This is a genomic window from Pseudescherichia sp. (assembly GCF_031998825.1).
GTDB lineage: Bacteria > Pseudomonadota > Gammaproteobacteria > Enterobacterales > Enterobacteriaceae > Pseudescherichia.
In genome coordinates, this window is record NZ_DAMACX010000026.1 from 9,205 (window position 1) to 66,875 (window position 57,671).

Sequence of the window (57,671 nt, forward strand, 5' to 3'; positions counted from 1 at the left end):
CCTGGTAGATAGGAGCATCCACTACCAGCTGCACCTGGTCATCCCAGTAGCTGTCATCATCGTTTTGATAGCGCGTCCTGCCCGCCTGCACCGAAACCGTCGGCCAGTGCTGGGCCTGGGCCTGGCGAATACGATCGTCCGCCGCCAGCTGTCTCGACTGGGCGCTGCGCACCGCATTGCTGCGTTCGTAGGGGAGCGAGTTAAGAGTGATTTTCTGCTTCATCAGATCTTCAGGCAGATCGGGGAGCGTGTCCGACATCACGCCGGTGAGCACGCTCAGCGCCGCCTGGGCGGAGCGGGTCTGCGCCTCGTACTGGGCGAGGGAGGCGTTCAGCCCGGCAATACGGGTCTGTGCCTGGAGCACGTCGGACTGAGAGCTTAATCCCGCCTCTGCACGCAGATCCGCCATCTCCTGCACGCTCTGCAATGAGACGATATTTTTGCGCGCCGCCTCGGCCAGCGCCTGGTAGCGTTTAACCTGTAGATAGGTTTGCAGCGTCTCCATCCCTACCTCATTGAGGGAGTTATAGAGATCGTAGCGGTAGGCGTCGGAGAGGTTATGTTGCTCATCGATGCTGCCGCCGGTTTTGCCAAAGTCGTAGATCAGCTGCTTGAGGCTGACGCCGCCGGAGCCGTTATTGTTGAGGGAGCCTGCCGAGTCGTTGCGGTGCGAACGCCCAACGTTCCCCTGCAGGGATATCTGTGGAAACCAGGCGCTCTCCGCTTCGTCGAGGTTGGCCTTTCCTACATGGATCTGCGCCGCCGCCTGGGCAATTTTAGGGTTGCGGGCGAAGGCGCGTAAAATTGCTTCTTTGATGGTCAGCTGCGCCTGGAGCTGCTCTCCGGGTGCGGCCTGCCAGTTAAACTGCTCTTCTCCATATGCTGAGGTCATCACGCTCGCTCCGAGCGCGGCCAGCAGAACAACATACAATGCCTTTGCTTTCATCTATCCACCCTGACTGTCCCTGGTGATATTTTTATAATCTTTTATGCCTCATCCCTGAGGCATAAATGACAGGGATAACGCTATACCATATTGACGTGCAGCCCTTGCTGGACCAGCACATCGCCTAACGTCGCGCTTTGCGCACTGTTGTGATAGACATCGAACTGCATCCCGTCCACTTCGCGCTGTCCGCTGATGGCCCAGATGTCGTTCGCCCCATGCACCAGGTTCACCTGGTCGCCGTTGCTGCCTTTAATTACCAGATCGTCTTCCGGCTTATCGGTCACCGTCAGCGCTTCGTTCAGGTCGAGCGTCAGGCTGTTAGTACCCGATTTACCAAGGTCAATGATCTCGATGTTGTGGACACGGCTTGCGGTATCAATAAGGTTAAGGATCATATTGACGCCATCCAGCACCAGGGTATCGGTGCCCGCCCCGCCGTTGATATCGATAAAGCCCAGCGTCGAGAGATGGATCGTGTCGCTACCCTCGCTACCCTGCACGCTGTCACCGCTCTGCTGCGTTCCATCAGCCAACGTGATGCTCAGACCGCCAATGGTGAAGGTATCGTCAGCCGTAGCGCTCTGGGCGCTGGCGTCAGCGGTATTCTCTTCACTACTGGTCGCCGCAACACGATTCACTGCGGCAGGTGCGGTGCTGCTCTCCTCCGTGGTCTGCTGGGTGGTATCGCTGCTCTCTATCGCGCTTGCCGACAGCAGCGAGAAGCTGGTGGCTTCTGCTGCCAGGGCCTGCGTACCGACTGGCGGCGTGGTGGTGGGGTTGCTGCCGTTGAGGCCAACGTTCAGATACGCCACGTTCCCTGCTGCGTCTGCCGCATAGAGTCCCAGTACGGTGCTGAGGGAGAGGATCTTGGCCAGATCCAGCCCTACATCAAGCGTAGTTGACCAGCGGCCATCTGCACCGGTTATTGCCGTCGCCGTCGCCAAATTCAACAGGTTAAGGTGTACCAGTGCCCCCTGACCAAGGTTGGTTGAGGTCCCGCTGATGGTCAGCTTCGCCGAACCGAGCAGGCCGGTGAGCACGCCCCCGATGACGCCCAACAGGTTGGTTACTGGCGTAATCGCCAGCGTCGGCTGGGTCAGCTTGACGCTAACGTCCGCCTCGGTTGCCGTGGTGTTACCCACCCGGTCGGTTACCGCTACGCCGACCTTCAGCGCCCCGGTGGCGAGGTTTTGCAGCACTGAGTTGCTGACCGTGGCCGTCCAGTTGCCCGCCGCATCAACGAGAGCGTTAATCGGCGTTCCGCCCAGGGTGACGACAACCGATGCCCCCGCCGGTACACCGCCGATTTTGCCGCCGATGACCTGGCCAGACGCCGCCTCGTTAATGTTGAGGTAGCCGTCGTTACCGAACAGCGAGGTCAGCGAGATGGTCGGCAGGTTATGAGTGATCACATCCAGCAGTGAAGTGGCAGTAGCGTTCTTCCCTGCCGGGTTAACCAGGCTGGCGTTGACCGTCAGCGTCCCATCCAGCAGCGCGGCGAGATCGGTTTTCGGCACCGAAACAGACCAGTTGCCGTTGGCCGCCACCGTTGACTGGTAGGTTTTACCGCCAAGGGAGACGTTAACCAGCGAACCGGCGGCGTTGGTACTGGTCCCGGTGATGACCTGGGCGCTGAGGATCTCCGCCGCGTTCAGGCCGTTGCCGCCAAACAGGGTATTGATCAGCAGCGAAGGAGCCTGCTGGATGGCAACCGTCAGATCCTGAGCTGTGTTAGCGACGTTGCCCGCCACGTCACGGGCGGTGGCGGTGACCTGCAACAGGCCGTCCGCCAGTCCCTGCAGGGAGAGCGCTGGAACCGGCAGCTGCCAGGTACCGTTCGCCCCGACGGTGGTGGTCAGGCTTAGTGGGCCGATATTGACGTCAACGACCGTGCCCACGGCCAGGTTCGTACTGGTTCCCGACAGCAGCGGCGTGGAGAGCAGATCGCCCAGATCCAGGGTGCCGTTACCGAACAGCGGGTTCAGACCCAGCGTCGGCAGGTTCTGCACAATGGCATTCACCACCTGGTTACCTGTTACAACGTTGCCGACGTTATCCAGCACGCTGGCAGTCACGTTAAGCGCGCCGTTAACCACGCTACCCGCTAACGCGCCTGCTGGTACCGTCACCGACCAGACGCCGTCAACCACGTTGCCGACAAAGTTCTGGCCCGCCATGCTCAGGTTAACGACCCCGGATGCAAGGCCCGCCGCCGTACCGCTAATGGTCTGCTCTACGCCAAGGTCGGCAAGATTGAGATAGCCGTCGTTGCCGAACAACGTGTTGATGACTACCGTCGGCAGGTTAGCCAGGCCCACCCGCACCTCGACCGGGGCGGCGATCTGCGCACTGTTACCGTCCGGAGTGACAATGGTCACCTGCGGCTGGAATGCGCCGTCCAGCAGGCCGGTCAGATCGGACGGCGCCAGATTGATAGAGAACGCACCGCCCACGCCTACCGAGCCGAGGAAGGTTTTACCCGCTACCTCAACCTCAACGCGAGAGCCTACCGGAGCATTGCCCACGACACCGCTGATGGTCTGGTTCAGCAGCGAGTCGGCTACGTTCAGCACGTTGTCGGTAAATACCGCCAGGCTATTGAGCACCGGTGCAACCAGATCCACCTTAATCAGCGCAGTCTGGCTCGCCGGGTTGCCGTACTGGTCAAGTGCGCTGATGGTGATCGGTACATCTCCCGAACCGATCCCTTGCAGCAGAGCCTGTACCGCCGCCGGCAGGTTCACGGCCCAGCGGCCGCTACCGTCAACATTGGTGGTAAAGGCTTCTGCATCACCGATTTGGATAGTCAGCTGCTGTCCAGCCAGACGGGTTGAGGTGCCGCTCAGGGCTGCACCCAGCAGCTCTGGAATGCTCAGCACGCCGTCGCTAAACAGCGGATCGAGTCCGATGGTCGGCAGGGCACGTGCCACGTTAAAGCTGGCGCTGGTATTCACCACGTTGCCAAAGGCGTCCGTTATAACCAGTCCAACGTTCGCCTGGCCGTCCGGCAGGGTGTTAAGCAGGGCATCTGGCAGTACCGCAGACCAGGTTCCGGCTACGGTATCGACCACCGCGTTAATGGCCTGGCCGCCAAAGTTGACCACCATTTCCGTGACGTTTGCCGCGTTATTGAGTGTCCCGCTCAGGGTCTGGGCAACGCCGCTCTCCACGCTGTTGAGCACGTTGTCCGCCGTCATCAGAATGTCACCCACCACCGGCAGGTCGGTCAGCGCCAGACCAACGTCGACAATCTCCTGACGGGTGTTGCCGTTGGCGTCGATGACGTCAAACTGCAGCGCCAGGGTGTCGGTGAGCAGCCCCTGCCACAGGGTCGGCGGCAGGTTGACGGAGAAGCGACCGTCCGGCCCCACCAGCAGATCGTTGATGGTGATATCCGTGCCTACCAGCGTCAGGTTGACCCGCGCGCCACGGTAGTCGCCGCTGACCTGCCCCGTCAGGGTCTGGGTAATCAGCGACTCGGCCACGTTCAGGATGCCATCGCCGAAGAAGAGCGAGTCAAAGAGCACGCCCAGCGTCGGGTTGAGCGCCACGTTCAGCGCGACAGTATTGGTGGAGACGTTACCTGCGCTATCCCGTGAAGAGATGCTAATCACCTGCGCGCCGTCGGTCAGGGTCGTCAGATCGATATTCGGGAAGTCATAGCGCCAGTTCCCCTGGTCATCGACCTGCCCGGTCCAGCTGATAGGCCCAAGCTGAATGGTCACCTCGTTACCCGGATCGCCAGTACCCTGCAGCAGCAGCCCCGATGCCGCACTGACGGTGTTGAGTACCGCCGGAACGCCAAGCGCGTCAACGTAGAGCAGCGGCGCGCTGGCATCGACCGTTATTGGCTGGGTGGTGCTTTGCGGGTTGCCTGCCGCATCGGTAATGGTGGCGGTCAGCGGATAGGTGCCATCTGCCAGTCCTGCAACGTCGCTCTGCGGAACGGTTACCGCCCATTCGCCCTGAGGATTGACCGTCGCATAGTAGGTTTTACCGTTGAGGGTTACCTGCACGTCGCGGCCCGGTTCGCTGGCAGTCCCGCTGATGGTCTGGCTCAGCCCCTTCTCATCAATATTGACAATGTTGTCACCGGCAAAGCTGTTCAACGTGATAGTTGGCGCAAGGGTATCGACGACAAACGCCTGCGCTGCGGTAAAGCCTGGGGTGGTTACGCTCTCGACACCAAGGGTATGCGGTCCGTCACCCAGCAGCGCGCGCGGCACGTTAAAGGCCCAGCTGCCATCTGGTGCAATGGTCGCTGTGCCAATCACGGTTCCATCCAGCAAGACGTTAACTGTCCCCGTCACGTTAGTTGCCCGGCCCGTAATCGGCAGGAGGTCGTTCGGGAACTCACCGGCATTAACAAAGTTATCGCCTGCGACAACGTCCAGCGTCAGGAAGGCTGGCGGCGGGGTGAGATCGAGCGTCAGGTCGCCGCCGCTGATGGATGCCAGGTTACCCGCACGATCCGTGGCCTGAACGGTGATAGTGCCCGCCGTTAACCCCACCATATCCGCAGGCGTCAGCTGCAGCGTCCAGCTGCCGTCCGCCTGAATAGTGGTGTTAAAGCTGCGACCGTTCGGGAAGGTCACCTGCAGCGGCGACCCGGCTTCCAGGTTGGTTGAGGTCCCGGCGATGGTCTGTACCGTCTGGCTCTCGTCGTAGGTCAGGACGTTATCGCCCGCAAACGGCGTCGTGACTGCTAGCGTCGGCGCATCGATCAGGATAGTCACCGGCGCGCTGGTGCTATTTGTGTTGCCCGCCCCGTCAATCACAGTGACCTGCACAGTCTGATCCCCACGAGCCACCCCTGCCCAGTCGGCAGCGGTCAGCGGCAGGGACCAGGTGGTGCCGTTTACCGGCACGTTAGCAAAGAGCTTGCCGCCCACCGTCACGTTAACCTGCGTTCCCACCGGGTAAGGCGAGGTAAAGCTGCCGGCGATGGTATTTTCGCCGCTCGCCTCATCAACGTTGACGATGTTATCGCCAAACAGCGGCGTAGTAATAGTCACGTTCGGCGGGGTCAGCGCCACCTGATACGTTACCGGGGCAGTAGCACTGTTGCCGAACTGATCTTCGGCATAGATCACTAGCGTGTGCGGCCCCTGGTCCAGCGACTGCAGCGAGCCAGCCGGCAGGTTAACGGTCCAGGTACCATCCTCCAGTACGGTAGCGGTATACGGCGTGCCGTTAACGTCAACGCGGATAGTGACATACTGGTTCGGCCCGAGAACCTGGGTGGAGCCAGTAATCTGCGCCGCGCCCGCCGCTTCGGCGATGTTGAGAACGTTATCACCAAACAGCGGATTAGCAATCGGCGCTGGCAGCGAAGTACGTACCTGGAAGCTGCCCGGATCGGTATCGGTATTGCCCGCCCGGTCAGTAACGGTAACCTCAAAGGTTGGCGTGGTGTTATTTGCCAGTGTTTGCAGATCGGTGGCTGGCAGGGTGATGATCCAGTCGCCGTTATCCTGCACCGTGTTGGTATAGGTCTGCCCGGTACTCAACGTGACGCTGACAGTTTGTCCGGGACCGGTGACGCCGGTATTGCCTTGCAGCAGCTGATCGCTTTGCGACTCGGTAAAGTTCAGCGTGCCATCGCCAAACGGCGTGACAAACTGCGCCTGCGGCAGCGCATCGGTGATTGCCTCAAAACTGCCCTGACCGGTGATCTGGTTTCCGGCAACGTCGGTAACGGTAATATTAACGCTCAGCACGCCATCCGGCAGCGCCTGCAGCTGTGCTGCGGTTAGCGGCAGCGTCCAGGTCGCCCCGTCTACCGTCGCGGCGACGGCCGGTCCGTTGTTGATGCTGACCAGCACGCTGCTCACCTCGCCTGCGGGTACGCCCGTTGAACCGGTAAGCGCTGCATCGTCAGCCTGCGTCTCGGCGAAGTTCAGGATGCCGTCGGTAAAGGCGGTATTCAGCGTTGGCGGCGTCAGCGCATCAGTACGGACGATAAACTCTTGCGTTGGTGAGGTAGAGACGTTGCCCGCCCGATCGGTAAGGATCACCGTCATGGTGTGGGTGCCGTCAAGCAGGCCGTTGAGCTGCGGCGGCGTTAAGGGCACCGTCCAGTTGCCGTTAACGTCTACCGTACCGTTATACTCCTGGCCATCAATGACAAGCCTGACCTGTTGGTTTGGCCCGGCCTGGCCGGTAGAGCCAGTGATTTGCGCCCCGGTATCGGCCTCTTGCTGGTTGAGGTAGCCATCACCAAACAGCGCTGGCGGCAGCTCTGCCACCGGCCCAACGCGCACCACGTCGAGGCTGGCACTGGCTGTTGCCGGGTTACCAAAGGCATCAAGCGCCGTTACCGTAACAGGCAGGATGCCGTTACCCGCCAGCGCACCGCCCGGTACGGGCACGGCCCAAGTGGCACCGGTTACGGTGCCGGTGAAGAGCTGCCCACCAATGTTAACCTGTACTGCCGTGCCGGTTGGCAGGCCGCTAACCGTTCCGGTCAGCGTCGTACCCGCCGCAAGCTCATTCGAGCTAACAATGTTATCGCCAAAGAGAGGGTTGAGCGTAATGGCTGGCGCATTCTGGGTGTTAACGTTAATCGGTACCGCTACCGGCTGGCTGTTGCCCTGCGGATCGGTAACGCTGAAGTTTAGCTGCGAGGTACCCTGCGGCAGCGACTGCAGATCCGCCGCCGGAATAATCATGCTCCAGCCACCATTATCGTCAATGACTGCTGCAATGGTTTTGCCGTTAATGGGCAGTAGCACCGTCAGGCCCGGCGTACCGGTCCCAGTGATGGTTTGATCCAGCAGCGACTCAGCGATATTGACCTGGTTATCCTCCAGGAAGGTGCCTGCCGTCTGAACGGTAAGCAGCGGCGGGGTCAGATCGACACTGACGGTATGGGTTGCCTGGGCACTGTTCTGCGCCGCATCCACCGCCGTGGCGGTAACGGTATAGGTGATACCGTCAGCGAGGGTCTGCACCACCGGCTGTGGCACGACAAACTGCCAGCTACCGTTGCTGCCTACGGTCGCGCTGTAAGGTGCGCCAGCAAAGGTGACACTGATCACCGTACCCGCCGCCAGATTGGTCGACGAGCCGCTAATAATCAGGTCACGACCCTGCTCCTGAATATTGACGATGTCATCCTGCGCCACGGTATTGACGGTCAGCGTCGGCTGAGAAGCCGGGGTGGCAGCAAAGGTCACGTTCTGTGCCCCGGTCGCCACGTTGCCAGCGAGATCGCTCACCTGCACGCTGATGGTTTGCGTCCCGTCAGCCACCGCCGCCAGCGCCGTAGCCGGAATATCCAGCGTCCAGCTGCCGTCTGCCTCAACGTCGGTGGTGTAGGTCTGACCGCTCAGGGTAACGGTGACCGTCCGCCCCTCTTCCACGCGTGTGGTGGTGCCGCTGACCGTCAGCGGACTCTGGGCCTCCAGCGCGTTGACAAAGTTGTCGGCCGCCACGGTGTTCACCGCAATTAACGGGGCATTCAACGGCGAGGCGTCTAGAGTAAAGCTACCCGGGATGGTGGTGGTATTCCCCGCCGGATCGGTGATCCTCGCTGAGATAGCCACCGGACCGTCGGCAACGTTCGCCAGCGCTCCGGCAGGCAGCGTAATGCTCCAGGTGCCGTTCGGCTGCAGAATCGCATCGTAGTTCTGGCCGTTGACCAGCACGATCACCGCCTGCACGTTCTGGGCATCGTATGGCCCACCGGTACCGCTGATCACAATCGGCCCGCTGGCTTCACTGCCGTTGACGATGTTATCCGCCGTCACGCTATTGATAGCGAGCTGCGGAGGCACGGTATCCACGTTCAGCGGTGCGGTCTGGGTATTCTGGTTGCCCGCCGCGTCCGCAACGGTCACCGTCACCGTGTGGGAGCCCTGCGCCAGCAGGCCGATTTGCGTCGGGGTCAGCGGCAGCGTCCAGTTGCCGTTGGCATCCACGGTGCCGCTTATCGGCGCGCCGTTGTCCAACTGGACGGTGACGCTCTGGCCTGCGCCACGGCTGCCGGTGGTTCCGGTCAGCGCTCCGCCTGCCGCAGCCTCAACGATGTTAATGGTGCCATCGCCAAAAGGCGTATTAATGGTCGCCAGCGGCAGCTGCTGAGTAATGATCAGGAACTGCTGTTCGTTGGTTAGCGGTACGCCATCAATATCGACTGAAGAGACGGTCACGGTTGCCGTACCGTCGCTAATCAGCGCGGCAGCGGCATTCGGTACGGTCACGGTCCAGAAACCGCCTGCGTTTACCTGGCCCTGGTATTGTTGACCGTTGAGAGTAACGGTGACAGGAGTGCCTTCAGCAATACGCGCCGAAGAGCCGCTGATGGTGATCCCGTCGCTGATATCCGCCAGGCTGATGGCGTTATCCCCTTCGACCGGGTTGATGAGCAGCGCACTGGCGGTAGTGTCAACGGCAAAGTCAACGCTCACTGGGGTAGAGGCGTTACCTGCGCCGTCCGTTACCGTTACCGTCAACTGCTGCGGGCCGTCACCGAGACCAGCAAGGGCCGTAGCCGGAACCGGCACTGACCAGCTGCCGTCGGCGCTAACCACCGCGCTGAGCGGCTGGCCATTGATGGTAAGGGCCACCGTTGCGCCCGGTTCAGCGGGCACGGTGCGGCCGGTCAGGGTAAAGCCGTTTGCCAGCTCGGCAGGATCGAGCACGTTGTCACGAGTCACCGGATCGACCACCACGTTAGGCGCCGTAGCGTCCAGGTTCACACCCCGGGTAACGGTCGTTACGTTGCCTGCTGCATCGGCCACGGTCACGGTATAGGTGACCTGTCCGTCAGGCAGAGCCGCCAACGCGCCGGCAGGCAGCGTCACCACCCAACTGCCCGGCGTTACGCCAGGCAGTGCCGTGTAGCCGACACCGTTGACGTTCACGGTAACCTGGGTGGCATCAGGCGAGGTGATATTGATGGCCTGATTGCTCTGCACCTCCGTGCCGTTGAGCGTATCCGTACCGTTGATAGGCTGGACGGTCACCTCTGGCGGCAGCTTATCCACGGTGAACGGGATAGTTTGCGAGGCGTCATTGCCTGCGGCATCGGTAACGGTCACGTCAAAGGATGCAGCGCCATCCGGCAGGGTAGTTAACGCCCCGGCAGGCAGCACAACTGACCAGCTACCGTCCGTAGCAACGGTACCGACGTACTGCTGGCCGTTGAGGGTAGCAACAACCGTCTGCCCTGGACCGGCGACGCCCGTATTACCGGTCACGAACTGATCCAGACCGGATTCGGTAAGGTTTACAACGCCATCACCAAACGGCGTATTGACCACCGCCTGAGGCAGATCGTTAATCATTACCGTAAAGATATGACTGTCGATAACGACGCCGTCAGGACCGGTGGCGGTGGCCGTGACCACGGCAGGGCCATCCGGCAACACCAGCAGATCGGCGGATCCTACCGTGACCTGCCATGCACCATTGGCACCAATCGCCCCCGTATAGGTTTGACCATTGAGCGTTACAGTGACAACGGTGTCTACCGGCAGTCCGGCGCTGTTACCGTTAATAACCAGATCGCTACCTGCTTCATCAAAGTTCAGATAGTCATCACTGGAGATAATGCTGATCGCTACCGCATCCACAGAAGTATCAACGGTAAAGCTCTGGTCGACCGCTGTGGTCTGACCGTAGCCGTCGGTCACGCTGACGTTCAGCGTGTTGGTACCGTCCGGAAGCTTTTGCAGCTCCACGGCGGGCAGCGTAACACGCCAGCTGCCGCCTGCGTCAACGGTGCCCTGATAGCTGCCCGACCCCAGGGTAACGGTGATCACGCTGCCCGGCTCGGCATTGGTCACCGTTCCCTGCAGGATCTGATCGACCTTAAGCTCTGCCGCATCCAGATCGTTCCCATCGGTCAGCGCCTGGACGGTAAGTACGGGTTGGGCAGTTTTCACATCAATGTTTTGCGTGACGGTCTGGGTATTACCCGCCGCATCGGTCAGCGTTACCGTCAGCGGGTAGCTGCCCTGGCTCAGCTGCGATAGATCGCCTGCCGGGAGCGGCAGCTGCCAGTTGCCGTCCGTTCCGACGGTAGTGGTGTAGGTGTTGCCGTTAAGGGTCACGGTGACCGGCTGGCCGCGTTCGGCAACCGAGCTGATACCGTTCAGAACCTGATCCTGGCCCAGCTCCTGGGCGTTGAGTTTGCCATCTGCCGTCAGCGGCAGCAGGCTGAGCGCTGGCAGGCTGGTGTCAACCTGCGCGGTGCTGGTCAGCGGAGAACTGTTGCCTGCGGCATCGCTGGCGTTAACGTTAATGGTCAGCAGCCCGTCCGGGATCGCCTGCATATCGCTGGCCGGAACGGTGACGCGCCAGTTGCCATCACCGTCCACCAGCGCCTGATAGGTATTTCCTGCCAGCTGTACGCTGACGCTCTGCCCGCTACCGGAGACGCCGGTGTTACCGCTCAGGATCTGATCCTGCCCTTTCTCCACGCTGTTAAGATAGCCATCACCAAACGGTGCATCGATGGTTGGGATCGGCAGATAGTGGATCTGCACGTTCAGCGTATGGGTATCGCCTGCCGACTGCACGCCCTGGGTGACGACTGCCTCTACGGTGTTGGGACCGTCAGGCAGCAGCAGCAGATCGGCGGAGGGGATCTGTACGCTCCAGTTACCTGCGGCATCGATAGCGGTAACGGCATACTCTTTGCCGTTAAAGCGGACCACGATATTGACGTCCGGCCCGGTGACCGTCGTCACGCCGCGCACTTCAAGCGGACTCTGCGCCTCGCTGGCGTTCAGATAGTCATCAGTGGAGAGAATGGCAATGGCGATGCCGGTCTGGGTACCATCAACGTTGATGGTTTCGGTGCGCACTACCGGGTTTCCGTTGGCGTCGTTCACCGAGACGGTGAGCGGATTATCCCCCTGTGCCAGCGAGGAGAGATCGCCCGCTGGCAGGATGGTTTTCCAGCTACCGTCACCCATAACCTCTGCATAATAGGTTTTATTGCCGAGAGTAATGGTGACCACCTGCCCCGCCGGGATATTCACGGTTTGCCCGGAGAGCGTCTGGCTCAGCAGCAGCTCGGCAGTATTGAGGATGTTATCTCCCGTTACCGGATCGACAATCACCTGCGGGCTGGTGAAGTTCGTGGTGAAGTCTGTTTGTCCGGTCGTGACGTTGCCCGCCCGGTCAACGATCTGATACTCCACGGTGTAGGGCTGGCCATCCTGCAGCTGTTGGATATCGGCCTGTGGAATGCTCAGCTGCCAGCGACCAAGGCTATCCACCGTTGTGGTGTAGCTCTGACCGTTCAGCGTTACCGTCACCACGCTGCCCTGATCTTCGCTGCTGGAGAAGCCGCGCACAATTTTGTCAGACCCTAGCTGAGAGCTATCAAGCGTATCGTTTGGTACGAAGGGCGTCAGCTGTAGCGCGGGTGGGACGGTATCGACCCACAGATCCATTGAGGTGGTAACGGTGCGGCCTTCGCTATCAATCAATACCACATTCAGCACCCGCAGGCCCTGCGGCAGAGACTGAAGAATGTCAGCGGGCATTATCAGATCCCAGCTACCGTCGCTGTTGACCTGGGTCGTCCAGGTGTATTGATCAACGGTGACGACAATCTGGCTTCCGGCATTTTCTGCTTCTGTGCCACCGCTCAGTATCTGGTTAGCACTAACTTCTTGCTGATTCAGCATATTGTCGCCAGTGAGCGGAGCAACCCACAGCGTCGAGACAGGCGGTGTCGTCTCGCCACCATCGTCAGGAGGCGTGGTTCCGCCGCCATCGTCCGGCGGCGTGGTTCCTCCATCGTCCGGCGGCGTCGTCTCGCCACCATCATCCGGCGGTGTGGTGCCGCCATCGTCCGGCGGCGTAGTTCCGCCATCGTCAGGCGGTGTGGTTCCGCCATCATCCGGCGGTGTGGTTCCGCCATCGTCCGGTGGTGTGGTTCCGCCATCGTCCGGTGGCGTTCCATCAATCGGAGGGAGAACGCCGTTGTCCTCTGCCTCCTGACGGTTGCTGCCGCTACCGCCGCCTCCCGCGGCTGCTGCAATACCAACAATACCCCCGACTGCGGCTACCCCACCCAGTACGGCTAACGCAGAGATCCCGCCTGCGCCTACAAGAGAATCTACAGATGCTTCAGAAAGTGCCGGCACGATTGCCTCTGCCGTAGCAGGCGCGGCGGCCTCGGCAAACGGGAAGACAGCATGGTGAGTACCCAGATTGTCCTCAAAAATCAGTTCGCTGTGTAAGCCATTCTCATCAAGCACAAAAAAGCGTTGATAGCGTACCGTGGTACCGTCGTTCATATGGACGATCAGGTCATTCCCTTCACGTTGATAATAATTAACAGACTCTGGAGAAGCATTAATACGAACAATGCTTGTTTGCGTCAGGTTAACAACGCGATCGGCATTTTGGGCATATTGGCTAACGACATCACCAGTTCTTTGATTTATAATATCCACTGATCCAGTAGGGCTAATTTGGGGAGCCATATAATGTCCTCTTGCTATTTAGGGCGCTATTTTGTGCATGTGCCAGCCTTATTTTTGGCGTAGGGGTGACGCGGCCAAAATAAAATGGCAGAAATTAATCATATTGCCGACAACGAAGCGATATCTTTGCAAGTTATTGATTTGAAGTGATTTTACACCTTTTACCTAACCGAAACGCAGAAATCATCTCATTCAAATATATAATCAATACTCTGAAATTAGGCAAACTCTCAAGACACAAAATTTCACAATTTTTTTAAATACAGAATATATTCTTAACAAAGCACCTGTTATTTAAGCGCAGCTTAAATAGTACAGTCCGTGAATAGATATAATTTTAATAATTAACGTCATCCACAATATTAATATTACGATATATCCTATATGGCAAATATTGAATATATTCTCCTTGCCTGCAAAGGCTGAATAACCACGATAAAATAACGGCAGCTGAGCCTCGCAGGCCTGATAAACTGTGCCTGTTCATACTTTAACCAACTGAAGCTCATGCGAATGTTGTAGCGATATGGACTGGTGCGCCGATGGGAAAACCTGTTATACTGTAGTCAACACATTGGGGCTGATTCTGGATTCGACGGGATTTGCGAAACCCAAGGTGCATGCCGAGGGGAGGTTTGCCTCGTTAAAAGCCTCAAAAAAATAGTCGCAAACGACGAAAACTACGCTTTAGCAGCTTAATAACCTGCTTCGAGCCCTCTCTCCCTAGCCTCCGCTCTTAGGACGGGGATCAAGAGAGGTCAAACCCAAAAGAGATCGCGCGGATGCCCTGCCTGGGGTTGAAGCGTTAAAACTAATCAGGCTAGTTTGTTAGTGGCGTGTCTGTCCGCAGCTGGCAAGCGAATGTAAAGACTGACTAAGCATGTAGTGCCGAGGATGTAGAAATTTCGGACGCGGGTTCAACTCCCGCCAGCTCCACCAAACAAACATGGACAGTGGTAGGACAGAGGCTTTAAAACCAATAAGTTAGCCACTTAACCCGGACAGCGACCAGACGCAGAAGGGACTAAAAAGGATACGTAAAGGAGCCGCGGCTCCTGAGCTAGCAAAAGCCCGCTGATGCGGGCTTTTTTGTGGGAGACGCATATGAGCCAGCTACAGGATATCATTACTCTTCTGAGTAACGGCGATGAAGGAACGACCAATGCCTTACTTCAAACAAAGGTATTTCTTTACTCTATAGGCAAAAAAGATCTGTCACCCTGGATAGATCACGAAATAAATGGTTATCCCTCTATTAAAGATGCTCCTGAATACAGGGTAGTTAAGGCTAGAATTCTTGCTAACCTTAACAATGGCTTCCGACACTACAACAGCTTTCAGCTTCCGCTCGCTTACTTAAGCAAGAAGGAATATAAGGATGCTCACGAATCTGTAGTAACAATGTCAATTAGCCAAATTGAGCAGTTGGTTATTAACGCAGGTGATAATCAAAACCTACAACAACATATCCCTTTAGATCTAGCTCGTCTAAAATATTGCAAGTCCATTGAAGATAGTTATGAAATAACAACATGTTACAAGGAAATAGCACTTCATAGCTTTACAGGGATTTTAACGCAAGTACGGTCACGCCTATTGAGTTTCTTATTAGAGCTATCAGACCAAACCGCTGGAATGCCAGAGGAGAAAAGCATGGCAGATAAATTAAGCAAGGTCGATACAGATTCTATTTTTCATAGCGCCATCTTCGGTGATAACACTGTAATAAACTTAGGGCATGAGAACTCTTTTACTATCAATAATCAAGTTTGCAAGGGTGACTTTCCCGCTTTAAAAAAGTCTCTTACGGAGAAGGGAATTAGCGAAACTGATGTTAATGATCTGGAAGCGGCAATTATTGCTGATGGTCCAATCGCGCCTCGGAGCAACACCTATGGCAAAAATGTTAGCACTTGGTTCTCCAATGTAATAACAAAAGCGGCCAATGGTACGCTGGGCATTGGGGTAACTGTTGCTACTGAAGTGCTTACCGACAGCCTTAAAAGATATTTCGGCTTACAATAGCCGTCATGGGGTGTCGGGGGTTGGAGGTTCAAATCCTCTCGTGCCGACCAAAAAATCCCAGAAGAACCAGCCTCTTACGGCTGGTTTTTTATTCTCTAAATCTGCCTGGGGTAGCTTTGGGGTAAAATGGGGGTAAAACTCCCGTCAAATTACCTCACAGCATAGGGCAGTCCTCGTCCCGTTCCACTGCGTTGATCGGCGCGATTACCGGCCCGGAGGAGCGGCATTTGGGGCGGAGGAACGATTTGTCATCTGCACTGACAACTCCCTCAGATTTCATTAAGGATGAAGTCCAGAGTACCCATCCAGTCATATTGCTATCACAGAATCAGAACGTCCCTGTAGCCGTCACTAAAACATCCATGCTCATTGTGGAAGCAGTTAAACACTTTTAGCCCTTCCCGGTTTCCTTCCTCCCAATGAGTGGTGTATGACTTTGCAGTTATGCGTCAGGGATACCAGGAAGTATCTGAGGCATATTTATACTTGCGGCGTGAACAGTGGTTGTTGGAGTGTCCCCCGGACAGCCCATGATGTGCAAGGATCGTATTTGTCTGCTATGTCAGGCTAGTCACGCCCTCAGCCCCCAAGCCATACAACAAGCGAAGAAAATTAGTTAGTATGAAACTCTAATCGAGAAACAGAAGGTCATTTGTTCATGTATAAACAATTATAAATTCTTGGAAACTTTACTTTAGTTTAACTTCAACAATAGAAACATCAGCGGTATAATTTCAACGCATACTGAATTACATGTTTAGCATTTATCAAAATGCCTAAAGGTTTTACTATTTATGCCGATAGTCATATATCGATTTAATTTACGTGGATAATATAAATGAATGTTTTTTATGATATTTCTGAGTATGTATGGGACTTACTTATCGATGGGAAGAAATTGGGAATTTCAATAGGTGAGGAAACAATTAGCGATCTGATATTGATCGAGATTGCCAGAAAAAACTATAACTATGTCACTATAAGAAAGACCGCTAAAGATAAAGAAGCAGAAAGCGGCACTGATTGGGAATGGTGGATCGGAAGTATTAAAAATGGTTGGGTGCGATATGCTATACAAGCAAAAAAAATGGATTACAATCAATATTCATACAAAACTCTTAAACACGAAGTAGGAAAAGATAAAAAATTACAATATGAAATCTTGAGAAAACATGCTAAAAATATGAAAGCAATTGCGCTCTATGCTTTTTACAACTACCCAAAACAAACTCAACTTGATGAATACTGGAATTGTCAAAAACCAATATCCAAAAAGAAAATGGGAATTACGATTGCCAATCTTGAATTTGTAGCTAGAGCGATCAATATAAAAAGAGGGAAAAACTTCCCTACGATACATAAATTTAAAACAACATATCCACTATGCTGTTTACTTGAGTGCATTAGTACTTATGAAAAAAAGATCTATAAACCCCATGCTTTTCCACAATCGCCAAGTGTGATGACACTTTCATACTCGAACATTTCAACGCTGGATCTAGATTATGAAACAATAGAACAACATAAATTAAACGAGAAAGATGTTAGTCTAAATCACATACTACAAGGCTATGATGTTTCTAAGTTATTTAATGATGATGAAGTATTCGATAAAGCCAAGGGATATTTATATCCTAATAACACTCCTGTACCAAAGCGAATACTAGTTATCGACTTAGAATTGCTTAAAAATACAAAAAAAGAATCATAACAATTTTGTTTTATAAAAAAACCCTAACAGAATCTTTAGCAATATGATATTTATAAAAAATATTATATATGCCGAGCTTTTTGTGACCTTAATTTAGGCCCATTGATGGATCTAACAGATAGCTTTGTTTACCGGCTCCATCAGCGCCACCGAAGTACATCGCCTTGAGCGGCGCAAGCTTCTTATCCGGTCTATGTTCGTCATGCAAGATGTAAGCAGGATTGCCGTTGATCGCAACCCTGCAAGGTAGATAAATATTATGCCAAAGAAGTGAACAGGCCAGAGCTTGCTGTAACGTCTCCCCCAACTTTTTTTGTAAAATCGCGCAACCAAACCAGCTCGTCTTTAATAGAAGAGAGCAGTTCGTTCTCAATAATATCATCTACTGTCGTGATATTTTTGATAAAACCATCGCTAGTAAGTTCATGCTGCTTCGCAAGTTTGGCTTTTTTATTTTCGAACTCTTCGGCTTTCTCTTTAACCCTCTCGCTCAATTTATCTTTTATAGAATCGTAGCTTTTAATTTGCTGCGTCGCCGTTTCAACCGTGCGAGAGGTGCTGGCAGGATTTCTGATAAGGTTCAGCAAGACATCCAGATCGGTATTTTGGCTCAGTATGATCTGTTGTGAAGGCACCAGCCCTGTATTCGCAGCTAAAAGAGCTAAATAGCATGCATTATCTTTATTATTTTCAATAAGGACAGATTGTAACCTCTCCGATAACCCAGAGTTTGTAAAATACTCCGGCTCTAAGAAAGAGGGCCGCATTTTCCAAAAGGGAAGAGAAAAAGCCTTTTCTATCCTTCCGTAATTAAATTTCCCAATCGACGGATTGCACAACAAATCATCATGATATTTTGTTGCTACAGATAGCTCATTAAAGAGCTCCTCACTGAGGTTTTCATTTCGGCATAGCTTATATTTGACGCGCTCCTCACGGTCACCCGACGTTCCGTAATAACTTCTCGAATATAACGTCCTCTGTGCATTTTGCGAAATATTAGGATTACTCGCCAGAGCTTCATCAATTTTGACTCGATTAATTGCCAGTAACATATCGCATATAATTTCCCCCACCGCAGGATTCTGCGCCATAAACGCCAGCACATCGGTATTTTTATGTTGCACCGCCATCAACTGCACTTCCTCGCAGAGCGCCGCGTTCTGTACCAGTCTTTGCTGGGTTGCCTTCAAGCCATTCTCATACAGGTAAACCTGCACTGCCGGTACTAGCGCGGAATTGATGGCCAGCGCGTCACGCACCGCGGGGTTACCTTCACTGGCGAGAATTTGCTGAGTTTCCGCCGTTAATATTGGATTCACCGCCAGGGTCGCCAGCGCCGCTTCATTCGTGACTTTTTGGGCAAACCGACGCTGCACTAGCGCGGAGAGGTGGCGTCGTTCAGCTAGCGCCAGTAAAGCGTGGACATCACCTTTGTCGATCTGTACCAGCAGTGCGCTGTCATCATTACCGCCACTACTCTCCTGTGCCGGCTCGTCGGGTTGTTTTTGCGCCTCTTCAAGGGCATCCACGACCGCCGTGTCGTGGTCCTGCGCCAGCTGGTGTTTTACCTCTTCGGTCAGGGCCGGATTGTTTGCCAATGCAATGCGCACCACAGATTTTTTATCGTTAAGCAACACCTCCTGCTGCGCAGCGGTAAGCGCCGGGTTAAGCGCCACAGCGGCTCGCAGCGCATCATTCTGCTCATACAGGAACTCTTCACGCTGCGCTTCCGGGCAGTTGGCGTGGCGTAACACTGCCTGTTGCAACGCACTATTTTTACGGGATAACAGCGCATCCAGCACACTATCCACGCAGTGCGCTTTCTCTGCCAGCTGCAGTAGGATCTCATCGTTCAGCTTGTTCTTCTGAATCAGCGACAGCAGCAGGTTGGTCGGCGCGTTATGGTGCACACAGGCCAGCGCCAGCGACGTTTCATCCTTAACGTCACCGGTTTCTGCCGGGGCGATACACGCCGACAGAATACGTGCAGTGCAATACGGGTTGCTGTACACCGCATGGCGAATTGCCGGGTAGCTGTCTTGTGCCAGTTTTTCGAGCAGGTCTTCGCTGCACTCCTCTGCCTCCGCTACCCGCAAACGCTCGTGCGGATTGGTATCATCTGCCAGCGTGATCATCTGTGCCAGGCTGATCCCATCGATATGCGACGCTGCTTTGAGCTTCATTTTCTCGAACTGTGCTTCGTACTTACCCACCTGGTCACGCAGGGTATCGCGCAGCGGAACCGTGCGCTCCAGCGCCCGACACAGACGAGAGTAATCAATATTTACCCCGGCCAGGAACGCGCTCTCGCGAGCATCGTTCACTGCATTTTGAATATCTGCCCCGGCAAAGTTACGGCACAGCACCGCCAGTTGCTGCTTCTGTTCTGCCGAGAAAGCCTGCCAGGCCGCTTTCAGGTGGATGCTGAGAATGGCTTTGCGCTCAGCAAGATAAGGGAATCCGACATAAAAGACATCGTCGAAACGCCCTTTACGCAACAGCTCAGGCGGCAGCGCAGTGACGTTATTGGCCGTCGCTACCACAAATACCGCGCTGGTTTTCTCCTGCATCCAGGTAAGGAAATAACCCAGTAGTCTGGACGTAACCTCTGAGGCGTTAGAAGAACCAATCCCGACGAACGCTTTTTCCAGCTCATCTACCCACAGCACGCAGGGGCTGATGGCCTCTGCCATTGCCAGCGCCCGACGCATGTTGTGCTCACTCTCTCCGACATATTTGCCCAGCAGGGAGCCAATATCCAGACGCAGCAGCGGTAACCCAAACAGGTTGGCGACCGCCTTGGCGGTGAGAGATTTGCCGCAGCCCGGCATCCCTGCCACCAGCACCCCTTTTGGTGCCTGCAATCCAGCCTCCTCCGCTTCCGGCAAGCGCTGCAAAATGGCGGCTTTACGCTCTAGCCATTTTTTCAAGTTCTCCAACCCGCCAATGTCCGTCAGGTTCTCGCGCACTTTGACCATTTCCAGCACGCCGCTTTTACCGATGATCTGCTCTTTTTCCTGCAGCAGCGTGGCGAGCGCTTTTTCATCTAGCTCGCCGTATTTTTCCAGGGCGACAGACAAAGACTGGTTAATCTGGCTGGCAGTCAAGCCGGTCAGGGTGATGCTGATCCTGTTAAGCAGCGCGTCAGATACGATCAACTCGCGCTCAAGGGCGAACTGCTCCGCCTGCTGGCGAATGGCCTCGCGGCGCGGAAGCGGTAACTCCACGAGAGTAATCAGCGGCTCAATCAATGAAGGAATGTCTACGCGATCATCAACGCAGATCACGCAGCACTCACCGCTGTGGTGACGGCGGATACGCAAGAGTAGCTGCTGTAGACGCGCCGCTACCATCGGTGAAGAGTCCAGCACGGTTCTGATATTGCGGAACACGAGAATAGTGTTTTCGAGGTCATCATCCAGCAGCCCGGCCAGCATCCGATCGGCCTGCGGCGGCATCTCGAGGCTGGAAGCCACCAGCGGGTATCGATCGGTAAAATCCACCCAGCCCCAGGCCAGGTTCCATTCCCGCAGCCGGAAATCAGTCTCTTTGGCAACCGTGCTTAACAACGTATCAATGCGATCATCTTCGCCGCTATGCAGATAAAACCCCGCATGTCCGGCGCGGATCCAGGTCACTATCCGGGTTGTTAATAAACTGTCCATCTTCTCTCCATTACCAAAAAGAACTTAAGAAACTGCCCACGGAACTAACAATGTTCGAAGCACTCCGACCAATAGCAGACGCGGTATCCGCAATCACAGAGACCGCCGCTTTAGCGACCGATTTCCCCGCTTTGTAGACTTTGTCAGCCACCGTACTGCCCAGCATACCGCCGATTACGCCACCCGCCAGGCCACCCACAAAGATGCCCACAGGACCGAAAACGGTGCCCATTGCCGCCCCCATCCCGACGCCTGTTTCTGCCCCCACAATGCCTGCTACGGTGGTGACAGTGGTATTGGTAACGCGATCCAACGCCTCTTCTTTAGAGATATGGCCTTTTGCCAGATCGTAGAGGTTTTTCAGGTTATCCACGGCTACCGAACCGATTATCGCAATGCGTCCGGCCGGGGTATTTTTCATCACGTTACCCAAAAAGCCCCGGCGAGATGCCACCAGCAGCGCGCCCGAAGTGGCCACAGTCAGCATGCTGTAGCCTGCGGTCTTGAGGGAGTCTTCGACAAATTCCTGCATATCTTCTCCCGCCGACGCATTTTCGTTGCCGGCGAGGCTGTTCCACAAACGACGGGCCAGAATACGCCCGCCCTGGAAACAGACCCCAAGGCCGGCCGCCACCAGCGCGGTTTTACCGATCTGTTTGCCCACAGTGACGGCATCCGCGTTACGCCAGTCCACCTCACTGATTTGCTGCTCTTTATGGGCCTTCTCGCGCTGGCGAACCGCCTCTTCTTTCGATAACGGAGTGGACTCAACGCCGTCATAATCAATGGTTTCCACTGCTTTACGCTGCATGTCCGCTGAGTGCCCTTCCGGCACCAATGACCCCTGGCCGCGATAGTCGCCGTGCTCGAACAATTTTTCCGTGCTGCCCGCATCCGCACCATATTTCGCCTGGTAGCGGCGAACGACTTTGCCACTGCCGTCTTTGATCTGGATATCTACAGAGTTTTTGCCAAACGCCTTACCGGGTTTCACTACCAGTTCTGCCCGCGCCGAAGAGCCAGCCGCCTTCGCGTTAATATTAAAGGTGTTGACGTGGTGCACCTCGGCGATAAACCCATCGAGATTACGCGCCATGCTGATCTGCCCGTCGTTGCGAGTGATGATGTCACGCATCAGATCATTGGCGCGAGTCAGGGCGTTATCAATCGATTGAGCATATTCCCCGGTACTGAGTGCGCCATGACGCTGGGCCGAGTACTGCATCTCTTTGCCCAGCCAATTATCACGGCTTTTTCCCTTCTGCCTCGCAGCGTTCAGGGATGCTTTCAATTCTTGCTGGCGTGTTACGGTTTCAACGATTTCGCCCGCGTCTTGGGTAAGCGCATCGTCATTCGGCCACAGCTCCGCATGCTGGCGAAACTGCTTTTGCAACCAGATAAGCGGGTCGGCATCCGACGAATGGCTTGCCTGCTGCGTAAACTGCTGCAGCAGTTGTGTTGTCGCCTGCGGATCGCCACCCGCATCGCGCCAGGCCACATACATATCATCCACCAACTGTTCCTGATGATCTTCATCAATAAGATCTAGCGGAGCAGGCACCGTACGAGGTTGTTCACTAATCACGTCATTTGCAGCCATGTGTAAAATTCCTTATTTCAATTTTTATCTGGCGATGAGAAAACAGTCAGCGCGTCGGCCAACTGCGTCAGTAGGGTCGCGTGCAATGATTCGGGAGAGAGAATGGTCAGATTGGGCAGCCAGTAGCGTACCCAAGGTAATAGCTGGCGTTCATCGGCAATTTTGCAGGTGATCTCCAGACTACCGTCACTATTTTGCGTGTTGATAACCTGGCTTGGCAGCACGCCACGCCGTAGGAAATAGCCTGCCACAGAGGCATTCACATGGAGGCGTACCGGGAATTTGTTGAGGCTGAACCAAACATCATCTTCTTCGTCGATGCACTGCTCAATGCGACCCTCCCGCACAAAAGTTTCTTCACACAGTTCGAGCCATTTCATGCCGCTAAGCAGAAAACCCTTAAGGTTTTCCTGTTCCATGGCCGCCAGGTACCAGACATTTTTCACGTTCACCAGACGGTAGGGTTCAACAACGCGCAGTTTCCCTTTATAGAAAAAATTGCATTTGCGGTGTTCGGCAATGGCCTTGCGGAGTTGACTGAAATGGCGGGAAAGAGCATTTTCACTCTCGTGTTCTGCTGCGGGGTATTTAATCGAGAATTGAGGAATACCTTCTGTTTGTAATAGCGTCGACCAGAATGCTGGTTTTTGTCCGGCAAAGAGTGGCGAGACGCCCGCCATATCCAATAACTGGCGAATGTCACGGGTTCGCAGCGCCTGATAATATTGAGGAGCAAGGCAGTAACTGTCACCGCTGATATGTTCAATTATTGCACTCAGGCGGCGAAGGTCGCGGAAGATGGTGCGCCCGGAAACATTAAATGTCTCGGCTAATTGTTGTCGGGTCACCTGCTCCTGCTGGTGAAACAGAATGATTGTTTCCGCCAGGCGGTGCGCCAGCTTTTCATATGCTCCGGTTGTTTTACCCACATCGAATCCCTCATTCGCAGAAAATAACCACAGTTTAATGGCAGCGAATGACACTTTATGTCAGTGAGCGCGAGATAAAAAACATATTTTTATATTATGCGGCACTAGGCAAAACTTAAGTGAAATTATTTTCGCATTATTGTTTTTATCTAGAATATTACAAGTCGCTGCATTTCATTAATGTCACCAACCTTGCTTGTCTTAACCCTGAATAGAAGATCATTTAAGGCAAAAAATTGCCCTATGCAAGACTCGTCGAGTCTCTTCCAGGCTACTCATCAACAGTGAAAATGCTGCCCGCAATATCCGCATCAATGCGGTATGTCCTGGCTAATCTTAACTCCGATGGCTGAAGAGATTGCCGATATCGTGCTGTGGTTCCCAAACGCAAAAAAGGCCGTGCGAATGCACGGCCCTGATACGGGTTGACGCTAACAGGCACGATTAAAAGGCCTGGCAAACCTCATCCATCTCTTGCGTTGGTACCCTGTCATTCACATAACCGGTTCGCCATTGCACGAAGATCCGCGTGCCGTTGCTGCCCATCTCCGAGGCCCACATAGATTCTGCCGAACTCGCAGTTGACCAAAACGAACCGAGTAGCTTCTGAGGATCTCCCCACTCCCCATAAAATGTACCTGTACCGCGAGTAGCTGTTTGACCCGGTGCACCGTTAGAGAGGAGGGTATAGCTCGGCACGGTGCCGTTTCGACTTGCACAATCAGAATCCGCAACGGTTGGATCAGCCGAAGCTGCTGCAATGTTAAAGACCCAGTGATTAAGGGTGAAAGTATAGGTTAGCGGCTCACCATAACCGGACACCGGCGTCGCCGTGATCGTCGCGGTCCTGCTCGTTGGCGTAGAGGTCAGGGTGATGACGCCAGGTGACGAGATATGGGCCCAGCTGGCGTCGCTACTCCAGGCGTAGTCCGCATTGTTGGCGGAGGTTCCATTGATCTCCATCGTAAAGTTAGCACGCAGGATCCCTATCGTTGGGAAATGCTCGCTCATGCCAAAGGTGTGTCCGTTGGTCGTAATGCCAGTAAAACGGTCGGTAATAAAGGAGACGGTGCTGGTTTTTCCCGTGTCGGTGGCAAACGCTTTTGATTTGGCTGTCACAGTGACATCCTCCTCTTTGCTGTCTGTCAGGGTAACCGTTGCCTGACCGCCGGCGTCAGTAGTGGCCTCCTGACTACTCAGCACTGCACTACCGGTTGTCGCAAAGGCCACTACCTCTCCCACTACCGGCTTATCATTGTTATCCGTCAGCATCGCCGTGAATGTAATAACCGAATGGCCATCGGCATGCTGTTTGGTAATATCCGTAGTGAGCTGTCTCACCCTATAAGAGATAAAGCTGGCATCGATAGTTTTGCTTGTCTGGTTAGCCAGCGTTGCGGTAATCGTGACCGTCTCCCCTACTGTATTCGTGACAGCAATCTGTGCATGTCCCTGCAAATCAGTTTTACTGGAGGCAGGCATTTGCGCCGTGCTGCTGTTGCTGCTCCAGGTAATGACCTGCGCTGGCAGAGGGTTTCCCTGTGCATCGGTGACGACAGCGTTAATCGTATCTTCCGCTGTACCATCAGCAAGGCTGGCATCGTTAACCAGACTTAATGTCACATTGGCAGAGCTGCGATCTGCTATAAACAGGCTGTCCGTACTCTTCTCCTGGCCGTTGTCCAGAGATGCCGTCAGGGTAACCGCCTGAGAGACGGTATCGGTAAAGGTAATAGTCGCCTCGCCATTGGCATCTGTCTCAGAACCGTCATCGCTCAGTTGCGCATTACCGGTTATCCGCCAGTGGACAGCGGTATGGGTCAGTGGATTGTTATTGGCATCTACCACTTTCACCAATGCGCTGTTAGTGGCTACGCCGTTTGCCAGCGCGGTTTTGGTTGCACTTAACGACTGAATGGTCGCAGATGCCCTATCCGCAACGAACAGGCTCGGCTTCGTCTGGCTGGCCGAGTTGACAGGTAACGTCACGGTCACGTTCACCGTTTCTGCTTTAATATCGCTGAAGGTAACGGAGAGCTGGCCCTGCGCATCGGTATACCCGGTCTGGCTGGAGAGTATTGCCGACCCATCCGTACTCCATTGCACTGATTCGTTGATGGCGGGATTATGCTGCGCATCCATTACCGTCACCGTTGCCGTATTGGTCGCTTTGCCGTTTGCAATAGCCCCGCTGCTTACCTCGTAATCAGCAATCTGGATACTGTTTTCATCCGTGACAAATGATGAGGCCGCACTTAGCGTGCTACCGTTTGCCAGGCTTGCAGTCAAAGTAAAGGTTTGCGCTTTGGTACTGGTATAGCTGATGGTCGCCTTCCCGTTTTGATCGGTGTTGCCGTTAGGAGAAAGCTGAATATCTGTTTTATCCACTTTCCAGCTTACCTGCTGATTAACCAGTGGATTCCCGGTTGCGTCCAGGACATACACTTCTGCCGTGTTCGGGGTATGGCCATCCGCCGGGCTACCATTTTTGGTCACCTTCAGACGCTGTAACGAAGCAGACGCTTCATCCGCAATAAATGCTGCACTGGCACCCTTGCTGTTGCCATTGCTGAGGGTGGCAGTAAGCTGCACGGTCTCAGCCACCGTGTCGGTGAACTGAAGATGCACCTGACCTTGCGCATCCGTATGAAAGGTAGATGAGGTCCGCTTTGCCCCTGGGTTAAATACAAGCGTTGTACTATCGGTACTGATTGTTACCGGCGTCTCGCTAACCGGATTGTTAGAAGGATCGCGGACTTCAATAATTGCGCTATTGGCCGAGCTGCCATTGGCCGGGCTGTTATTCACAGTCACATCAAATCGGGTAATAACAGCCTGCTGGCTATCAGCAACAAACGTCACGGTATCTTGTTGTGATAGGGTGCCAGACTTCACCGTCAGGACAGCGGATCCCGCAGTCGTTGAGACGATATGCGCATGTGCCACACCGTTAGCATCGGTCTTAGCATCGCTGTCGCGCAGCGTGGCCGGCGAGGCGACTGACCAGCTTACCGACGCACCCGCGATGGGGTGATGGTTGTTATCCTCCACTTTAACAGTTGCATCATCAGTGGCCGTGCCATTTGCCGCACTGCCATTTTTATCGATCGATAACGAGAGAGAGGCAGGCGTGACGGCAGTGAAGTGCGATTGTGCATAGGCGGAGACACCGCCGCTGGTGGCGGTAACGTCTGTCACTTCATTAACAGCATTAGTAATGTTCACCGTCGCAAGTCCGTTGGCATCGGTAACGGATGATGAGGTATCAAGTCTGGCCTGCCCTGTCGCGAGCCACTGTACGGTGGTATCAGGCATCACCTCGTTTTTGGTGTTTAGCACCTGAACCTGCAGCCGATTCTGGGAAACACCATCAGCGGGGCTGTTGTCTATTAACGTTTGCAGCACCAGTTTGCCGACGCCTGCGCGTTCTTTTTTGCGATACTGCATAACAATCTGATTATTTCGTTCAACCAAATCGTAGCGGCTACCGGCCAGGCTGCGCTGCAGCGCAACGTTTTCAGGCGAGATCTGATAACGCCAGTCATGACCAAAATCGTAATGCAGATCAAGCTGAAACTTAAGATCGTCCATATCATCCTGACCGCGTCGATAATCTGTGCCAAGCGTAATGAGCGGTACGGGGGTGTAATTGAATCCCAACGTCACCGCAGAAGGGTTACTTTGTAGATGATCGGTGTCAAATAAGGCGACATCATCGCCATAATATTGCTCATACATGACTTTGGCGCCAAACTGCGGCTGCGCGGGTAAGTATCCTTCTGCCCGAATATCAAAACCGTCGGCCGGTTTCTCTTCATAATCGTCAAAATCTCGCGAATCCTGCCAGCTACTGGTACCAACATAGGTATTTGCCGAGAGTTTAAGGTAGTTAGTCCACGCCTCCGCCCCTATGCCAATCCGACGGTTTTTACCCGTGAAATCGTCATCAAAGAAAAAGTTTGAACCAAACATCCAGTTTTCCGTATAAAAGGTTCTTACACCAAACCCCATATTGCCGGTTACTCGGGAATCAGGCGCGCGCAACCCAAATTGGGTAAAGAACAACGCTTTTTTGTTATCATAAAGTGGAGCAAGCAGATCGAATGAGCTTTGATCCCAGTTGCCGTTCTGATCAACATTTAGTTGAACCCGGGCAGTGCCAAAGCGTTGTAGCCATTGCTCGGCCGATGAAGATGCTTCAGAAGTCGCTCTGTTTATCAAACCACTCTGCACCTGCTGCTGTAAATTTTGACTATTATTTCCCGCCAGTGCTGTCGCCGTTGATGTTAAAACATCGCTTTCAGGCAGCACCGAATTGGGTTGAGTAGCAGCTGCCAAGGGGATATTAATTAAAGGAAACGATAGCTGTAATACTATCAACAGCCATGCTATTACCTTTCTGGCTATAAAACTTCGATACACCGAATGCATCGTCGCTGTGTTACTTTTTTGAATATTCATTTTTTATATTGATATTAAGAGTTAAGGAGGGGTTTCTCATCAAACTACGCACTGGTGTGATTGATGACTTACCACTCAGGGAAATATATTCACACGCTTTAATTACCATAAGAAAAAATCAAGTACAATTTTGTTAAGCAAATAGTACAATTTTGGACTTTGAGGCACGCTTGCCTCAGTGAAATGTCAGGGAAAATACATATTGCAATGTAATCAATTCAAAAAACCCATTTATTTACACAATGATTACCTGGGTTAATTCTTACTCGTTATTGTTACAACAACATCTTAATACCGATTCAGAACCGCAGAGGTAGATTTTTAAGGCGTATTAGACGGCCATTATAGGTTGCAATATACCCCCCCTTCTTTAACTCCTTCAATATTGTCATAACGCCGCTTTTTGAATATCCGGTTCTGGATACAATATAATTACAAACATTCTCACTCTCACGCAAATTGCTATAACCATCAATTTTCAACAAATAGTATTTAACAACATCATAGAGAGTTCGAAACTTCATAACCTCCAACTGCTCCATAAGCATCAGGGATGAAAAGGAGAGGATATGGAATAGATCGCTCCATAATGCCTGCTCCTCAATATGTGTATAGAACGCTTCTCTGGGATACTTCAGGTAAGAAAACCGGCTGCTTTCACTGATATAATACAGTTGGCTAAGCGCATCAGGCACAAGATTTAATATGTAAGGGCCGTAAATCTCACCCAATAACAGATGATTCATTTTATTGTACAATGCCACCTTGCCTTCAAGGATAATAAGTATGTCATCATCAATCGTCCGGACAGTTTCTTGCACTTGCGAGGGAAATATATGAATATCAGATGAAATATCAGCATGATTGATAAAACTGGTCATGACTTTATGTATCTGCTTACAAGGTTTGCCCATACCAAATCATCCTTAAAGATCATACGCTTGATAAGCTTACAATAGATTAATAACATATTAAAAGAGCGGCGCAAGGATAAGTACATTTTTGGAATGGATATATGTTTATTTATTACAAATGCCGCCACTTTCCCCTCTGATTCATCTGCGCAAACATTGCAAATCATGTTACTTAATTTTGCTTACATCTCAAGCAACGTTCCCATACTCTGACGCTGGAACCTTCTTATATTAACTTACCCCAGCCGGGAGGGAAACTTATGCTTTCGACAACACTGTTCCCACCACTATTTCCGCAAATGGAAAATGATGGTGTTATAAACCAGGCAGAACTTAACTCGGCAGGTATCGTAATCGATGTCGCGGAGTATCCCAGCGCTAAACAAGGCGATCTAATTGAATTATGGTTTGAAAGTTATGTTATTGACTCTATAGGGCTAGCGGAAGCGCCTGTCAGTCAATATTTCCCCTGGCAATGTAATATCACGGCTGATGTAGCCAGTAAATTTCCTGATGGTATTTATAAAGTACAATATAACGTTATTGATGCCGCGCAAAACAGTTCATGGTCGAACATAGGCAGCGCTATTCTTGATAAAACATCTACAGGCACATTGCCCCCACCACTCTTTCCAGAAGCAGGTTCTGATAATACCCTTAACTATGCGGAGGCCATGAGCGGAGGTGGAACCCCCGTCACTATACCAAACTATCCGAATATTGCCGTTGGGGATAATGTTACCCTGTATTGGGTAGGACTCAAAGACAACGACGTGGTGCAACGGAGCATTACAAAAGTTGCACATACCGTACAGGAAGATGAGCTGAATGGCTTTGATATTCTGATCGCCACGGCCTGGATTATTCCAGGCGACCTGGACAGCGCAAGGGCCTGGTACGTCGTTAAACATACGGATATCCGCAACGAACGCTCAGAAGATGGCGTTGTAAATATCGATACTTCCAGCGGAATTGTACTGCCCGCACCGGAATTTGTAGAGGGCGATGACGGTTGGATCGATGCAGAGGAAGCGACAGATGGTAACGGCACGCCGGTAAGTATCCCTGCTTATCCTGGTATTAGCGTGGGTGATGCTGTCACCCTACATTGGCAGGGCTACGATCGCAACGACATGCCTGTTGACGGTGCGAAATATGATGTGCTGACCGTCATAGATACGGCTGATATCGCAGCGGGTTTCCAGACTATTATCCCGACGGATAACATTACGCCGGTTGGGATTGGCTACGGTATCAGTTACTACGACGTCATTTTTGTGGACGCGACTGTAGGGAGTTCCCTGGCTGCGCAAACCGGTATTGATGTTATTCATACTGACCAACTTCCCCCTCCGCAGCTTCCGGAGGCGCTTGATGATAACGTGATTGATGACGCAGACGCCATGAGCGAAGGTGGAACACCAGTCGTTGTCGCTTACGAGAGCATGGCGGCTGGAGATAGTGTTACCGTTTACTGGTCTGGTTATCAGAGTGATGATGTCACACCGGTTAGCGGTACCGTCTATTCGATCACCTCCACTGTTTCTGTGGCTGAAGCAGAAGCCCAATCTTTAACAGCGATCGTACCGTCGAAATACATTGTGCCTATAGGTAAAGGCTACGCTGTTGCAAATTATTCCGTACAGTTTATTGCTGGCGGCATCGCACGGTCTGATGATGCGGAAGCTATTATCAATACTACCGGGGGTGAAATTAACGGCTCGAGTTACCTGGGTGGCTCCACCGGCTTTGCCCCCTGGAACAACACCGCGATTCAAAACTGCTACGTCGAGTATGTGGCAATGGAAAATGGTGTGCCTCTCAGAAATGTCGATATCATCTTTACGCTGTTTAATAATAATTATTTTACCAGCAATCATACCAATACCATTACGTTACCTACCGATATCCATGGCGTTGCCCGCACGAATATTTCTGGCAGCGATACAACAACGACTACCGTTTCCGCGCAGATCGTGCAGAACGATCGCCCGGCTTCAACGTTGAGTCTGGAAACAGAACGGACTAATGAACAAATAGTACCTTATCTGACGAGCGAACCCTATCTCCCTGGCAGCGGCAACAGGACGTTTCTACTTTCGTTAAGCCAGGGTTCCGGCACCTTTAAATTAACAACTAATAATAACTCAGATATCTATATCGATGGCGTTAACAAAGGAGGGACAGTAGAGGACATTGCTGTCTATTCAGGAAACCCGCTGAATTTTGAAGTCACATCTAATAATTTAAATAACACTGCTGTTACTGTTTCTCAGGTAGCCCCTGAAACACAAAAATACTGCACATTCTATTTTTAATCATTACGAGGTTTATATTATGCTAAATGCAAATGCTAAAATCCCTTCCCTACAGGCACAAATGCAATGGATTGCCGGTAAACCGCAAACATCAACAACATCGACAACGCGTTTGCTTTATGATTTTAATAATTTCAACAATTCTCTGGATCGTAAAACTGGCATTCTTCCCGGGATCGTAGAATCCAGTACTGCTCAGCAGGAATCCACTATTTGCGATCCGCAAACGGGAAAGTGGGCGCTTTTTTTTAATGGCAACAACATTTATGACGGCATGAATAATCTGGTCAATCCAGATAATAAGCTGGATACATTAACCAATACCTATCTTACCAGCATTATCGCGCCGGGCATGGCTGAAACAGCGCCAACCTATTATGTTTTCTATGTAGATCGCACCACTAAGCATCTGAACTATGGGATAGTGAACTTTCCAACAGGCCTAAGCGGTGCCGCTAACTGGGTGGGTATCCAGTCGCTGAATATTGATAACGGTGTAGCCACGCCTTTTGGTCTGGCATGTCGCAATGAAGAAGAGTATTGGGTATTAACGCTCGCCAACGTGAATACGCTTGTGGCATATAAGTGTGATGCTACCGGTGTGAACACCACCGCACCGAGACATATCCTGCTGCAACCCTTCTCATCATTAACAGGCGCTGTTGATTGCACCAAAAGCTCGATTGTCACTTTTGGAAACCATATTGCCATCACCGTTAACAATAATATTATGGTTGGCACTTTTAATTTCTATGCCGGCTTCTCGATCCCCAATTTCAGTCAGGCATTGGTTGCTACGGCAACGTCCACCCTGGCCCCGGACTTTAATGCCGACCAGACCCGACTCTACTTTCTTAAAAATTGGGATAGCGCCAGAAAAAACCACGTATGGGTATATGAACTGGAAAGTGGAGCCTCCTATTCAGCAGATTCCAGTTACGCCTATAACTATCAGTACAAGACGCTGAAGCTAGCACCTAACGGCACGGTTTATGGAATAAATTATTTTACTACCGCTAATGTTGATCCCATTTTAAATATCGTTGAAGTGCCAGAGACTGGAGATGTTTCAGTGAGTGAAATTCTCAACCCGGATAGCAATAGCTCTACCACTTTCGGTAATATTCAGTATCAAATTAATAATTTCTAAAAACTCCCGCCTTTCAGATAGAGAGGCGGGCTTTCCAGAAACGATTACCCTTTGTCTAGCAGAGGTTTCCATGAATATGAACGCAACATCTATGCAGAATTATTGGTTTCCGGGCAGTGCTAATCAACGTTCTATTTTTAATTTTACGAACGGCGTACTGGACATCGAATCACCGGGTTTCCCACTCGTGCCGGAAGACTCAGATAATTTCGGCAACGTCATCACCCTGCCCGATGCAGTCGGCTACTACATTATCGGTAAATATCTGGTGGACTCTGCGTTTACCACGGTGGCAGGGTCGACAGGAATATTTGATGCGTTAACGCCAACCGTTGCAAACTGTATGTTCGCACCTGATATTTACGAAAAAAATGCAGCACATCTTTACTACATTGATAATAATGGTCTTCATTACGGTCATATTACGCGCGATCTTGTTCAGCGATCGTCTCTTGATACACTTCTGAAAGTGACGTTAACCCTGCCACCGATAGCAAACTCCCCGCTGTGCATTCTGGGACATCCTTCCGGTGAAGGCAATTGGCTTTTTTATATAAATAAACAGGATGATTCTCTGAAGCTTGTTGTTGTCTACTGCCTGGGCTCTGATGAAATATCGAGCTATAGCCTAACGCTTTCCGGGAGCGGCATGCCGGTAAGCATTGACGCCTATAAAAACCGGATAGCGCTGGTTTGCGATGATGCCAGTCTGGTCTACGGCGTACTCACTGCGAAGGATAGCGCAATGACGATAGCAGTGAGTGGCAGGATTGATGGCCTAAGCCCTGATTGCATACAGAGTGCTTTTTCTGCAGAGGGAAATTCACTTTTTTGGCTAACGAAAGAGCCCGACGGCTGTTATGTCAATTATCGCAATATGACGACTGGAACTGTCACATCTACGCTCACCAGTGGCAATTACGCAGCAATGAAATGCGGCCCGGATAATATTATCTATGGTTTATCATGCAAAACCCGCAGCGCATCCACGCTGTTAACCGTAACGCCAAAAAACGTGTCAGACGACTTTAGCGTTAGCGAGATTTTTGCGTCTGCTAATGGCGGTTACTTCCCGGCGACGGGTTGGAACCTCTACTCTGTCTAGTATTGATATACGGCAAGCCGTTACTGAAGTAACGGCTTTTTTGCATTAATAAGTTTTTATTTGCAACTGTTTTAAGTTTCTTTTGCACGCCCTCTCTCTCCTCATCCCTATATTATTTCTCTCGATACGATTGGTATCATTATTTTAAGTAAGGGTAATAGTTATGACTGATACAATTTCCAAACTGACCGCCGTCCCGAACACCATTTCTAATGATGGGTCAGAAACCTCTGTTGTTTCTGCAACGATCCTGACCGACTCTGTGCCGGCAGCAGCAGGCGTAACGGTCGAATGGTCAGCGCAGCAGGGCGAACTCAGCGCGACGTCTTCCGTTACCGATGCAAATAGCGTTGCCAGCGTTAACGTGCAGGCTGTTGCCGGTGCCACGTCTATCAGCGTCACTGCCGCTACTGCGGATGACTCACAGCAAATCATTATCGCAACCTTCACACCATTGGCCGCGCCTGTCGTAGTCAACGCCAGCAGTGATGATGGCTATACGCTGGACCACTACGATATTAACTTCGGCGTACAGGCTGAGATTCCGCTCTATGACGGTGTCGCTTTTGGTCAGACGGTAACGTTTTACTGGGGTGATGTTGATAACATCTCTTTCATCGTGACCGAAAATGAACATCCGCCGTTTATTATTGATGTCTCAGAAGAGATGTCTCCGGACTGCCTGAAAGATGGTAGCTATCAGGTTTACTATATCGTAACCGATCAGGCTGGCAATCAGACTCAATCTTCAACCTTGACCATCACCGTTGCTGATGGGGGCAGTACTGTGCCGACATTACCAGAGCCGGAGGTTCCGGAAGCGGATCCGTACATTAATATTAACGATGCCAGTGATGGCGTAGAGGTTATTGCCACCTACCCTGAAATGGCGATCGGCGATGTAGTGACCTTCTTCTGGGCCGGCTACGATGACTCCTCACGCCAGATTAGCGGCACTGAGGCAACGGCTGAATATACCGTACAAGAAAACGATACCACCATCAACTTTACCGTAGCTATGGATTATTTCTATCCGAACGGCAGAGGTTATGAAGGCTACGCTGAAGCTTACTACACCGTTAAAGCTGAAGGTCAGTCGACGCTGGTGCTGTCTGATACTAAAAAATGCCTGGTCGATACCCTGGCACCATAACAGCAATGTTCCGGCTTCGGCCGGAACATTTCCCCCCGGCTTTCCTCCCCTCCCCCCCACGCATTGGCGCCTTATCAGCGTTACAGAAATCTGCATTATCAACAACGCTACCTCAAAATTATATTAATCCGACAGCTATGATTGGTTACTGACAGAATCACGCCAGCAATAAGCACCCTCTTTGACGGACTGACATACAACATCATTTAAATAATCATCAAAATATTATTAATGGCTAATACGTCATTTATTATCGCCTTCGGGCCTTCCTTCTATAGGCTCAGAACGATAGTATATTCACCTTCAATATATCTAAAAAAATAAGGTATAAGAATGAACTTCAGCCAAATAGAAAAACCACGCGATGCAGTCGAGAAAATTTTGTCCTGTTTCCCTGTTTCAAAACCCTGCCTTATTGAGCAGGGTCAGACGCTGCCAATAAAAACGAGAAATGAAAATCAGCCAAGGAAAATCTATTTTCTGCTCGAGGGGGCAATGATTAGTTCCGTAGGTGAAAACGAAAAAAAGCAAAATCTAGGTATCGTTGTAAGCCCATCAATAATCGGTCTCGGTCAGCTCGCTCCTGCTGGTGCGATTGCCCAGTACGAGGCTATCGCTCCCTGTATGGTTGACTCGACAAATGTCGATGACTTTATAAAGGTTATTGAGGAACAACATCTCTGGCCTGACGTTATCAAGGTAATGTTGACGATAATGAACTCACTGGCTGCGCGTACGACAACATCAGGACTACAATCAGCATATGAAATCATCAAAAGCAATCTCCTCTATATGGAGAGTGAAACCACCTATATGCTTAAAGAGCGTTATACGGTTGTAAAATATATGCAGACATTTTCCAGACTGTCGAGAAGCATTATTTTAAAAATTCTCTCTGAACTCAAGGCGGGTGGATTTATAGAGATGAACAATGGCAAACTTATTCGTATTAACAGAAATCTCCCTGAAAAATTTTAAGGGAGCCAATAAATTTGAAAACATAGAAAAACACACCACCCCACTTAAATATTATTCAGAAAAATATCGCCACCCATATCAATTAATAAAAAATGCTTTTTTTCAAACAAACTCATGATGCCATATGGCTTAGCCAAGTTCTGTTTGGTAATGATGACAAAGCACTCTACCAGACGGCGCAGGCTCTGCACGCCGACGGCGCCCTTATCGAATCCCAGCGCATTTCGCAAGAAATCTTAGTTCCGCTGGGTTAAATGAGTGATATATTTTCACGCATTAAACCCAAGGAGAGCCCATGGCGGAATTTGATGTAATAGCGCAGGATTTGCTTGAACGCGCACGCACTGAAGAGGAGCAGCAGCAGGCTCAGGACAGGAAGCTGCTTGACCAGGTGCTGGCCATCTATGGTCAAAAATATGTGGCGGAGCAGCTGCGAAAGCTGGGCAAGAGCGAGTGGAGCCGGGAGACCCTCAACCGTTGGGTGAACGGTAAGAGCGCGCCCAAATCCCTGACGGCGCTGGAGGCAGAACTGCTGCAAAAGATGCTGCCCTCCCCTCCGGCACACCATCCTGATTATGCCTTTCGCTTTATCGATCTTTTTGCCGGCATCGGCGGTATTCGTCACGGCTTTGAAGCCATCGGTGGACAGTGCGTGTTCACCAGCGAGTGGAATAAAAACGCAGTCCGTACCTATAAAGCCAACTGGTTCAACGACGAAGCCTCACACCGGTTTAATCAGGATATTCGCGAAGTCACGCTCAGCGATAATAAAAACGTTTCTGAAACGCAGGCCTATGCACATATTGATGCCGCTATTCCCGATCATGACGTGCTGCTGGCGGGTTTTCCCTGCCAGCCGTTTAGTCTGGCAGGCGTCAGTAAAAAGAACGCGCTGGGCCGGGCGCACGGCTTTGAGTGCGAGGCGCAGGGCACGCTCTTCTTTGACGTGGCACGGATTATCAAAGCGAAAAAGCCTGCTATCTTCGTGCTGGAAAACGTAAAGAACCTAAAGAGCCACGATAAAGGTAAAACCTTCGCTGTTATCATGGCGACGCTGGATGAGCTGGGCTACGAAGTTGCTGATGCAGCCGCAGTGGGTAAAGACGATCCCAAGGTTATCGACGGACGGCATTTTCTACCCCAGCACCGGGAGCGCATTGTGCTGGTCGGATTCCGACGCGACCTGGGCATCCATAACGGTTTTACGCTACGCGACGTGTCGCGTTTCTACCCTGAACGTCGCCCGACCTTTGGCGAGCTTCTGCAGCCGGATACGGACAGCAAATACATTCTGTCAGAAAAGCTCTGGCACTATCTTTGGCACTACGCCAAAAAACATCAGGCAAAGGGTAACGGCTTCGGCTTCGGTCTGGTCGATCCGACGCGTGCAGAGAGCGTGGCGCGTACCCTGTCGGCTCGCTACTACAAAGATGGTTCAGAGATTTTAATCGATAGAGGATGGGATCGGGCGCTTGGCGAAGCTGACTTTACCGATGCTGATAACCAGCTGCGGCGACCCCGGCGCTTAACGCCGAGAGAGTGCGCCCGCCTGATGGGCTTTGAAGAGCCTGGCCAGCCACCGTTTCGTATTCCGGTTTCTGATACCCAGGCCTACCGTCAGTTTGGTAACTCGGTCGTGGTCCCGGTTTTCGCAGCCGTGGCACGGCTGCTGAAACCCTACATTGTGGAAGCGGTTAAAAAACGTTAATAACATTTTTGATAGGGGCAGCTAGCCTGCCCGTAAGCCACGCTACGGACGAGACTGCACCCAGAAGGCATGAATAAGGCCCGGAATGTAACCCAAAAGAGTCAGAATGATGTTCAGAATGAACGCCATACCAAAGCCCTTACCAAGCAGGACGCCCAGCGGAGGCAGAATAATCGTCAGTACAATTCGCCAGAAACCCATAATTACTCCCGTGTAAAATTTATCCAGGTGGCTGTAAAAAAAGAGATTTTCTCTTTAAGGGTAGCTACTCTGAACGACTCTGCCACTCTGATCCCGCGCTTTTACCCTCTTTTACTTAGCCTTAAACTCAGGCTTAATCTCTCCTAAGGTATTGAACGATAGCTATAATCGATCGTACCTACTTTCTCAGGCGAAAAGTCTGATTTAGGGTTAATGCATCAAACGACAGGAGAAAAACTATGTTTTCAGTTGGTGATTATGTTCAGCCCCGCATCGGCGGTCAGAAACTTAAAGTAGTTGAAGTCAATGATGACCAGATTGTTGCCGTACCGGCCAGCAACGAGCAGGGTGAAAAGGTAACGATTAAGGCAGCTGATGTCACTCTGTATAAAGAAGAGGGCAACTTCGGCGTCTGCTAAAGGTATCCCTGTTACGGTGGGCAGCGGCTCACCGTACCCCTCCCTTTCAACCCTCTGATTAATAACGTCTTACACCCCAACCCCAACAAAAATAACGCAGCGGATAAAAAACAGCCAGCCGCAGAGAATGTTATCGACAAAAGCGTGACAAATAAAAATTTTACGCTAGTTGTACGTTGACAGGTAGAGATATAATCTATGCCCAATTAAAGCCGCACCGTAAAACGCTGGCAAAACATTCCCTTTTACTGTTTTTATACAGGAGCATTAGCATGTTCTCTCCGCAGTCTCGCCTGCGTCACGCTATGGCAGACACGTTTGCGATGGTCGTTTACTGTTCAGTCGTGAACATGCTAATTGAGATATTTCTTTCGGGAATGACGTTCGAGCAGTCTCTCTCCTCGCGGCTAGTGGCGATCCCGGTCAATATCATCATTGCATGGCCCTATGGCCTCTACCGCGATGCGTTTATGCGCCTCGCCCGGCGGTTCTCTCCCGCTGGCTGGGTTAAAAACATGGCGGATGTGCTGGCGTATGTGACTTTTCAGTCGCCGGTGTACGTGGCGATCCTGTTAACGGTAGGCGCTGACTGGCATCAGATCGCTGCTGCCGTCAGTTCAAATATCGTGGTTTCAATGGTGATGGGCGCAGCCTACGGCTACTTCCTCGATTACTGCCGTCGCCTGTTCCGGGTCAGCAGCTATCATCAGGCCAAAGCCTGATGGCGTGGCGAGTCAGGCCGACTCGCCAAATAGTCCGGTCAGATAGCGCTCCAGCGCCATACGGGAACTAAAACCATGCGGAATACCGTAGTGTTCCTGCGCATCGCCGCCTAAATAGAGCGGAAAGTGCTGATAGTGATCGCTGGTTTTAATATCTGAAGCCGGTTCAGCCAGCGACTGGCTGCGCTCTTTCAGCGTCGGGTGAATGACCAGCGCCGTGCGCCCCATCCGCGCCTCACGATTCACATATACATAGTTGTCTCCGCGACGGTAGCCATAGGCTTTTGGCGTCGCGACGTCCATGGTAAATCCCGCCTTCTCAAGAACGCGTGCCACCTCATCGGGTCGTAAATACATATTTTTTCCTCGTCATCAGCTACTGCTGCGCCACCTTACAGTATTGAGCATTAGCAACGCTTTCGGAAAAGTCCATAAACGACGCATCAAGTCGTGATTCGCGTCAGAGGTTAAAATTTTGCGCTACACTGACTATTACATCGAAATCAAGGGAGGATCATATGCTTAGAAGACCAAACCGTAACGACGTAGATGCAGGCGTAGACGATATTAATAATGATGTCAGCCAGCTAGCGGACTCTCTGGAGGCGGTATTGAAGTCCTGGGGAAGCGATGCAAAAGATGATGCAGACGGCGCCCGCAGTAAAGCACAGGCGCTGCTGAAAAAGACGCGAGCCAAACTGCATGGCCGCAATCGCGTTACGCAAGCAGCGACCGATGTTGCAGGCTGCGCGGATAGCTTTGTTAAAGACAGGCCATGGTGCAGCGTAGGTGCTGCCGCTGCCGCCGGGATCTTCCTCGGGGCGCTGCTAAGCCTCCGTCGATAATCTCCAACCCCGTGAGCTAACCCTCACGGGGTTTCTTTTATTTCCTGTATCACTCCTTTTCGTAAAGCCGTCCTACCCACTGCATCGCCATCTCGGCAGACGTTATATTCGTAAAACTCATCAAGATCCCGCTGCGCCCCGGCTGCGTGCTATGCCAGTCGCTTAACGCCTGTACTGCCAGTCCCCTCTGCTGCGCCCGCGCCACAATGGCTCTGTCATCGCCGTCGATATCGACCACCAGCTGAATGCCGCCGTGCTGAGGCACCACGTTAAACCCGTAATGGATGAGCGCCGCTTCCAGCCAGGCTCGCCGCTGCGCATAGTGCAGCCGCATCTTTTTCAAGTGACGCCAGAAGTGTCCCTGCTGAATAAAATCCGCCAGCGCATACTGCCACAGGGTAGGCACACTGCACTGGGTGCTGTTTATTCGCTGGCGAAACGCCGCTACCCTGGCGGCAGGCACGACGATCCACGCCGTGCGTAAAGCCGGAAACAGAGATTTGCTAAACGTACCGGTGTAGATCACCCGCTGCGGTGCATCGAGGCTTTTTAGCGGCGGCAGCGGCCTGCCGTGATAGCGGAACTCGCTGTCATAATCATCTTCAATAATCCACGCTGAGTTCTCCGCCGCCCACGCCAGCACCTGCCGGCGCCGGGGCAGCGACAGCGCAACGCCCAGCGGGCTTTGATGGGCAGGCGTGAGCAAGGCAAAACGCGCCTGTGGCCAGCGATGCATTGCAGCATCAATATCCATCCCGTTCTGGTCCACCGGCACAGGAAGACGCTGTACCCCCTCACCATCAATAGCTGGAGAGATCAACGGAAACCCGGGATCCTCTACCCACATACCATCCCCTGGGCTGGCCAGCGTTTGCAGGATTAGACTCATCGATTGCGCGTAGCCAGAGGTAATAAATATCTGCTCCGGCTGGCACTCAATGCTGCGGGAGAAGCGCAGATAGTCGGCAATGGCCTGGCGCAAAATGGCCTCCCCCGCCGGATCCCCGAGCGTGAGATCGAAGCGCGATTGAGTACGCAGGCGTCTGCTGGTCAGCCGCGCCCACAGTGCGCGCGGGAAGAGATCCAGCGCGGGCAGCCCCATCTGAAAGGGTTTTGGCTCATGTTCAACGCCGGGCTGTACGACGGGGGTCTCGGTCACCGATGAAGGTGAGGTCTGGCTCACAAAGGTACCGGCCTGCCCACGCCGCTCCAGCCACCCCTGCGCCACCAGCTCCCCATAAGCCTGCTCAACCGTTGTGCGTGAGATACCGTTCTCCTGAGCCCATGTCCGGCTCGACGGCAGACGGCTTCCGGCTTTTAACTCTCCTGAAGTAATGGCGGCCTTAAGCTGCCGGGCAATTTGCTGATAGCGTGCATCCATTATGGTCTGCCTTTTTAATCAAAATATGGCTCTCCAGAGCAGACCATCATAGTGCTACATTTTCGCCATCTTAACGAGGAGAAGAGTCATGACCCAGCTACTACGCCAGCCTTTCTATGAACTTAGTCCAGCCATCTATAACGGTCTTATTCAGGCTGGCCAGGCGCTGGAGCAGTGCTCGCTAGATAACACGTTTATTGAGCTTATTTACCTGCGCATTTCGCAGATCAACGGCTGCGCGTTTTGCCTGGATAAACACAGCCGGGCGCTGCGTAAAGCGGGCGTTGAGCAGGCGAAGCTGGATGCGCTGGCAGGCTGGCGTATCAGCCATCACTTCAGCGATAAAGAGCAGGCGGCGCTGGCGTGGGCCGAGTCGGTCACCCACATTGCCGATAGCCATGCAGAGGAGAGCGTTTATCAGCCCCTGCTGGCCCATTTTAGCGCTGAGCAGGTGAGCGATCTGACCTGTGCTATCAGCCTGATGAATGCGTTTAACCGCCTCGCCGTTGCCATGCGCCTGTAATTTCAGCCAAAAACCGCCCGTCCCCGCCGAATCCTTCGGCGGGGCATAAATCACTCCTAAAACCTATATATAGCGTGGTTGATAATTTTTATAACTACATCTAGTATTCCTGTAAGCAAGAACAATACATACCGACGCGATTTTTCGCGTCGATCTGCCATTATAGATGGGAATACGAATCATGCGCATTACTATTTACACTCGAAACGACTGTGTCCAGTGTCACGCCACGAAACGGGCCATGGAGAGCCGCGGCGTTGAGTTTGAGATGGTGAATATCGACCTTGTCCCGGAAGCCGCCGATACGCTGCGGGAGCAAGGCTTTCGCCAGTTGCCGGTAGTGATTGCAGGCGAAACCAGCTGGTCCGGCTTTCGTCCGGATATGATTAACCGCCTGCTGCCCGCCTCCCGCGTCGCCAGCGCATGAACACCCTCGTCTACTTCTCCAGCAGCTCGGAAAATACGCAGCGTTTTATTGAGCGTCTCGGGCTGCCGGCGGTGCGCATTCCGCTTAACGAGCGCGAACGCATTCAGGTGGACGTTCCCTACATCCTGATCGTTCCCAGCTACGGCGGTGGCGGTACGGCGGGCGCGGTGCCGCGCCAGGTGATCCGCTTTCTGAACGATCCACAAAACCGGGCGCTGATCCGCGGCGTCATTGCCGCCGGCAACCGTAACTTCGGTGATGCCTATGGCCGCGCCGGGGATGTGATTTCCCAAAAATGCAGCGTCCCTTACCTCTACCGTTTTGAACTGATGGGCACGCAGCAGGATCTCGATAACGTGCGAAAAGGAGTGAGCGAATTTTGGCAACGACAACCGCAGAGCGCGTGATGCAGGCCGCGCCGGACTACCATGCGCTGAATGCCATGCTGAATCTGTATGATTCATCTGGTCACATTCAGTTTGAGAGAGATCGTCAGGCGGTGGAGGCGTTCCATACCGCGCATGTGCTGCCGAACACCGTGACCTTTGCCAGCCAGCAGGCGCGGCTGGACTATCTGGTGAACGAGGGCTACTACGACGGCAGCGTGCTGGCGCGCTACGGCCAGGGATTTGTCGTCGATCTCTTTGCCACAGCCCACAGCAGTGGTTTTCGTTTCCAAACTTTTCTTGGCGCATGGAAGTTCTACACCAGCTATACGCTAAAAACCTTCGACGGCAAGCGCTACCTGGAGCACTTTGAGGATCGGGTAGTCATGGTTGCCCTGACCCTGGCCCAGGGCGATGAGGCGCTGGCCCGCCAGCTTACCGAAGAGATGCTCTCGGCCCGCTTCCAGCCCGCCACCCCTACCTTTTTAAACGCGGGCAAGCAGCAGCGTGGAGAGCTGGTCTCCTGCTTCCTGCTGCGCATTGAAGACAATATGGAGTCGATTGGCCGGGCGGTGAACTCGGCACTCCAGCTCTCCAAGCGCGGCGGCGGCGTGGCCTTTCTGCTGTCGAACCTGCGCGAGGCGGGTGCGCCGATCAAGCGGATCGAAAACCAGTCCTCCGGGGTTATTCCGGTGATGAAGATGCTGGAGGATGCCTTCTCCTACGCTAATCAGCTGGGGGCACGTCAGGGGGCAGGCGCAGTCTATCTGCACGCCCATCACCCGGATATCCTGCGTTTTCTCGATACCAAGCGGGAGAACGCCGATGAGAAGATCCGGATTAAAACCCTGTCGCTGGGCGTGGTGATCCCCGACGTCACCTTCCGGCTGGCGAAGGAGAACGCCCCGATGGCGCTCTTCTCCCCCTACGACGTGGAGCGCATCTACGGCAAACCCTTTGGCGATATCGCGATCAGCGAACACTATGAGGCATTGGTGGCCGACGATCGCATTCGCAAGACCACCATTAACGCGCGCGACTTCTTCCAGCGGCTGGCGGAGATCCAGTTCGAGTCGGGCTACCCGTACATCATGTTCGAGGATACGGTCAACCGCGCTAACCCGATTGCCGGACGGATCAACATGAGCAACCTCTGCTCGGAGATTTTGCAGGTCAACAGCGCCTCGGAGTATGACGAGAACCTCGACTACGCCCGGATCGGACACGATATCTCCTGTAACCTTGGCTCGCTGAATATCGCCCATACCATGGACTCGCCCAACTTTGGCCGCACCGTGGAGACCGCCATTCGCGGGCTAACGGCGGTGTCGGACATGAGCCACATTCGCTCCGTGCCTTCAATTGAGGCAGGCAACGCCGCGTCGCACGCCATTGGCCTCGGGCAGATGAACCTGCATGGCTACCTGGCCCGGGAGGGCATCGCCTACGGCAGCGAAGAGGGGATCGACTTTACCAACCTCTACTTCTACACCGTGACCTGGCATGCGCTGAACACCTCCATGATGCTGGCCCGCGAGCGTGGACAGCGCTTTGCCGGATTTGAGCAGTCGCGCTACGCCAGCGGCGAGTACTTTACGCAGTACATTGAGGAGCGCTGGCAGCCGAAAACGGAGGCCGTACGCGCGCTGTTTGTCAAAGCGGGGATCGTTCTGCCGACGCAGGCGATGTGGCGTCAACTGCGTGACGACGTGATGCGCTACGGCATCTACAACCAGAATTTGCAGGCCGTGCCGCCCACCGGCTCTATCTCCTATATCAACCATGCGACCTCCAGCATTCACCCCATCGTGTCGAAGATTGAGATCCGCAAAGAGGGGAAAACCGGACGTGTCTACTATCCTGCTCCGTTTATGACCAACGATAACCTGCATCTCTATCAGGATGCCTATGAGATCGGCCCGGAAAAGATCATCGATACCTACGCGGCGGCCACGCGCCATGTCGATCAGGGCCTCTCCCTGACCCTCTTCTTCCCGGATACTGCCACCACCCGCGACATTAACCGGGCGCAGATCTACGCCTGGAAACAGGGCATCAAAACGCTGTACTACATTCGCCTGCGCCAGCTGGCGCTGGAAGGCACCGAAATTGAAGGCTGCGTGTCATGCGCGCTGTAAGGAGAAGAGGATGAGCCGTTTATCACGCGTTAGCGCCGTTAACTGGAACATTATTCAGGACGATAAGGATCTGGAGGTCTGGAACCGGCTGACCAGCAACTTCTGGCTGCCGGAGAAGGTGCCGCTGTCGAACGATATTCCGGCCTGGCAAACGCTAAGCCACGCCGAGCAGCAGCTAACGATCCGCGTCTTCACCGGCCTGACGCTGCTGGACACCATTCAGAACGGCGTCGGCGCACCGGCGCTGATGGCGGACGCCATTACGCCTCATGAAGAGGCGGTCATGTCGAACATCAGCTTTATGGAGGCGGTGCACGCCCGCTCCTATAGCTCGATATTCTCTACCCTCTGCCAGACCAGCGACGTGGACGCCGCCTACGCATGGAGCGAGGAGAACGCCCCGCTCCAGCGTAAGGCGCAGATTATTCTTGAACACTACGCCGCCGATGCGCCGCTGAAGAAGAAGATCGCCAGCGTCTTTCTGGAGTCGTTCCTCTTCTACTCCGGCTTCTGGCTGCCGATGTACTGGTCCAGCCGGGGCAAGCTGACCAACACCGCCGATCTTATCCGGCTGATCATTCGTGATGAAGCGGTGCACGGCTACTACATTGGCTATAAGTACCAGCGCGGGCTGGAAAAAGTGGACGCGGGTGAGCGGGAGGCGCTGAAAAACTTCGCCCTCGATCTGCTGATGGATCTTTACGATAACGAGCTGGCTTACACCGAGGCGCTCTATGCAGGAACCGGCTGGGAAGAGGAGGTGAAAGCGTTTCTCTGCTACAACGCCAACAAAGCGTTGATGAACCTCGGCTACGAGGCGCTCTTCCCGCCGGAGATGGCCGACGTGAACCCAGCGATCCTGGCAGCGCTGTCGCCGAACGCCGATGAAAACCATGACTTTTTCTCCGGCTCCGGCTCCTCCTACGTGATGGGCAAGGCGGTGGAAACCGAAGACGCGGACTGGGATTTTTAATTACTGTTTCGGCGGCCCCTATTTCCGCCCGGGCCGCCAGGATATTTCCCAAAACCGTCATTCATATTACAAATTTATTTCTTTGTAGCTTACTGTTAACCCCTGCTAATTATTCCTCTGAATTGTCTAAATTCGGAGGAATTTCCGTTGCCGGAACAAAAAAATTGCGCCACTCGTATATCGCCGCCAGGCCCTTATATCACTGGAAGTCGCGCCGTTCGCGGTTCGGCAATTTCCATGCCAGAGTGCAATTGAGGGTTGTCTCAGATTCTCACTGTGCTAGGGTATAGCCCGGTCATTATTTCCATCAGGATTGTTATTGATATAAATAAATACGGGAACCTTTTTATTGCATGGCAATTAAACTCGAAGTAAAGAACCTCTATAAAATATTTGGCGATAACCCGCAGCGGGCGTTCAAATATATCGAAAAAGGACTTTCGAAAGCACAAATTCTGGAAAAAACAGGGCTATCCCTTGGCGTTATCAACGCCAGTCTGGCCATTGAAGAAGGCGAGATTTTCGTCATCATGGGGCTCTCCGGCTCGGGGAAATCGACCATGGTTCGCCTTCTCAATCGCCTGATTGAACCCACCCGCGGCCAGGTGCTGATTGACGGCATAGATATCGCCAAAATCTCCGACGCCGAACTTCGCGAGGTGCGCAGGAAAAAGATTGCGATGGTCTTCCAGTCATTCGCGCTAATGCCACACATGACCGTACTGGACAATACGGCGTTTGGTATGGAATTAGCGGGAGTGCCTGCGGGCGAGCGCCAGACTAAAGCGCTGGATGCGCTGCGTCAGGTCGGGCTGGAGAACTACGCTCACGCCTACCCGGATGAACTCTCCGGCGGCATGCGCCAGCGTGTTGGCCTTGCCCGCGCCCTGGCGATCAACCCCGATATCCTGCTGATGGACGAAGCGTTCTCTGCCCTCGATCCGCTGATCCGCACCGAGATGCAGGACGAGCTGGTGAAGCTCCAGTCCCGCCAGCAGCGCACCATTGTCTTTATCTCCCACGACCTCGACGAAGCCATGCGCATCGGCGATCGCATCGCCATTATGCAGGGCGGCGAAGTGGTGCAGGTCGGCACGCCGGATGAGATCTTAAATAACCCGGCTAACGACTACGTGCGTACCTTCTTCCGTGGCGTGGATATCAGCCAGGTGTTTAGCGCCAAGGATATTGCCCGCCGCAGCCCGGTTGGCCTGCTGCGTAAAGCCCCAGGCTTCGGCCCGCGCTCGGCGCTAAAGCTGCTGGAGGACGAGGATCGCGAGTATGGCTACGTCATCGAGCGCGGCAACAAGTTTGTCGGCACCGTCTCCATCGACTCCCTGAAGGCGGCCCTGAGCCAGCAGCAGGGCATCGACGCGGCGTTAATTGACTCTCCGGCTCCGGTCGACGCAGAGACGCCGCTTAGCGAACTGCTCTCTCATGTAGGTCAGGCACCCTGTGCCGTGCCGGTAGTCGGTGAGGAGCAACAGTACGTCGGCATCATCTCAAAACGGATGCTGCTGCAGGCTTTAGATCGCGAGGGGGCAAACAATGGCTGATCAATCTAATCCGTGGGGAACCACCGAGGCGGCGGACAGCGCCGCACAAACTACTGCGACACAGTCCGCAGACGCCTGGGGCACGCCGGCTCCCGCGCCGACGGACGGCGGCAGTGCAGACTGGCTGACCAGCGCCCCGCCTGCGCCGGAACACTTCAATATTATGGATCCGTTCCACAAGACGCTGATCCCGCTGGACAGCTGGGTCACTACCGGTATCGACTGGGTAGTCACCCATTTCCGTCCGGTGTTCCAGGGCATCCGCGTACCGGTGGACTATATCCTTAACGGCTTCCAGCAGCTGCTGCTGGGCATGCCTGCCCCGGTCGCCATCGTGGTCTTTGCGCTGATCGCCTGGCAGTTTGGTAGCGCGGGCATGGGCATCGCCACCCTGGTGTCGCTGATCCTGATCGGCGCGATCGGTGCCTGGTCCCAGGCAATGATCACCCTGGCGCTGGTACTGACTGCCCTGCTCTTCTGCGTGGTGATCGGCCTGCCGCTGGGGATCTGGCTGGCACGCAGTCCGCGAGCAGCGAAAATTATCCGTCCGCTGCTGGATGCGATGCAGACAACGCCAGCGTTTGTCTACCTGGTGCCGATCGTCATGCTGTTCGGTATCGGTAACGTGCCGGGCGTGGTGGTGACCATTATCTTCGCCCTGCCGCCGATCGTGCGTCTGACCATCCTGGGGATTAACCAGGTGCCGGAAGATCTGATCGAAGCCTCACGCTCGTTCGGGGCCAGCCCGCGCCAGATGCTGTTTAAAGTACAGCTGCCGCTGGCGATGCCGACCATCATGGCCGGGGTGAACCAGACGCTGATGCTCGCCCTGTCGATGGTGGTGATCGCCTCGATGATCGCCGTGGGCGGCCTCGGCCAGATGGTGCTGCGCGGTATCGGCCGTCTCGATATGGGCCTTGCCACCGTCGGTGGCGTCGGGATCGTGATCCTGGCGATCATCCTTGACCGCCTGACCCAGGCCGTTGGCCGCGACTCCCGCAGCCGTGGCAACCGTCGCTGGTATACCTCCGGCCCGGTTGGGTTAATCACCCGCCCTTTCATTAAGTAAGTTCTTGCCCGGCGGCGCTGCGCCTGCCGGGCCTATAAGCCCTCCATAATTAAGGAACAACGATGCGACATAACGTACTTATTGCCACAGCGTTTGCCACCCTTGTCTCAACCAGCACTTTCGCCGCTGACCTGCCAGGCAAAGGCATTACCGTTCAGCCGGAGCAGAGCACCATCTCCGAAGAGTCCTTCCAGACCCTGCTGGTCAGCCGCGCCCTTGAGAAGCTCGGCTACACCGTGAATAAAACCAGCGAAGTTGACTACAACGTTGGCTACACCTCTATTGCCTCCGGCGATGCCACCTTTACCGCCGTTAACTGGCAGCCGCTGCATGACGACATGTACGCCGCCGCCGGTGGTGATAAGAAGTTCTACCGCGAAGGCACCTTTGTTTCCGGTGCGGCTCAGGGCTATCTGGTTGATAAGAAAACCGCCGAGAAGTATCACATCACCAATATTGAACAGCTGAAAGATCCCAAGATCGCCAAACTGTTCGATACCAACGGTGACGGCAAGGCTGACATGATGGGCTGCTCGCCGGGCTGGGGCTGTGAAGCGGTGATTAACCACCAGAACAAAGCCTTCGATCTGGAGAAAACCGTTGAGGTTAGCCACGGTAACTACTCGGCGATGATGGCCGACACTATTGCCCGCTTTAAAGAGGGCAAGCCAATCATCTATTACACCTGGACTCCATACTGGGTGAGCGACGTGATGAAGCCGGGCCGCGACGTCGTCTGGCTGCAGGTGCCGTTCTCCTCCCTGCCGGGCGAGCAGAAAGATATCGATACCAAGCTGCCAAACGGCATGAACTACGGCTTCCCGGTTAACACCATGCATATCGTGGCCAGCAAAGCCTGGGCAGAGAAAAACCCGGCGGCGGCGAAGCTGTTCTCCGTGATGAAGCTGCCGCTGGCGGACATCAACGCTCAGAACGCCATGATGCACGCGGGTAAAGCGTCGGAAGCGGATATCCAGGGTCATGTTGACGGCTGGATCAAAGCCCACCAGCAGCAGTTTGATGGCTGGGTAAAAGAGGCGCTGGCTGCACAGCAGTAAGTTCTCACTCCCTCACCAAGCGGTGGGGGAGCATTTTTTCAACAGCACGAACCGACACACGATCTTTCCCCACGCTCCGGCGAATTCGTTATGATAAATAAACATTTATCTGACAATCTTCCGCCCATGACCAAATCTACCCATCCGCTCAGCCCCGCGCTGATCGTACTTATGTCCGTGGCCACCGGCCTTGCCGTCGCCAGTAACTACTATGCCCAGCCCCTGCTCGATACCATCGCGCGCGCCTTCTCGCTCTCCTCCAGCCAGGCAGGCTTTATCGTGACCGCTGCCCAGCTCGGCTATGCGGCGGGTCTGCTGCTGCTGGTGCCGTTAGGGGATATGTTTGAGCGCCGGACGATGATCGTGGTGATGACCCTGCTCGCGGCGGGCGGCATGTTAATTACCGCCTCCAGCCAGTCGCTGGGCATGATGATCTTCGGCACCGCCCTCACCGGCCTCTTTTCCGTCGTGGCGCAGATCCTGGTGCCGCTGGCCGCCACCCTCGCCACACCGGCGAAACGCGGTAAGGTCGTCGGTACGATCATGAGCGGTCTGCTGCTGGGGATCCTGCTGGCGCGTACCGTGGCCGGGCTGCTGGCGAACCTCGGCGGCTGGCGCACGGTCTACTGGGTGGCGAGCGTCCTGATGGTAGGGATGGCCTTTGCCCTCTGGCGCGGCCTGCCAAAGGTGAAGCAGGAGAACCACCTCAACTACTTCCAGCTGCTCGGCTCGGTATTTTCTCTCTTTACCCGCGACAGGCTGCTGCGTACCCGCGCGGTGCTAGGCTGTTTGACCTTTGCCAACTTCAGCATCCTCTGGACCTCTATGGCCTTCCTGCTCGCCGCCCCGCCTTTTAACTACTCTGAGGGCGTTATCGGCCTGTTTGGCCTGGCAGGCGCGGCGGGTGCGCTCGGTGCCCGTCCAGCGGGTAGCCTGGCGGATCGCGGTAAATCGCACCTGACCACCACCTGGGGCCTGCTGCTGCTCCTGCTGTCATGGATAGCCATCTGGTTCGGCCACGCCTCGGCGCTGGCGCTGATCGTCGGCATCGTCGTGCTGGATCTCACGGTGCAGGGTGTGCACATCACCAACCAGACGGTGATCTATCGCGTCAAACCCGAAGCGCGTAACCGCCTCACCGCCGGCTACATGACCAGCTACTTTATCGGCGGTGCGGCCGGGTCGCTGATCTCCGCCAGCGCCTGGCAGCACGACGGCTGGCGCGGCGTCTGCCTCGCGGGCAGCATAGTGGCGCTGCTCAATCTGCTGGTCTGGTGGCGCGGTTATCACCGGCAATCGGCTACGGAGTAGCCGTTCATTGACCTTTTGTTGACTTAGGTAACGCCGGGGGTGGTAAGGTATCCCCCGCTTGGTGACGGTTTCAGTTCCTAAATGTATATCCACAATTAATACATTTACTTTATTTGTCACTATCGTTACTATATCGGCTGTAACTAATGAGGTCATGCCCAAAATGGATAGTTCGTTTACGCCCATTGAACAAATGCTAAAATTTCGCGCCAGTCGCTATGAGGATTTCCCGTTTAACGAGATCCTCCTCACCCGTCTGTGTATGCACATGCAGGGGAAGCTGCTGGATAACCGCAATAAGATGCTGAAAGCTCAAGGGATTAACGAGACGTTATTTATGGCGTTAATTACGCTGGAGTCTCAGGAAAACCACAGCATTCAACCCTCTGAGCTGAGCTGTGCGCTGGGTTCGTCCCGTACTAACGCGACCCGTATCGCCGATGAACTGGAAAAGCGCGGCTGGATCGAGCGCCGTGAGAGCGATAACGATCGCCGCTGCCTGCATCTGCAGCTGACCGATAAAGGTCATGAATTTTTACGTCAGGTACTGCCTCCGCAGCATAACTGCCTGCATCAGCTCTGGTCCTCGCTTACCGTTGAAGAGAAAGAGCAGCTTGAGCAGATAACCCGTAAGCTGCTTACGCGCTTAGATGAGATGGATGAACAAGACGTCATCCTTGAGGCGCTGCGCTAACGCGACGATCCGCACGACAATCCTGATTAAATAAGAAATTGCCAGGCCAGCACAGCGTGCTGGCCTTTTGGTGAACAGGTCGGCTCAGCCGATGTGAAATAATAAGATCGTGGAGAACAAACATGAGCGCAAATGCGGAGAGTCAAACCCCGCAGCAACCGGTCAACAATAAGAAAGGTAAGCGTACGCGCATCCTGCTTATTCTGGCTTTGCTCTTTATCGTTATTGCCGTGGCATATGGGATCTACTGGTTTTTAGTTCTGCGTCATCACGAAGAGACCGACGACGCATACGTGGCAGGGAACCAGGTTCAAATCATGGCGCAGGTGTCCGGCAGCGTAACGAAAGTCTGGGCCGACAACACCGACTTTGTGAAACAGGGTGACGTGCTGGTCACGCTGGATCCGACCGACGCTCAGCAGGCGTTCGAAAAAGCGCAGACCGAGCTGGCCTCCAGCGTGCGCCAGACCCGCCAGCTGATGATCAACAGCAAGCAGTACCAGGCCAATATTGAGGTGCAGAAGACCGCCCTCGCCCAGGCGCAGAGCGATCTCAACCGCCGCGTGCCGCTGGGTACCGCCAACCTGATTGGCCGTGAAGAGCTTCAGCACGCTCGCGACGCCGTGGCCAGTGCCCAGGCCCAGCTCGACGTGGCAGTTCAGCAGTATAACGCCAACCAGGCGATGATCCTCGGCACTCGCCTGGAAGATCAGCCTGCGGTGCAGCAGGCCGCGACCGAAGTACGCAATGCCTGGCTCGCCCTGCAGCGTACCAAAATCGTCAGTCCGATGACCGGCTACGTCTCCCGTCGGGCGGTACAGCCTGGCGCGCAGATCAGCCCCTCTACTGCGCTGATGGCGGTAGTGCCAGCCTCTGGTCTATGGGTCGATGCCAACTTTAAAGAGACCCAGCTGGCGCATATGCGCATTGGCCAGAGCGCGACCGTGGTCAGCGATATCTACGGCGATGAGGTGACCTACACCGGTAAGGTGGTCGGTCTCGATATGGGTACCGGCAGCGCCTTCTCGCTGCTTCCGGCGCAAAACGCCACCGGAAACTGGATCAAAGTGGTTCAGCGTCTGCCGGTGCGTATTGAACTGGATGCCAACCAGCTCTCCCAGCATCCGCTGCGTATTGGCCTGTCGACGCTGGTCACGGTAGACACCAGCAACAGCGACGGTCAGGTGCTGGCCAGCCAGGCACGCACCACGCCAGCCTATGAGAGTAACGCGCGGGAGATCGGCCTTGAGCCGGTGAATACCCTGATTAACGATATCGTGCAGGCCAACGCGGGCTAACCCTGATGAGCGCTACGCAACCGAGAAAACCGCTGGAGGGGGCGCAGCTGGTCATTATGACCATTGCGCTGTCGCTGGCGACCTTTATGCAGGTGCTGGACTCCACCATCGCCAACGTGGCGATCCCGACCATTGCCGGTAACCTTGGCTCCTCCCTGAGCCAGGGGACGTGGGTAATCACCTCGTTTGGGGTGGCAAACGCCATCTCCATCCCGATCACCGGCTGGCTGGCGAAGCGCGTTGGCGAGGTGAAGCTGTTCCTCTGGTCGACCATCGCCTTCGCCATCGCCTCCTGGGCCTGCGGCATGTCGACCAGCCTCAACATGCTGATCTTCTTCCGCGTGCTGCAGGGGATCGTTGCCGGGCCGCTAATCCCGCTCTCGCAAAGCCTGCTGCTCAGCAACTACCCACCGGCGAAGCGCTCTATCGCGCTGGCACTGTGGTCAATGACGGTGATCGTTGCGCCAATCTGCGGCCCGATTCTGGGCGGCTACATCAGCGATAACTACCACTGGGGCTGGATCTTCTTTATCAACGTGCCGATCGGTATCGTGGTCGTCGTGATGGCGATGCAGAGCCTGCGCGGCCGGGAAACCCGCACCGAGCAGCGGCGCATTGATGCCGTCGGGCTGGCGCTGCTGGTGATCGGCATCGGCAGCCTGCAGGTGATGCTCGACCAGGGGAAAGAGCTGGACTGGTTCAACTCCAGGGAGATCATCATCCTGACCATTGTGGCGGTGGTGGCGCTAAGCTTCCTGATAGTCTGGGAGCTAACCGACGAGAACCCAATAGTCGATCTCTCGCTGTTTAAGTCGCGCAACTTCACTATAGGCTGCCTCTGTATCAGCATGGCCTACATGCTCTACTTTGGCGCGATTGTGCTGCTGCCGCAGCTATTGCAGGAGGTCTACGGCTACACGGCCACCTGGGCGGGGTTAGCGTCTGCGCCGGTCGGGATCATCCCGGTGATCCTGTCGCCGATAATCGGCCGCTTTGCCCACAAGCTGGATATGCGTCGGCTGGTTACCTTCAGCTTTATCATGTATGCGGTCTGCTTCTACTGGCGGGCCTATACGTTTGAGCCAGGTATGGACTTTGCCGCCTCGGCGCTACCGCAGTTTATCCAGGGCTTTGCCGTCGCCTGCTTCTTTATGCCGCTGACGACCATTATCCTGTCTGGATTGCCGCCTGAGCGTCTTGCGGCCGCCTCCAGCCTGTCGAACTTTTCGCGTACGCTGGCAGGCTCCATCGGCACCTCCATCACCACCACGCTATGGACCAACCGGGAATCGCTACATCACGCCCAGCTCACGGAGTCGGTGAGTCCCTATAATCCCAACGCCCAGGCGATGTATGACCAGCTGCAGGGAATGGGGATGTCACAGCAGCAGGCCTCGGGCTGGATAGCCCAGCAGATCACCAACCAGGGCCTGATTATCTCGGCAAACGAGATATTTTGGATGTCCGCGGGGATATTTGTGATCATGCTGGGGCTGGTGTGGTTTGCTAAACCGCCGTTTGGTGCAGGCAGCGGCGGCGGCGGCGCGCACTGATCGCCAAGTAAATTGACCGGACTGCGACAGGGATTGTCCGTCCTGATAAAGCCGTGCTCCTGAAATCGCTTCACGATAGTGAAAAGACAACAGGAGCACATCATGCTGAAAAACCCCGCACAAAAATACCAGCCCTACCCCCCTCTCTCCCTACCCGATCGCACGTGGCCGGAAAAGCAGATTACCCATGCGCCGCGCTGGCTCTCCACCGATCTGCGTGACGGCAACCAGGCCCTGGCCGAGCCAATGGACGTGGCGCGTAAAATGCAGCTCTGGAACCTGCTGATCGAATGCGGCTTTAAGGAGATTGAAGTGGCCTTCCCGTCCGCTTCGCAGACCGATTTCAATTTCGTTCGCCAGCTGATTGAAAAAGATTATATTCCCGACGACGTGACGATCCAGGTATTAACTCAGGCACGCGAGGATTTAATTACGCGAACCTTCGACGCGCTGCGCGGTGCCAACCGTGCAACGGTACATCTCTACAATGCCACTGCGCCACTGTTTCGCCGTCTGGTCTTTGGCATGGAGAAGGCACAGGTTATTGAACTCGCCACCCGCAGTACGCGCCTGATCCGCAAGCTGTGCGAGGAGAACCCGCAAACGCGCTGGCAGTATGAGTACTCGCCGGAAACCTTCTGCTTTACCGAGCCGGAGTTCGCCCTGGAGATTTGCGAAGCGGTGGCGGCTATCTGGCAGCCCAGTGCCGACCGGCCAATGATCATCAACCTGCCCGCCACCGTGGAGGTGAATACGCCTAACGTTTATGCCGATCAGATTGAGTGGTTCTGCCGCCACTTCAGCCAGCGCGAGGCGGTCTGCATCAGCGTCCATCCGCATAACGATCGCGGTACGGGGGTGGCGAGCGCCGAGCTGGCCGTTATGGCCGGGGCGGATCGCGTTGAAGGCTGTCTGTTTGGCAACGGCGAGCGTACCGGCAACGTCTGTCTGGTGACGCTGGCGATGAATCTCTACAGCCAGGGCGTCACGCCGGGGCTGGATTTCAGCGATATGACCCGCGTGGTGGAGGTGGTGGAGAGCTGCAATCAGCTGCCGGTGCACCCTCGTCATCCCTGGGCGGGGCGACTGGCCTATACCGCCTTTTCCGGTTCCCACCAGGATGCGATCAAAAAAGGATTCGACGCGCGCAGGCCCGGTGAACGCTGGGAGATGCCCTATCTGCCTATCGATCCGCAGGATATCGGCTGCACCTATGAGGCAGTGATCCGCGTTAATAGCCAGTCGGGCAAGAGCGGCAGCGCGTGGCTTATTGAACAGAATCACGGCCTGACGCTGCCCCGCGCCCTACAGCAGGACTTCAGCCAGCACGTGCAGCGGGAAGCCGACGAGGATGGCAAAGAGATGACGCAAAATGCGCTCTGGCAGCTTTTCCGCAGTCGCTACGGGCTGGTGGCAGTGCCGCGCTTCCATCTGCTCAGCTACAGCAGTGAAAGCCAGCAGGATGGACTGTTACGGTTAACCGCCGCCGTTTCGAGCGATGGCGAAACGCGACAGCTTGAAGGGTGCGGCAACGGATTGCTCTCTGCCGCAGCCAGCGGGTTATCGTCGTGGGTAGCGCAGCCGTTCGTGATAAAAGATTATCATGAGCACACTTTGGGCGAGCGCAGCGACAGCCGCTCGGTCGCCTATATTCACTGTCTGTTTCAGAATGGTAGCAGCCGCTGGGGCGTAGGCATCGATAACGACGTTGCTCGCGCGTCACTCCAGGCACTGTTGAATACGCTGGCCTAACGAAAGTAGTCGCTGGGTGAAACGCCCATCACCCGGCGAAACATGGCGGTAAAGGCGCTATGGCTGCCGTAGCCGGTATCCAGCGCCACACGCAGCACCGACTGCCCCTGCGCCAGGCGCAGCAGGGCTTCCATCAGGCGCGCCCGGCGTACCCACTCTCCGAAGCTTAACCCCGTTTGCTGCTGAAAGTGGCGGTTGAGCGTACGCTCGCTCATATTGGTCAAACTCGCCGCCAGGGTCGTGGTCCACTCCCGGGCAGGCTCTTCGCCGATCTGCTGGCAAAGGGTGCGCAGCAGGTCGCTGTGTGGTTCAGGAAGATGGAAAGGCAGCGCCTGCATCACACGGATCTCATCGAGGATCAGCTCGTAGACTCGCTCATCGCGGCTGCCCGGCGTGTAGCGCTCGGCCAGATCGAAGGACGAGACAATCAGCTCGCGCAGCAGAGGAGAAATTTGCACGATCTGGCAGGACGCAGGCAGGTCGGCGCGTGCTAAAGGATCGATAAATAGCGTGCGGGCGGCAACGTTGCCGGTAATACGTAATGCATGCTGCGTCGCGGCAGGGAGCCAGACGCCCCGCCCCGGCGGCACCACCCAGCAGCCTGCTGCGGTATCAACTCTTACCACGCCGCTCAGGCTATGCAGCAGCTGCGCGCAGTCATGCTGATGCCACGGCTCACTGTCGCCATGCACATAATCATGGGCAAAGGGGATCAGGGGGCGGTGGGTAAAAGAGAAGATCGTGGTGGTGGTCATTGCCGGGCGCAGAGCCTGTCGTAGGCCCGGTAAGCGCGAGCGCCACCGGGCACGTTCACTAGATATGCAGCTCTTGCAGCTTCTCTTTCGGCAGCGCCAGCGCGTCGTTGCTGTTGACGCGCACGTCGCGATCCAGGATATGACGCGCAATCTCCTGCGCCTCGTCCAGAGAGTGCATCTGGTAGGTCCCGCACTGGTAGACGTTCAGCTCAGGGATCTGGTTCTGCTCTTTCACCTTCAGCACGTCGGCCATCGCCGCTTTCCACGCGTCGGCAACGCGCTGCTCGTCAGGCGTGCCAATCAGGCTCATGTAGAAGCCGGTACGGCAGCCCATCGGCGAGATATCAATGATCTCAACGCCGTTACCGTTCAGGTGGTCGCGCATAAAGCCTGCAAACAGGTGCTCCAGCGTATGGATGCCCTTTTCCGGCATCACTTCTTTGTTCGGGATGCAGAAACGCAGATCGAAGACGGTGATGGTATCGCCGTGCGGCGTGTTCATGGTTTTCGCAACGCGAACAGCAGGGGCTTCCATACGGGTGTGATCGACAGTGAAGCTATCCAACAACGGCATTTTGTCACCTCCGGAGTGATTTTTTTAAAATTAAGTGAACTCTTTGAACGCATGCAAGTCTGAGTATATGAAAGACGCGCATTTGTTATCATCATCCCTGTATTCAGAGATGAAATTTTGGCCACAGCAATGTGGCCTTTTTCTTTTCTGTCAGGCGTGTCTTGCCAGCAGATCCTCAAACGACTCGCTATCCGCCGCCTCGATCTCCCGCTGGCGCGCCCAGGATGCATCGCGCTCGTTGGTGAAGTCCTCTTCCAACAGAACCTCCAGCGGCTCTTCCCGCAGCATATCACGATACTGTGCCGCCAGCGCCTTGCCGGTGCCACCGATACCGCTTTCGAGCATCGAGTGCAGAATACGCGCCGAGAAGGTCAGCTCCGGATTATCAAAGCTTGCCACCAGCTGGTCGCACACTTCTGCATAGGCACTACCGCCCTCAATGCTGTCCAGCGTCAGCGCGACGCGCTTAAGGTCGCGGAACAGATCTTTACCGACCTCTTTCAGCGGGAACTGGGCGGTTTCACACCCGATGCCCAGCGTCAGGCCCGGCTTGCGCCCCTCCAGAATCACGCGATTCCAGTTGGTACGGGTGCAGAGTAGCTCATCGCTGCTCATCTCTGGCGCATCGGCCAGTACGCACCAGACCATAAACAGATCGAGGAAGCGAACCTGCTGCTCGTCCACGCCCACCGCCGAGAAGGGGTTAATATCCAGGGAGCGAACCTCAATGTACTCAATGCCGCCGCGCAGGAGCGCATCCGACGGCGCTTCGCCGCTGCGGGTCACCCGTTTTGGCCGCACCGGGGCATAGAGCTCATTCTCGATCTGCAGAATATTGGTGTTGATCTGCAGATGCTTGCCATCCTTCGTCAGCCCCATCTTCTCGTAGTCAGCGGACGGCGTTTTGATCGCCCCTTT

39 protein-coding genes and 1 other RNA gene (1 of these 40 running past the window's edge) are annotated in these 57,671 nt (G+C 54.3%); 25 read left to right on the plus strand and 15 right to left on the minus strand.

Annotated features, from left to right (window positions below; translation table 11 throughout):
- Together RTP97_RS13180 and RTP97_RS13185 are read right to left on the minus strand one after the other, a co-directional pair.
- Nucleotides 1-946, minus strand: a 946-nt coding sequence (locus RTP97_RS13180; RefSeq protein ID WP_409455944.1) for a TolC family protein, incomplete at its 3' end; no start/stop codon positions are given.
- Between the two features lie 80 nt (nt 947-1,026).
- Nucleotides 1,027-13,398 carry an Ig-like domain-containing protein gene (locus RTP97_RS13185; protein ID WP_312414307.1) on the minus strand — a complete coding sequence of 4,124 codons (12,372 nt, stop codon included), beginning with the start codon at nt 13,396-13,398 and terminating at the stop codon, nt 1,027-1,029.
- A 576-nt stretch (nt 13,399-13,974) separates the two neighbouring features.
- Here RTP97_RS13185 and ssrA point away from each other — a divergent pair.
- Nucleotides 13,975-14,337, plus strand: a transfer-messenger RNA (tmRNA) gene (ssrA, locus tag RTP97_RS13190).
- A 165-nt stretch (nt 14,338-14,502) separates the two neighbouring features.
- Nucleotides 14,503-15,423 carry a hypothetical protein gene (locus RTP97_RS13195; RefSeq protein ID WP_312414310.1) on the plus strand — a complete coding sequence of 307 codons (921 nt, stop codon included), beginning with the start codon at nt 14,503-14,505 and terminating at the stop codon, nt 15,421-15,423.
- Between the two features lie 320 nt (nt 15,424-15,743).
- On the opposite strand, the gene RTP97_RS21440 is transcribed toward RTP97_RS13195, so the two are convergent.
- The gene (locus RTP97_RS21440; RefSeq protein ID WP_409455945.1) at nt 15,744-15,869 is read right to left on the minus strand and encodes a type II toxin-antitoxin system CcdA family antitoxin; all 126 of its coding nucleotides are present in this window, start codon (nt 15,867-15,869) and stop codon (nt 15,744-15,746) included.
- Between the two features lie 392 nt (nt 15,870-16,261).
- Here RTP97_RS21440 and RTP97_RS13200 point away from each other — a divergent pair, with 392 nt between their 5' ends.
- The gene (locus RTP97_RS13200; protein ID WP_312414312.1) at nt 16,262-17,134 is read left to right on the plus strand and encodes a DUF6615 family protein; all 873 of its coding nucleotides are present in this window, start codon (nt 16,262-16,264) and stop codon (nt 17,132-17,134) included.
- A 257-nt stretch (nt 17,135-17,391) separates the two neighbouring features.
- On the opposite strand, the gene RTP97_RS13205 is transcribed toward RTP97_RS13200, so the two are convergent.
- From RTP97_RS13205 to RTP97_RS13225, 5 genes are all read right to left on the minus strand, one after another.
- Nucleotides 17,392-20,802, minus strand: a complete 3,411-nt coding sequence (locus RTP97_RS13205) for an AAA family ATPase (protein ID WP_312414315.1) — start codon at nt 20,800-20,802, stop codon at nt 17,392-17,394.
- A gap of 10 nt (nt 20,803-20,812) precedes the next feature.
- Nucleotides 20,813-22,402, minus strand: a complete 1,590-nt coding sequence (locus RTP97_RS13210; RefSeq protein WP_312414317.1) for a hypothetical protein — start codon at nt 22,400-22,402, stop codon at nt 20,813-20,815.
- Nucleotides 22,403-22,419: 17 nt separating this feature from the next.
- Entirely contained in the window at nt 22,420-23,331 is a 912-nt protein-coding gene (locus RTP97_RS13215; RefSeq protein WP_312414319.1) for a transcriptional regulator, read from the minus strand.
- A 444-nt stretch (nt 23,332-23,775) separates the two neighbouring features.
- A complete protein-coding gene (locus RTP97_RS13220; protein ID WP_312414321.1) occupies nt 23,776-27,792 on the minus strand; it encodes an Ig-like domain-containing protein in 4,017 nt (1,338 codons plus the stop codon).
- A gap of 299 nt (nt 27,793-28,091) precedes the next feature.
- Entirely contained in the window at nt 28,092-28,706 is a 615-nt protein-coding gene (locus RTP97_RS13225; RefSeq protein WP_312414323.1) for a helix-turn-helix domain-containing protein, read from the minus strand.
- A gap of 260 nt (nt 28,707-28,966) precedes the next feature.
- Between RTP97_RS13225 and RTP97_RS13230 the strand changes: the two genes are divergently transcribed.
- The 5 genes from RTP97_RS13230 (at nt 28,967) to RTP97_RS13250 (ending at nt 35,410) form a co-directional block, all read left to right on the plus strand.
- Nucleotides 28,967-31,024 (plus strand): hypothetical protein, encoded by a 2,058-nt coding sequence (locus tag RTP97_RS13230; protein ID WP_312414326.1) that lies wholly within the window; start codon nt 28,967-28,969, stop codon nt 31,022-31,024.
- Between the two features lie 19 nt (nt 31,025-31,043).
- Complete coding sequence (locus RTP97_RS13235; protein ID WP_312414329.1) at nt 31,044-32,174, plus strand: hypothetical protein; 1,131 nt, start codon at nt 31,044-31,046, stop codon at nt 32,172-32,174.
- 70 nt (nt 32,175-32,244) lie between these two features.
- A complete protein-coding gene (locus RTP97_RS13240; RefSeq protein ID WP_312414331.1) occupies nt 32,245-33,279 on the plus strand; it encodes a hypothetical protein in 1,035 nt (344 codons plus the stop codon).
- Between the two features lie 163 nt (nt 33,280-33,442).
- Nucleotides 33,443-34,432 carry a hypothetical protein gene (locus tag RTP97_RS13245; protein WP_312414336.1) on the plus strand — a complete coding sequence of 330 codons (990 nt, stop codon included), beginning with the start codon at nt 33,443-33,445 and terminating at the stop codon, nt 34,430-34,432.
- A 333-nt stretch (nt 34,433-34,765) separates the two neighbouring features.
- Complete coding sequence (locus tag RTP97_RS13250; protein ID WP_312414339.1) at nt 34,766-35,410, plus strand: helix-turn-helix domain-containing protein; 645 nt, start codon at nt 34,766-34,768, stop codon at nt 35,408-35,410.
- Nucleotides 35,411-35,454: 44 nt separating this feature from the next.
- On the opposite strand, the gene RTP97_RS13255 is transcribed toward RTP97_RS13250, so the two are convergent.
- Nucleotides 35,455-35,640 (minus strand): hypothetical protein, encoded by a 186-nt coding sequence (locus RTP97_RS13255; protein ID WP_312414342.1) that lies wholly within the window; start codon nt 35,638-35,640, stop codon nt 35,455-35,457.
- 65 nt (nt 35,641-35,705) lie between these two features.
- On the opposite strand from RTP97_RS13255, the gene RTP97_RS13260 reads away from it, so the two are divergent.
- Nucleotides 35,706-37,118, plus strand: a complete 1,413-nt coding sequence (locus RTP97_RS13260; protein ID WP_312414345.1) for a DNA cytosine methyltransferase — start codon at nt 35,706-35,708, stop codon at nt 37,116-37,118.
- Between the two features lie 42 nt (nt 37,119-37,160).
- On the opposite strand, the gene RTP97_RS13265 is transcribed toward RTP97_RS13260, so the two are convergent.
- Entirely contained in the window at nt 37,161-37,319 is a 159-nt protein-coding gene (locus RTP97_RS13265) for a YqaE/Pmp3 family membrane protein (RefSeq protein WP_103818182.1), read from the minus strand.
- 239 nt (nt 37,320-37,558) lie between these two features.
- On the opposite strand from RTP97_RS13265, the gene RTP97_RS13270 reads away from it, so the two are divergent.
- Both RTP97_RS13270 and alaE read left to right on the plus strand, forming a co-directional pair.
- The gene (locus RTP97_RS13270; RefSeq protein ID WP_042387590.1) at nt 37,559-37,738 is read left to right on the plus strand and encodes a hypothetical protein; all 180 of its coding nucleotides are present in this window, start codon (nt 37,559-37,561) and stop codon (nt 37,736-37,738) included.
- A gap of 272 nt (nt 37,739-38,010) precedes the next feature.
- On the plus strand, nt 38,011-38,460 hold the full coding sequence (gene alaE / locus RTP97_RS13275; RefSeq protein ID WP_312414348.1) for an L-alanine exporter AlaE: 450 nt from the start codon (nt 38,011-38,013) through the stop codon (nt 38,458-38,460).
- Nucleotides 38,461-38,472: 12 nt separating this feature from the next.
- On the opposite strand, the gene RTP97_RS13280 is transcribed toward alaE, so the two are convergent.
- Nucleotides 38,473-38,817 (minus strand): DUF2002 family protein, encoded by a 345-nt coding sequence (locus tag RTP97_RS13280; RefSeq protein WP_312227683.1) that lies wholly within the window; start codon nt 38,815-38,817, stop codon nt 38,473-38,475.
- Between the two features lie 161 nt (nt 38,818-38,978).
- Here RTP97_RS13280 and RTP97_RS13285 point away from each other — a divergent pair, with 161 nt between their 5' ends.
- A complete protein-coding gene (locus RTP97_RS13285) occupies nt 38,979-39,305 on the plus strand; it encodes a DUF883 family protein (RefSeq protein ID WP_103818186.1) in 327 nt (108 codons plus the stop codon).
- A 49-nt stretch (nt 39,306-39,354) separates the two neighbouring features.
- Here RTP97_RS13285 and RTP97_RS13290 read toward each other — a convergent pair whose 3' ends face one another.
- Complete coding sequence (locus RTP97_RS13290; protein WP_312414351.1) at nt 39,355-40,686, minus strand: PLP-dependent aminotransferase family protein; 1,332 nt, start codon at nt 40,684-40,686, stop codon at nt 39,355-39,357.
- A gap of 88 nt (nt 40,687-40,774) precedes the next feature.
- On the opposite strand from RTP97_RS13290, the gene RTP97_RS13295 reads away from it, so the two are divergent.
- The 13 genes from RTP97_RS13295 to leuA all read left to right on the plus strand — a co-directional run bounded on the left by RTP97_RS13295 (nt 40,775) and on the right by leuA (nt 55,424).
- Nucleotides 40,775-41,209: a carboxymuconolactone decarboxylase family protein gene (locus RTP97_RS13295; protein WP_312414353.1), complete on the plus strand. Its 435-nt coding sequence runs from the start codon at nt 40,775-40,777 to the stop codon at nt 41,207-41,209.
- 181 nt (nt 41,210-41,390) lie between these two features.
- Nucleotides 41,391-41,636, plus strand: coding sequence for a glutaredoxin-like protein NrdH (gene nrdH / locus RTP97_RS13300; RefSeq protein WP_312414356.1), 246 nt, complete (start codon nt 41,391-41,393; stop codon nt 41,634-41,636).
- Entirely contained in the window at nt 41,633-42,043 is a 411-nt protein-coding gene (gene nrdI, locus RTP97_RS13305; protein WP_268106996.1) for a class Ib ribonucleoside-diphosphate reductase assembly flavoprotein NrdI, read from the plus strand. Before nrdH ends, nrdI begins: the two co-directional genes overlap by 4 nt.
- A complete protein-coding gene (nrdE, locus tag RTP97_RS13310; RefSeq protein ID WP_312414359.1) occupies nt 42,016-44,160 on the plus strand; it encodes a class 1b ribonucleoside-diphosphate reductase subunit alpha in 2,145 nt (714 codons plus the stop codon). The genes nrdI and nrdE overlap by 28 nt, the downstream gene beginning before the upstream one ends.
- Before the next feature lie 10 nt (nt 44,161-44,170).
- Nucleotides 44,171-45,133 carry a class 1b ribonucleoside-diphosphate reductase subunit beta gene (gene nrdF, locus RTP97_RS13315; protein WP_312414363.1) on the plus strand — a complete coding sequence of 321 codons (963 nt, stop codon included), beginning with the start codon at nt 44,171-44,173 and terminating at the stop codon, nt 45,131-45,133.
- A 353-nt stretch (nt 45,134-45,486) separates the two neighbouring features.
- Nucleotides 45,487-46,689, plus strand: coding sequence for a glycine betaine/L-proline ABC transporter ATP-binding protein ProV (gene proV / locus RTP97_RS13320; RefSeq protein WP_312414365.1), 1,203 nt, complete (start codon nt 45,487-45,489; stop codon nt 46,687-46,689).
- On the plus strand, nt 46,682-47,758 hold the full coding sequence (gene proW, locus RTP97_RS13325) for a glycine betaine/L-proline ABC transporter permease ProW (protein ID WP_312227691.1): 1,077 nt from the start codon (nt 46,682-46,684) through the stop codon (nt 47,756-47,758). The genes proV and proW overlap by 8 nt, the downstream gene beginning before the upstream one ends.
- Nucleotides 47,759-47,820: 62 nt before the next feature.
- Nucleotides 47,821-48,816: a glycine betaine/L-proline ABC transporter substrate-binding protein ProX gene (gene proX / locus RTP97_RS13330; RefSeq protein ID WP_312414367.1), complete on the plus strand. Its 996-nt coding sequence runs from the start codon at nt 47,821-47,823 to the stop codon at nt 48,814-48,816.
- A gap of 126 nt (nt 48,817-48,942) precedes the next feature.
- A complete protein-coding gene (locus tag RTP97_RS13335; RefSeq protein WP_312414389.1) occupies nt 48,943-50,127 on the plus strand; it encodes an MFS transporter in 1,185 nt (394 codons plus the stop codon).
- 163 nt (nt 50,128-50,290) lie between these two features.
- Nucleotides 50,291-50,821: a transcriptional repressor MprA gene (gene mprA / locus RTP97_RS13340; protein ID WP_042387615.1), complete on the plus strand. Its 531-nt coding sequence runs from the start codon at nt 50,291-50,293 to the stop codon at nt 50,819-50,821.
- Between the two features lie 122 nt (nt 50,822-50,943).
- Nucleotides 50,944-52,119 carry a multidrug efflux MFS transporter periplasmic adaptor subunit EmrA gene (emrA, locus tag RTP97_RS13345; protein WP_312414369.1) on the plus strand — a complete coding sequence of 392 codons (1,176 nt, stop codon included), beginning with the start codon at nt 50,944-50,946 and terminating at the stop codon, nt 52,117-52,119.
- A gap of 5 nt (nt 52,120-52,124) precedes the next feature.
- Nucleotides 52,125-53,672 carry a multidrug efflux MFS transporter permease subunit EmrB gene (gene emrB / locus RTP97_RS13350; protein WP_312414371.1) on the plus strand — a complete coding sequence of 516 codons (1,548 nt, stop codon included), beginning with the start codon at nt 52,125-52,127 and terminating at the stop codon, nt 53,670-53,672.
- 102 nt (nt 53,673-53,774) lie between these two features.
- The gene (gene leuA / locus RTP97_RS13355) at nt 53,775-55,424 is read left to right on the plus strand and encodes a 2-isopropylmalate synthase (protein ID WP_312414373.1); all 1,650 of its coding nucleotides are present in this window, start codon (nt 53,775-53,777) and stop codon (nt 55,422-55,424) included.
- On the opposite strand, the gene RTP97_RS13360 is transcribed toward leuA, so the two are convergent.
- The 3 genes from RTP97_RS13360 to gshA all read right to left on the minus strand — a co-directional run.
- A complete protein-coding gene (locus tag RTP97_RS13360) occupies nt 55,421-56,179 on the minus strand; it encodes a helix-turn-helix transcriptional regulator (RefSeq protein WP_312414375.1) in 759 nt (252 codons plus the stop codon). The genes leuA and RTP97_RS13360 overlap by 4 nt on opposite strands.
- A gap of 58 nt (nt 56,180-56,237) precedes the next feature.
- The gene (gene luxS / locus RTP97_RS13365; protein WP_312414376.1) at nt 56,238-56,753 is read right to left on the minus strand and encodes an S-ribosylhomocysteine lyase; all 516 of its coding nucleotides are present in this window, start codon (nt 56,751-56,753) and stop codon (nt 56,238-56,240) included.
- A gap of 150 nt (nt 56,754-56,903) precedes the next feature.
- Nucleotides 56,904-57,671, minus strand: the end of a protein-coding gene (gshA, locus tag RTP97_RS13370; RefSeq protein WP_312414379.1) for a glutamate--cysteine ligase. The gene runs 777 nt beyond the window's last position; the window shows 768 of its 1,545 coding nt (coding positions 778-1,545); the start codon falls outside the window, past its right edge; it ends in the stop codon at nt 56,904-56,906.

Excerpts from the sequence above, each read along its gene's own strand:
- RTP97_RS13280 (WP_312227683.1), bottom strand. The coding sequence starts at position 38,817 with ATGTATTTACGACCCGATGAGGTGGCACGCGTTCTTGAGAAGGCGGGA.
- RTP97_RS13195 (WP_312414310.1), top strand. The coding sequence starts at position 14,503 with ATGAGCCAGCTACAGGATATCATTACTCTTCTGAGTAACGGCGATGAA.
- nrdF (WP_312414363.1), top strand. The coding sequence starts at position 44,171 with ATGAGCCGTTTATCACGCGTTAGCGCCGTTAACTGGAACATTATTCAG.
- RTP97_RS13250 (WP_312414339.1), top strand. The coding sequence starts at position 34,766 with ATGAACTTCAGCCAAATAGAAAAACCACGCGATGCAGTCGAGAAAATT.
- RTP97_RS13200 (WP_312414312.1), top strand. The coding sequence starts at position 16,262 with ATGAATGTTTTTTATGATATTTCTGAGTATGTATGGGACTTACTTATC.
- RTP97_RS13285 (WP_103818186.1), top strand. The coding sequence starts at position 38,979 with ATGCTTAGAAGACCAAACCGTAACGACGTAGATGCAGGCGTAGACGAT.
- RTP97_RS13295 (WP_312414353.1), top strand. The coding sequence starts at position 40,775 with ATGACCCAGCTACTACGCCAGCCTTTCTATGAACTTAGTCCAGCCATC.
- proW (WP_312227691.1), top strand. The coding sequence starts at position 46,682 with ATGGCTGATCAATCTAATCCGTGGGGAACCACCGAGGCGGCGGACAGC.
- RTP97_RS13205 (WP_312414315.1), bottom strand. The coding sequence starts at position 20,802 with ATGGACAGTTTATTAACAACCCGGATAGTGACCTGGATCCGCGCCGGA.
- luxS (WP_312414376.1), bottom strand. The coding sequence starts at position 56,753 with ATGCCGTTGTTGGATAGCTTCACTGTCGATCACACCCGTATGGAAGCC.
- emrB (WP_312414371.1), top strand. The coding sequence starts at position 52,125 with ATGAGCGCTACGCAACCGAGAAAACCGCTGGAGGGGGCGCAGCTGGTC.
- RTP97_RS13235 (WP_312414329.1), top strand. The coding sequence starts at position 31,044 with ATGCTAAATGCAAATGCTAAAATCCCTTCCCTACAGGCACAAATGCAA.
- mprA (WP_042387615.1), top strand. The coding sequence starts at position 50,291 with ATGGATAGTTCGTTTACGCCCATTGAACAAATGCTAAAATTTCGCGCC.
- RTP97_RS13245 (WP_312414336.1), top strand. The coding sequence starts at position 33,443 with ATGACTGATACAATTTCCAAACTGACCGCCGTCCCGAACACCATTTCT.
- RTP97_RS13290 (WP_312414351.1), bottom strand. The coding sequence starts at position 40,686 with ATGGATGCACGCTATCAGCAAATTGCCCGGCAGCTTAAGGCCGCCATT.
- RTP97_RS13265 (WP_103818182.1), bottom strand. The coding sequence starts at position 37,319 with ATGGGTTTCTGGCGAATTGTACTGACGATTATTCTGCCTCCGCTGGGC.
- nrdH (WP_312414356.1), top strand. The coding sequence starts at position 41,391 with ATGCGCATTACTATTTACACTCGAAACGACTGTGTCCAGTGTCACGCC.
- leuA (WP_312414373.1), top strand. The coding sequence starts at position 53,775 with ATGCTGAAAAACCCCGCACAAAAATACCAGCCCTACCCCCCTCTCTCC.
- alaE (WP_312414348.1), top strand. The coding sequence starts at position 38,011 with ATGTTCTCTCCGCAGTCTCGCCTGCGTCACGCTATGGCAGACACGTTT.
- RTP97_RS13270 (WP_042387590.1), top strand. The coding sequence starts at position 37,559 with ATGTTTTCAGTTGGTGATTATGTTCAGCCCCGCATCGGCGGTCAGAAA.
- RTP97_RS13210 (WP_312414317.1), bottom strand. The coding sequence starts at position 22,402 with ATGGCTGCAAATGACGTGATTAGTGAACAACCTCGTACGGTGCCTGCT.
- nrdI (WP_268106996.1), top strand. The coding sequence starts at position 41,633 with ATGAACACCCTCGTCTACTTCTCCAGCAGCTCGGAAAATACGCAGCGT.
- RTP97_RS13240 (WP_312414331.1), top strand. The coding sequence starts at position 32,245 with ATGAATATGAACGCAACATCTATGCAGAATTATTGGTTTCCGGGCAGT.
- RTP97_RS13335 (WP_312414389.1), top strand. The coding sequence starts at position 48,943 with ATGACCAAATCTACCCATCCGCTCAGCCCCGCGCTGATCGTACTTATG.
- RTP97_RS13220 (WP_312414321.1), bottom strand. The coding sequence starts at position 27,792 with ATGAATATTCAAAAAAGTAACACAGCGACGATGCATTCGGTGTATCGA.
- emrA (WP_312414369.1), top strand. The coding sequence starts at position 50,944 with ATGAGCGCAAATGCGGAGAGTCAAACCCCGCAGCAACCGGTCAACAAT.
- RTP97_RS13225 (WP_312414323.1), bottom strand. The coding sequence starts at position 28,706 with ATGGGCAAACCTTGTAAGCAGATACATAAAGTCATGACCAGTTTTATC.
- proV (WP_312414365.1), top strand. The coding sequence starts at position 45,487 with ATGGCAATTAAACTCGAAGTAAAGAACCTCTATAAAATATTTGGCGAT.
- RTP97_RS13360 (WP_312414375.1), bottom strand. The coding sequence starts at position 56,179 with ATGACCACCACCACGATCTTCTCTTTTACCCACCGCCCCCTGATCCCC.
- proX (WP_312414367.1), top strand. The coding sequence starts at position 47,821 with ATGCGACATAACGTACTTATTGCCACAGCGTTTGCCACCCTTGTCTCA.
- RTP97_RS13230 (WP_312414326.1), top strand. The coding sequence starts at position 28,967 with ATGCTTTCGACAACACTGTTCCCACCACTATTTCCGCAAATGGAAAAT.
- RTP97_RS13260 (WP_312414345.1), top strand. The coding sequence starts at position 35,706 with ATGGCGGAATTTGATGTAATAGCGCAGGATTTGCTTGAACGCGCACGC.
- RTP97_RS13185 (WP_312414307.1), bottom strand. The coding sequence starts at position 13,398 with ATGGCTCCCCAAATTAGCCCTACTGGATCAGTGGATATTATAAATCAA.